The sequence below is a fragment of the uncultured Maribacter sp. genome (assembly GCF_947500405.1).
In the GTDB taxonomy this organism is placed as follows: domain Bacteria; phylum Bacteroidota; class Bacteroidia; order Flavobacteriales; family Flavobacteriaceae; genus Maribacter_B.
Map to the genome: position 1 here is coordinate 345,735 of NZ_CANMRY010000004.1, position 55,077 is coordinate 400,811.

At 30.4% G+C, this 55,077-nt stretch carries 51 protein-coding genes and 1 pseudogene; 31 read left to right on the forward strand and 21 right to left on the reverse strand.

All coding sequences use genetic code 11. From position 1 onward, the window contains the following. The first annotated feature begins 77 nt into the window (after nucleotides 1–77). A complete protein-coding gene (locus Q0945_RS07990; protein ID WP_299433166.1) occupies nucleotides 78–1,721 on the forward strand; it encodes a hypothetical protein in 1,644 nt (547 codons plus the stop codon). A gap of 69 nt (nucleotides 1,722–1,790) precedes the next feature. Here Q0945_RS07990 and Q0945_RS07995 read toward each other — a convergent pair whose 3' ends face one another. Continuing rightward, nucleotides 1,791–2,921: a TlpA disulfide reductase family protein gene (locus tag Q0945_RS07995; protein WP_299433169.1), complete on the reverse strand. Its 1,131-nt coding sequence runs from the start codon at nucleotides 2,919–2,921 to the stop codon at nucleotides 1,791–1,793. A 94-nt stretch (nucleotides 2,922–3,015) separates the two neighbouring features. Beyond that, complete coding sequence (locus tag Q0945_RS08000) at nucleotides 3,016–3,510, reverse strand: hypothetical protein (protein ID WP_299433172.1); 495 nt, start codon at nucleotides 3,508–3,510, stop codon at nucleotides 3,016–3,018. A gap of 92 nt (nucleotides 3,511–3,602) precedes the next feature. Between Q0945_RS08000 and Q0945_RS08005 the strand changes: the two genes are divergently transcribed. After that, on the forward strand, nucleotides 3,603–6,512 hold the full coding sequence (locus Q0945_RS08005) for an FAD-binding and (Fe-S)-binding domain-containing protein (RefSeq protein WP_299433174.1): 2,910 nt from the start codon (nucleotides 3,603–3,605) through the stop codon (nucleotides 6,510–6,512). On the opposite strand, the gene Q0945_RS08010 is transcribed toward Q0945_RS08005, so the two are convergent. Continuing rightward, nucleotides 6,502–7,368 (reverse strand): UDP-2,3-diacylglucosamine diphosphatase, encoded by an 867-nt coding sequence (locus Q0945_RS08010; protein WP_299433176.1) that lies wholly within the window; start codon nucleotides 7,366–7,368, stop codon nucleotides 6,502–6,504. The two genes, Q0945_RS08005 and Q0945_RS08010, sit on opposite strands and share 11 nt — an antisense overlap. A 188-nt stretch (nucleotides 7,369–7,556) precedes the next feature. Between Q0945_RS08010 and aroC the strand changes: the two genes are divergently transcribed. Further along, complete coding sequence (aroC, locus tag Q0945_RS08015; RefSeq protein ID WP_299433178.1) at nucleotides 7,557–8,621, forward strand: chorismate synthase; 1,065 nt, start codon at nucleotides 7,557–7,559, stop codon at nucleotides 8,619–8,621. Nucleotides 8,622–8,678: 57 nt separating this feature from the next. After that, nucleotides 8,679–10,004: a dicarboxylate/amino acid:cation symporter gene (locus Q0945_RS08020; protein WP_299433180.1), complete on the forward strand. Its 1,326-nt coding sequence runs from the start codon at nucleotides 8,679–8,681 to the stop codon at nucleotides 10,002–10,004. A 53-nt stretch (nucleotides 10,005–10,057) separates the two neighbouring features. Here the strand turns inward: Q0945_RS08020 and Q0945_RS08025 are convergent, their stop codons facing one another. The 3 genes from Q0945_RS08025 to Q0945_RS08035 all read right to left on the reverse strand — a co-directional run bounded on the left by Q0945_RS08025 (nucleotide 10,058) and on the right by Q0945_RS08035 (nucleotide 13,950). Further along, nucleotides 10,058–11,302, reverse strand: a complete 1,245-nt coding sequence (locus Q0945_RS08025; protein ID WP_299433182.1) for a mechanosensitive ion channel domain-containing protein — start codon at nucleotides 11,300–11,302, stop codon at nucleotides 10,058–10,060. A gap of 63 nt (nucleotides 11,303–11,365) precedes the next feature. After that, nucleotides 11,366–11,776: a thiol-disulfide oxidoreductase DCC family protein gene (locus tag Q0945_RS08030; RefSeq protein WP_299433184.1), complete on the reverse strand. Its 411-nt coding sequence runs from the start codon at nucleotides 11,774–11,776 to the stop codon at nucleotides 11,366–11,368. A 2-nt stretch (nucleotides 11,777–11,778) separates the two neighbouring features. Further along, a complete protein-coding gene (locus tag Q0945_RS08035) occupies nucleotides 11,779–13,950 on the reverse strand; it encodes a DNA mismatch repair protein MutS (RefSeq protein ID WP_299433186.1) in 2,172 nt (723 codons plus the stop codon). A gap of 214 nt (nucleotides 13,951–14,164) precedes the next feature. Here Q0945_RS08035 and Q0945_RS08040 point away from each other — a divergent pair, with 214 nt between their 5' ends. The 3 genes from Q0945_RS08040 to Q0945_RS08050 all read left to right on the forward strand — a co-directional run bounded on the left by Q0945_RS08040 (nucleotide 14,165) and on the right by Q0945_RS08050 (nucleotide 16,580). After that, complete coding sequence (locus Q0945_RS08040; RefSeq protein WP_299433188.1) at nucleotides 14,165–15,214, forward strand: DUF6340 family protein; 1,050 nt, start codon at nucleotides 14,165–14,167, stop codon at nucleotides 15,212–15,214. Between the two features lie 166 nt (nucleotides 15,215–15,380). Beyond that, on the forward strand, nucleotides 15,381–16,046 hold the full coding sequence (ung, locus tag Q0945_RS08045; RefSeq protein WP_299433190.1) for a uracil-DNA glycosylase: 666 nt from the start codon (nucleotides 15,381–15,383) through the stop codon (nucleotides 16,044–16,046). A 93-nt stretch (nucleotides 16,047–16,139) separates the two neighbouring features. Next, nucleotides 16,140–16,580 carry a response regulator gene (locus Q0945_RS08050; protein ID WP_299433192.1) on the forward strand — a complete coding sequence of 147 codons (441 nt, stop codon included), beginning with the start codon at nucleotides 16,140–16,142 and terminating at the stop codon, nucleotides 16,578–16,580. Here the strand turns inward: Q0945_RS08050 and Q0945_RS08055 are convergent. The 5 genes from Q0945_RS08055 to Q0945_RS08075 form a co-directional block, all read right to left on the reverse strand. Continuing rightward, a complete protein-coding gene (locus Q0945_RS08055; RefSeq protein WP_299433194.1) occupies nucleotides 16,577–17,422 on the reverse strand; it encodes a substrate-binding domain-containing protein in 846 nt (281 codons plus the stop codon). The two genes, Q0945_RS08050 and Q0945_RS08055, sit on opposite strands and share 4 nt — an antisense overlap. Beyond that, nucleotides 17,419–18,291, reverse strand: coding sequence for a nucleoside phosphorylase (locus tag Q0945_RS08060; protein ID WP_299433196.1), 873 nt, complete (start codon nucleotides 18,289–18,291; stop codon nucleotides 17,419–17,421). The genes Q0945_RS08055 and Q0945_RS08060 overlap by 4 nt, the downstream gene beginning before the upstream one ends. Before the next feature lies 1 nt (nucleotide 18,292). Beyond that, nucleotides 18,293–19,225, reverse strand: coding sequence for a DUF1835 domain-containing protein (locus Q0945_RS08065; protein ID WP_299433198.1), 933 nt, complete (start codon nucleotides 19,223–19,225; stop codon nucleotides 18,293–18,295). Nucleotides 19,226–19,345: 120 nt separating this feature from the next. Further along, entirely contained in the window at nucleotides 19,346–19,669 is a 324-nt protein-coding gene (locus tag Q0945_RS08070) for a translation initiation factor (RefSeq protein ID WP_298485988.1), read from the reverse strand. 3 nt (nucleotides 19,670–19,672) lie between these two features. Then, complete coding sequence (locus tag Q0945_RS08075) at nucleotides 19,673–20,623, reverse strand: 2-oxoglutarate and iron-dependent oxygenase domain-containing protein (RefSeq protein WP_299433314.1); 951 nt, start codon at nucleotides 20,621–20,623, stop codon at nucleotides 19,673–19,675. A 131-nt stretch (nucleotides 20,624–20,754) separates the two neighbouring features. Here Q0945_RS08075 and Q0945_RS08080 point away from each other — a divergent pair, with 131 nt between their 5' ends. The 3 genes from Q0945_RS08080 (at nucleotide 20,755) to Q0945_RS08090 (ending at nucleotide 23,678) form a co-directional block, all read left to right on the forward strand. Further along, entirely contained in the window at nucleotides 20,755–22,731 is a 1,977-nt protein-coding gene (locus tag Q0945_RS08080) for a dehydrogenase E1 component subunit alpha/beta (protein WP_299433200.1), read from the forward strand. A 63-nt stretch (nucleotides 22,732–22,794) separates the two neighbouring features. Continuing rightward, nucleotides 22,795–23,136, forward strand: a complete 342-nt coding sequence (locus tag Q0945_RS08085) for a hypothetical protein (protein WP_299433202.1) — start codon at nucleotides 22,795–22,797, stop codon at nucleotides 23,134–23,136. 149 nt (nucleotides 23,137–23,285) lie between these two features. Then, nucleotides 23,286–23,678, forward strand: a complete 393-nt coding sequence (locus Q0945_RS08090; RefSeq protein WP_299433205.1) for a hypothetical protein — start codon at nucleotides 23,286–23,288, stop codon at nucleotides 23,676–23,678. Nucleotides 23,679–23,720: 42 nt separating this feature from the next. Here Q0945_RS08090 and raiA read toward each other — a convergent pair whose 3' ends face one another. Then, on the reverse strand, nucleotides 23,721–24,023 hold the full coding sequence (gene raiA / locus Q0945_RS08095; protein WP_121066762.1) for a ribosome-associated translation inhibitor RaiA: 303 nt from the start codon (nucleotides 24,021–24,023) through the stop codon (nucleotides 23,721–23,723). A 198-nt stretch (nucleotides 24,024–24,221) separates the two neighbouring features. Here raiA and Q0945_RS08100 point away from each other — a divergent pair, with 198 nt between their 5' ends. Further along, the gene (locus Q0945_RS08100; RefSeq protein ID WP_299433208.1) at nucleotides 24,222–24,563 is read left to right on the forward strand and encodes a hypothetical protein; all 342 of its coding nucleotides are present in this window, start codon (nucleotides 24,222–24,224) and stop codon (nucleotides 24,561–24,563) included. On the opposite strand, the pseudogene Q0945_RS08105 reads toward Q0945_RS08100, so the two are convergent. Further along, nucleotides 24,560–24,793: pseudogene (locus Q0945_RS08105) on the reverse strand (FKBP-type peptidyl-prolyl cis-trans isomerase); the annotation flags it as partial. The gene Q0945_RS08100 and the pseudogene Q0945_RS08105 overlap by 4 nt on opposite strands. Nucleotides 24,794–25,130: 337 nt before the next feature. Between Q0945_RS08105 and Q0945_RS08110 the strand changes: the two are divergent. The 5 genes from Q0945_RS08110 to Q0945_RS08130 all read left to right on the forward strand — a co-directional run bounded on the left by Q0945_RS08110 (nucleotide 25,131) and on the right by Q0945_RS08130 (nucleotide 30,320). After that, entirely contained in the window at nucleotides 25,131–25,430 is a 300-nt protein-coding gene (locus Q0945_RS08110; RefSeq protein ID WP_299433210.1) for a putative quinol monooxygenase, read from the forward strand. A 442-nt stretch (nucleotides 25,431–25,872) separates the two neighbouring features. Next, entirely contained in the window at nucleotides 25,873–26,319 is a 447-nt protein-coding gene (locus Q0945_RS08115; RefSeq protein ID WP_299433212.1) for a KTSC domain-containing protein, read from the forward strand. Nucleotides 26,320–26,337: 18 nt separating this feature from the next. Beyond that, nucleotides 26,338–27,675: a DEAD/DEAH box helicase gene (locus Q0945_RS08120; RefSeq protein ID WP_299433215.1), complete on the forward strand. Its 1,338-nt coding sequence runs from the start codon at nucleotides 26,338–26,340 to the stop codon at nucleotides 27,673–27,675. 7 nt (nucleotides 27,676–27,682) lie between these two features. Further along, nucleotides 27,683–28,996, forward strand: a complete 1,314-nt coding sequence (locus Q0945_RS08125) for a DEAD/DEAH box helicase (RefSeq protein ID WP_299433218.1) — start codon at nucleotides 27,683–27,685, stop codon at nucleotides 28,994–28,996. 22 nt (nucleotides 28,997–29,018) lie between these two features. After that, nucleotides 29,019–30,320 carry an MFS transporter gene (locus Q0945_RS08130; protein WP_299433221.1) on the forward strand — a complete coding sequence of 434 codons (1,302 nt, stop codon included), beginning with the start codon at nucleotides 29,019–29,021 and terminating at the stop codon, nucleotides 30,318–30,320. A gap of 402 nt (nucleotides 30,321–30,722) precedes the next feature. On the opposite strand, the gene Q0945_RS08135 is transcribed toward Q0945_RS08130, so the two are convergent. The 4 genes from Q0945_RS08135 to Q0945_RS08150 are packed head-to-tail and all read right to left on the reverse strand — an operon-like array spanning nucleotide 30,723 to nucleotide 35,800. Continuing rightward, a complete protein-coding gene (locus Q0945_RS08135) occupies nucleotides 30,723–32,111 on the reverse strand; it encodes a TolC family protein (RefSeq protein ID WP_299433224.1) in 1,389 nt (462 codons plus the stop codon). Then, nucleotides 32,111–33,460, reverse strand: a complete 1,350-nt coding sequence (locus tag Q0945_RS08140) for a biotin/lipoyl-binding protein (protein WP_299433228.1) — start codon at nucleotides 33,458–33,460, stop codon at nucleotides 32,111–32,113. Before Q0945_RS08140 ends, Q0945_RS08135 begins: the two co-directional genes overlap by 1 nt. Next, a complete protein-coding gene (locus Q0945_RS08145) occupies nucleotides 33,460–35,127 on the reverse strand; it encodes an ATP-binding cassette domain-containing protein (RefSeq protein WP_299433232.1) in 1,668 nt (555 codons plus the stop codon). The genes Q0945_RS08140 and Q0945_RS08145 overlap by 1 nt, the downstream gene beginning before the upstream one ends. Continuing rightward, complete coding sequence (locus Q0945_RS08150; RefSeq protein WP_299433235.1) at nucleotides 35,120–35,800, reverse strand: TetR/AcrR family transcriptional regulator; 681 nt, start codon at nucleotides 35,798–35,800, stop codon at nucleotides 35,120–35,122. Before Q0945_RS08150 ends, Q0945_RS08145 begins: the two co-directional genes overlap by 8 nt. A gap of 262 nt (nucleotides 35,801–36,062) precedes the next feature. On the opposite strand from Q0945_RS08150, the gene Q0945_RS08155 reads away from it, so the two are divergent. Both Q0945_RS08155 and Q0945_RS08160 read left to right on the forward strand, forming a co-directional pair. Then, on the forward strand, nucleotides 36,063–36,710 hold the full coding sequence (locus Q0945_RS08155; RefSeq protein ID WP_299433238.1) for a hypothetical protein: 648 nt from the start codon (nucleotides 36,063–36,065) through the stop codon (nucleotides 36,708–36,710). Continuing rightward, a complete protein-coding gene (locus Q0945_RS08160; protein ID WP_299433241.1) occupies nucleotides 36,710–37,756 on the forward strand; it encodes an alpha/beta hydrolase in 1,047 nt (348 codons plus the stop codon). The genes Q0945_RS08155 and Q0945_RS08160 overlap by 1 nt, the downstream gene beginning before the upstream one ends. Before the next feature lie 20 nt (nucleotides 37,757–37,776). Here the strand turns inward: Q0945_RS08160 and Q0945_RS08165 are convergent, their stop codons facing one another. Beyond that, complete coding sequence (locus Q0945_RS08165; RefSeq protein WP_299433244.1) at nucleotides 37,777–38,157, reverse strand: transcriptional repressor; 381 nt, start codon at nucleotides 38,155–38,157, stop codon at nucleotides 37,777–37,779. Between the two features lie 82 nt (nucleotides 38,158–38,239). Here Q0945_RS08165 and Q0945_RS08170 point away from each other — a divergent pair, with 82 nt between their 5' ends. The 7 genes from Q0945_RS08170 to Q0945_RS08200 all read left to right on the forward strand — a co-directional run bounded on the left by Q0945_RS08170 (nucleotide 38,240) and on the right by Q0945_RS08200 (nucleotide 44,329). Next, on the forward strand, nucleotides 38,240–38,644 hold the full coding sequence (locus tag Q0945_RS08170; RefSeq protein WP_299433247.1) for a MerC domain-containing protein: 405 nt from the start codon (nucleotides 38,240–38,242) through the stop codon (nucleotides 38,642–38,644). Next, on the forward strand, nucleotides 38,634–39,299 hold the full coding sequence (folE, locus tag Q0945_RS08175; protein ID WP_299433250.1) for a GTP cyclohydrolase I FolE: 666 nt from the start codon (nucleotides 38,634–38,636) through the stop codon (nucleotides 39,297–39,299). The genes Q0945_RS08170 and folE overlap by 11 nt, the downstream gene beginning before the upstream one ends. A 165-nt stretch (nucleotides 39,300–39,464) precedes the next feature. After that, entirely contained in the window at nucleotides 39,465–40,358 is an 894-nt protein-coding gene (locus tag Q0945_RS08180; RefSeq protein WP_299433253.1) for a GTP-binding protein, read from the forward strand. Between the two features lie 229 nt (nucleotides 40,359–40,587). Next, a complete protein-coding gene (locus tag Q0945_RS08185; protein ID WP_299433256.1) occupies nucleotides 40,588–41,217 on the forward strand; it encodes an ATP-binding cassette domain-containing protein in 630 nt (209 codons plus the stop codon). Further along, nucleotides 41,214–42,467, forward strand: coding sequence for an ABC transporter permease (locus tag Q0945_RS08190; protein WP_299433259.1), 1,254 nt, complete (start codon nucleotides 41,214–41,216; stop codon nucleotides 42,465–42,467). Before Q0945_RS08185 ends, Q0945_RS08190 begins: the two co-directional genes overlap by 4 nt. After that, nucleotides 42,457–42,894, forward strand: coding sequence for a hypothetical protein (locus tag Q0945_RS08195; protein ID WP_299433263.1), 438 nt, complete (start codon nucleotides 42,457–42,459; stop codon nucleotides 42,892–42,894). Before Q0945_RS08190 ends, Q0945_RS08195 begins: the two co-directional genes overlap by 11 nt. A gap of 19 nt (nucleotides 42,895–42,913) precedes the next feature. Further along, nucleotides 42,914–44,329, forward strand: a complete 1,416-nt coding sequence (locus Q0945_RS08200; protein ID WP_299433266.1) for an alkaline phosphatase — start codon at nucleotides 42,914–42,916, stop codon at nucleotides 44,327–44,329. A gap of 274 nt (nucleotides 44,330–44,603) precedes the next feature. Here Q0945_RS08200 and Q0945_RS08205 read toward each other — a convergent pair whose 3' ends face one another. Then, nucleotides 44,604–45,893 carry a hypothetical protein gene (locus tag Q0945_RS08205; protein ID WP_299433269.1) on the reverse strand — a complete coding sequence of 430 codons (1,290 nt, stop codon included), beginning with the start codon at nucleotides 45,891–45,893 and terminating at the stop codon, nucleotides 44,604–44,606. Nucleotides 45,894–46,030: 137 nt separating this feature from the next. Between Q0945_RS08205 and Q0945_RS08210 the strand changes: the two genes are divergently transcribed. Next, nucleotides 46,031–47,911 carry an SMP-30/gluconolactonase/LRE family protein gene (locus tag Q0945_RS08210; RefSeq protein WP_299433272.1) on the forward strand — a complete coding sequence of 627 codons (1,881 nt, stop codon included), beginning with the start codon at nucleotides 46,031–46,033 and terminating at the stop codon, nucleotides 47,909–47,911. 491 nt (nucleotides 47,912–48,402) lie between these two features. Here Q0945_RS08210 and Q0945_RS08215 read toward each other — a convergent pair whose 3' ends face one another. After that, nucleotides 48,403–48,852, reverse strand: coding sequence for a winged helix-turn-helix domain-containing protein (locus Q0945_RS08215; RefSeq protein WP_299433275.1), 450 nt, complete (start codon nucleotides 48,850–48,852; stop codon nucleotides 48,403–48,405). Between the two features lies 1 nt (nucleotide 48,853). Here Q0945_RS08215 and Q0945_RS08220 point away from each other — a divergent pair, with 1 nt between their 5' ends. After that, nucleotides 48,854–49,144: a hypothetical protein gene (locus Q0945_RS08220; protein ID WP_299433278.1), complete on the forward strand. Its 291-nt coding sequence runs from the start codon at nucleotides 48,854–48,856 to the stop codon at nucleotides 49,142–49,144. A gap of 128 nt (nucleotides 49,145–49,272) precedes the next feature. Here the strand turns inward: Q0945_RS08220 and Q0945_RS08225 are convergent, their stop codons facing one another. Further along, nucleotides 49,273–51,708: a TonB-dependent receptor gene (locus Q0945_RS08225; protein ID WP_299433281.1), complete on the reverse strand. Its 2,436-nt coding sequence runs from the start codon at nucleotides 51,706–51,708 to the stop codon at nucleotides 49,273–49,275. A 526-nt stretch (nucleotides 51,709–52,234) separates the two neighbouring features. On the opposite strand from Q0945_RS08225, the gene Q0945_RS08230 reads away from it, so the two are divergent. The 4 genes from Q0945_RS08230 (at nucleotide 52,235) to Q0945_RS08245 (ending at nucleotide 54,727) form a co-directional block, all read left to right on the forward strand. Next, entirely contained in the window at nucleotides 52,235–53,083 is an 849-nt protein-coding gene (locus Q0945_RS08230; RefSeq protein WP_299433284.1) for a histidine kinase, read from the forward strand. Then, entirely contained in the window at nucleotides 53,080–53,808 is a 729-nt protein-coding gene (locus tag Q0945_RS08235; RefSeq protein ID WP_299433287.1) for a LytTR family DNA-binding domain-containing protein, read from the forward strand. The genes Q0945_RS08230 and Q0945_RS08235 overlap by 4 nt, the downstream gene beginning before the upstream one ends. 384 nt (nucleotides 53,809–54,192) lie before the next feature. Further along, nucleotides 54,193–54,450 carry a type II toxin-antitoxin system ParD family antitoxin gene (locus Q0945_RS08240; RefSeq protein WP_298485907.1) on the forward strand — a complete coding sequence of 86 codons (258 nt, stop codon included), beginning with the start codon at nucleotides 54,193–54,195 and terminating at the stop codon, nucleotides 54,448–54,450. Then, the gene (locus Q0945_RS08245) at nucleotides 54,437–54,727 is read left to right on the forward strand and encodes a type II toxin-antitoxin system RelE/ParE family toxin (protein ID WP_299433290.1); all 291 of its coding nucleotides are present in this window, start codon (nucleotides 54,437–54,439) and stop codon (nucleotides 54,725–54,727) included. The genes Q0945_RS08240 and Q0945_RS08245 overlap by 14 nt, the downstream gene beginning before the upstream one ends. Nucleotides 54,728–55,077 lie beyond the last annotated feature (350 nt).

Consider the following 55,077-nt stretch of genomic DNA (forward strand, 5'->3'; position numbering starts at 1 on the left):
AATACAGGCGGAGGTATACATAAAGTTTAATTTTGACGTTACGTTAGAACCCAAATCTAATTTAACAACCTACTTTTATGAAAAAGACCCCCTTTTATGTATTGGCCTTTTTAGGCTTAATGGCATCGTGTGTAGATGAAACTACAGTATTCAACGAAACCCAAGACGACATTACAATTGAAGCAAATGAACAAGCACTAGAAAATAGTATTGTTTATGATAACGCAGGTGTGTTAGATATCTTTGAAGAATCTTCTACATCTGGAAAATCTGGATTAACTTCAAAAGACGAAGAAATAGCAGGAGATTATCCTTTAACTCTTGTAGCACAAGTAGATGCGCCTTCTTTTAGAGGAGGGGAGAACCTTACAGCATCTCATGTGCATGTAGATGGAGATTATGCTTATGTATCTTATAATACCGTAGAAGATGGTTATGCAGGTGCAATGGATATTATTAATGTAAGTGATCCAAATAATCCAAGAGTAACCTCAAGATTATACTATTCTAATGCAGATATAAACTCTATCCAATATGATAATGGATATGTATATTTTGCAGGTGGTGTAGATGCAGAAACATCGGTGAGAGCAACTTCCAATTCTTTTTTAGGTAAAATTGCTGCTTCAAGTGGTAGGTTTACTGGAACTACAAATATTGAATATGCTTTTCAAGAAGGGTACAACGCAACAGATGTTGCGGTAAATGGAAATAATGTATATGTAACTAGCGGGCAAGAAGGAACTTTGTCTATTTATAATAAGAGTACATTAAACGCTATTAACGAATCTGAATTTTTGGATTTACGTTCTGTAGCGGTTCAAGACAATAATGTTGCAGTTTTAGATGCAAGTAAAGGTGTAGCAGTATTAGACTTAAATTTAAATATAGTTAAAGAGATTGCTATTGATAGTGATTTTGGTATAAATACTAAAAGAACGTTAGATTTTTCTGGAGATAATATTGTAGTTGCCGAAGGAGCAAAAGGAGCAGGAGTATATAGTATTGCAACTGGAGCTTTAAAAGAATACATTCCAATATTAATTAATCCTAATGGAGTAGATAATGGAGATGTTGTTACAAATGCAGTTGCAACTAATGAGGATGTTTTGTTAATGGCAAATGGGGGTGCAGGATTATGTTTGTCAGAAGAACAAAATGATAATACAGATTTGGTTGGTATTATTCAATTAGAAGGTTCTGTAAATTATGTAACAACAAAAGGAGACTATGTTTTTGCGGCTTCTGGAAAAGAAGGTTTACAAATTATAAAATTAAATAAACCAGATGAAAGCTTAGCTACTCGCTGTTCAGAATTATCTTCTTATAGTGGTAGTTCTAACCTTAATGTAAACGCTAATCAAACATTATCTTATAGAGGTTCTAAAAGATTTAATAGTGTAAATATTGGTGGAGATTTACTTTTATGTGGATCCTGGACGGTTAAAGAAGGTGTGAATATTAATTCCAATGCTTTATTTGAGATGAATGGGACATTCGTTGTTGGTAGAAACAATAGAAAAAGAAATATTAATGTTAATTCTGGTGCTAAGCTTAGAGTAGAGGGTAACTTAACCATTTATGGAGATTTAGTTCTTAATGATGGAGCTACCATAGAATTTATTGGAGAAGACTCTGTAGTAAATATATTTGGTGACGTTAAAAAATCTGGAAACGTAACTGTAGAAGGAAAATTTAAAGACGTTAAGAATAAATTTTAATAAGTTAAATTTTATCCAAAAAGAAAGCCCAAAACATAGTTTTGGGCTTTCTTTTTTATAGAAAAGTTATTAATTAAGTAACTCTGCTACTTTTTGTTCAAGAGCATTTCCTCTTAAGTTTTTTGCTATGATAACACCATTTTCATCTAGTAAAAAAGCAGCAGGAATAGCATTTACATTATAGAGCTTTGCAATTTCATCATTAAAATAAGCAAGATTAGAAACTTGACTCCATTCTAATTTATCCTCTGCAATAGCTTTTTTCCAATCTTTTTCATTTCTATCTAAAGAAACACCAATAATATTTAAGCCTTTGTCATGGTATTTTTTATAGACCGCTAAAACATTAGGGTTTTCTGCTCTACAAGGTTTGCACCAAGCAGCCCAAAAATCAATTAAAGTAACTTTTCCTAATACACTATTTAAACTTACTTCTTTTCCTTCAGGGTTTTTTGCTGAAAATTCAGGAGCTTTACTTCCGATAGAAGTATTCTTATTTGCAGCTTCTTTTATTTCTAAATCACTAATTCTTTTTAAAACGTCTTTACCTACTTTATTTTCTTTTATTTCTGGAGAAAGTCCATCATATAATTTTTTTAATTCTTCTGCAGGTATAGCTTTAGAAGCTACAGCGCGATCAATTAATAAGGCAGAGATTAAGCCATTTGGATTTGCTTTAATATATTCTACCTCAAAATCTTTATATTCATTTTGTAGTTCCTTCATCTCGTCACTTAAAGCAGAAATAGTAGCCTCGTCTTGAGACATAGTTGCTTTTTGTAAATCTTTTTGAATAGACATTGCTCTTTGTGACATTGCCTGTGATTTATTCATATAATCAGAGAAAATATCATTTTGTGTTGTACCTTCAACTTTAGCTAAATTTAAGCTGTCTCTTTGAGCAGATATTTTAATTTCACCAGTTTCTAATATAAGTACAGAATATCCTTGTAATTTATCTACAAAAATGTAATGTAATTCTGGAGAAGTTGGTTTTCCAGAAAATGAATAAAGACCTTTATTTGTGTATGCTGTGTCTACAGAAACAGGTTGATTATTTTCTCCAATTTTTTTTAAAATTACTTGAGTGCTGTCTGCAACATCTCCTCTAAGTGTACCATTAATTGTGTAACCTTCTGGTTTATTATTACATGCTATTAATGTAGTAATTAAAATAAGGGGCATTATAATTTTTTTCATATCCATTTTTTTCTGATGCAAATGTACTTATATATAGGATATAAAAAAAGCCCTTAACATTATAGAGTTAAGGGCTTTTTTTTTAGTAAGTATCTTAGAATTGGTATCGAATACCAAGAGCTACATCAAAATCAAAATTATCAGAGAAACCTTTATAACCAATTATTCCAAATTCTGGCCTACAATCTAAGGATAATAATAGTGGGAAATCAAAATTGTATTCTATCCCAATATCTCCAGCGGCAAATACAAAGAGTCCATCATTGTCTTCCGCACTAGGAATAGGAGCAAAGTCTACACTCCCGAGCCCTCCTCCAAAACCATAATACCAATTAAAACCTTGACTTATAGGTAATACCCATTGGTATAAACCAGCTAATTTAACAGCATCATAACCTCTGCTATCTCTAAAGCCTAGATCTAGTTCTAATCTATTTGTTCTTGATAGTAGATGTTGGTAAGAAATTTCAGCACCAAAACCATCACTATCTCCTAATCGTAGCCCAGCGGTATGGTTTGCTATGTCTTGCGCATTACTGTTAAAGGCTGTAATACAGAATATTAGTAATATTAACCTTATCATTTTCATAGTATTTCTTTTTTAAGTTTTAAAAAAAGGAGCTCCTGTTCAATAGAGCTCACACAATAAAAACTTAAATTTGCATTCAAAATTGTGCCGCTTTGGAAAAAATAGTCTTAGAAGAATTAGGGAATGCTTTAGAAGGTAAATTACGAATTGATGATTTAAGTAAAGCACTGTATGCTACAGATGCATCTGTCTATAGAAAAATACCTATGGCAGTGGCTTTTCCAGAGTCTGTTTCTGATATTAAAAAATTAATTTCTTTTGCAACTAAAAATAGGATAGGTCTAATACCAAGAACAGCAGGAACTTCTTTGGCAGGGCAATGTGTTGGGGATGGTATTGTAGTAGATGTTTCTAAGAATTTTACTAAAATACTGCATGTAGATAAAGAAAAGAGACAGGTTACTTTGCAACCTGGAGTAATTAGAGATGAGTTAAACTTGCATTTAAAACATTACGGATTGTTTTTTGGACCTAATACATCTACCTCTAACAGATGTATGATAGGGGGTATGGTAGGTAATAATTCTTCTGGTACAACTTCTATCCAGTATGGTGTTACAAGAGATAAGGTTGTTTCTTTAAAAACAATATTATCCGACGGTTCAGAAGTAGAATTTAAGGATGTTTCTAAAGAAGAATTCCATAAAAAGATGGAATTAAATACACTTGAAGCATCACTTTATAAAAACATATATAAAGAGCTGAACAATAATTTAATAAAAGAAGAGATAATTAAAGAGTTTCCTAAACCATCTATACATAGGAGAAACACTGGTTATGCGGTAGATGAGTTGCTAGATAACGTAGTTTTTGGAGATTCTAATAAGCCATTTAATCTATGTAATTTATTAAGTGGTAGTGAAGGAACTTTGGCTTTTACAACAGAAATCACTGTTGCTTTAGATGATTTGCCGCCTACACTTTCTGCAATGGTAGTTACCCATTATAATTCTTTAGAAGATTGTTTAGCAGATGTTGTTCCATTAATGGAAAATAATTTGCATTTATGCGAGATGATGGATAAGGTTATTTTGGATTGTACTAAAAATAACAGAGAGCAATTAGCAAACCGTTTCTTTGTAGACGGTGATCCAGAAGCACTTTTGATGCTGCAAGTGAATAGTAATACAGAGGAAGATTTAGAGCAGCAAATACAAGGGGTTTTAAAAACGGTTAAAAAATCTAACCTTAGTTATGCAGAGGCTATTTTAAAAGGTGGAGATATTGCAAAGGCTATAACCTTAAGAAAAGCAGGATTAGGTTTGTTGGCAAACCTTGTAGGAGATAAAAAAGCAGTTGCTTGTATAGAAGATACAGCAGTAGCTGTAGAAGATTTAAAAGATTTTATTGGAGAGTTTACGGGTATTATGCAAAAGTATGACCAGAAAGCGGTTTATTATGCACATGCTGGTGCAGGGGAACTGCATTTAAGGCCTATTTTAAATTTAAAGAAAAGCAAAGATGTAGGCTTGTTCAGAGATATAACTACAGATGTTGCTTTGTTAACTAAGAAATATAAAGGTTCTTTTAGTGGTGAACATGGCGATGGTATTGTAAGAGCAGAATTTATTCCTTTAATGATTGGCGATGCTAATTATGAGCTACTTCGTAGAGTAAAATCTTATTTTGACCCTAATAATATATTTAATCCAGGAAAAATAGTAGATGCCTACCCTATGGATGCGTCTTTACGCTACGAGATAGATAGGGAAGAGCCAGAGATAAAAACACTTTTAGATTTTTCTGCCGATCAAGGAATTTTAAAGGCTGCCGAAAAATGTAATGGTAGTGGTGATTGTAGAAAAACGCATCACATGCCAGGTGCTATGTGCCCAAGTTACCAAGCAACTAAAAATGAAAAGGATACAACAAGGGGTAGGGCGAATGCCTTAAGAGAGTTTTTAACAACATCTGATAAGGTAAATAAGTTTGATAGTAACGAGTTAAAAGAAGTTTTTGATTTGTGTTTAAGCTGTAAAGCTTGTTCTAGTGAATGCCCTAGTAATGTAGATATAGCAACTTTAAAAGCAGAATTTTTATTCCAATACCAAGAAGCAAAGGGGTATTCTAGACGGGCAAAAATGTTTGCGCATAGTACTAAAATGAACCGACTAGGAAGTAAGTTTTCAGGGATAACAAATGCTATGTTTACTTCGGAATTTATTAGTGGATTGATTAAAAAAAGCTCTGGAGTTGCAAAACAAAGAGCTTTGCCAAAAGTTTCAAGTTTTAATTTTGATAAACAATTACAAATATCTAGAAATAAATTAACTACAACTAAAGGTAAACTTGTTATTTATATAGATGAATTTACAAATTATCTAGATGTAGAGCTTGGAAAAGATGCTATTGATGTTTTTACAAAATTAGGGTATGATGTTTCTCTTTTCTATGGGGAGAGTGGAAGAACATATTTATCTAAAGGGTTTTTAAAACAAGCAAAAGAGCTTGCTCTTAAAAATATAGAAAACCTAAAACCTATTGTAGTTAAAAATATTCCTATTGTTGGTTTGGAACCTTCAGCGATATTAACTTTTAGAGACGAATACAAGAGATTGTCTGATGATAAAGAAACAGTGAAAGCTATTGCGGATAATTCCTTTTTAGTGGAAGAGTTTTTAGCGGATCAAATTGCAAAAGGAATAGTAACAAAAGAATTATTTACTAAAGAAGTTAAGGAGGTAAAAATTCATAACCATTGCCATCAAAAATCATTATCTAATCAAAAAGTAACTTTTGATATGTTAAATTTACCAGAAAACTACAAAGTTTCTATTATAAGCTCTGGTTGTTGTGGTATGGCAGGTTCTTTTGGTTATGAAGAAGAACATTATGAAGTAAGTATGCAAGTAGGGGAATTAAAGTTGTTTCCAGCAGTAAGACGAGCGTCAAAAGAAACAATTATAGCTGCAAATGGAACCAGTTGTAGGCATCAAATTTATGATGGAACTAAAAGACAAGCAAAACACCCAATAACAATTTTTAAAGAGGCTATGCTTTAATAGTATCTTTAGTTGTGAATTTATTTTCAGAATCTTTTTTATACGTGAGCGAGTTTATTAGTTCTTGGATATTCATGTTTTTTATTTCTTCATCAACAAAAAAAGGTATTAATTTGTCATGATTGTATTTGTATACTTTCCAGCGTTTAAAAGAGTACTCCAGTGCAGTAAGATTTTCTACCCAATCTCCTGAATTTAAGTAAGTACATTTTCCTTTTTCTGTAACTATTACTTCTTTTTTAGGAATATGGGTATGACCGCAAATTACATAAGAGTATCCATTGTCTATAGCTAGCTCAGAAACTGTTTTTTCAAAATTGTTTATTGCTGTTACATATTTTTTTAGACCTTTTTTAAACTTGCTAGATAATGAGAATCTTTTTCTTCCAATTTTTTTAAAAAACCAATGTGTAAATTTATTTAATTGTAGTAGTAAGCTGTAGCCTGCACTTCCTAATTTTGCTATCCATTTACTGTTTTTGGTATCAATGTCAAAGACATCGCCATGAAAAAACCATGCTTTTTTTCCATCTAGATTTAGTACTAATTTGTTTTTTATTTTTAAACTTTTATTAAGGCTGGTATTAAATTTTCTTAGACTCTTATCATGATTTCCAATTAGATAGATTACTTCGGTCCCTTTTGAGGACATTTTTAGTATTTTCTTAATAACTTTTACATGAGAAGAAGGAAAGAAATTGTTGTCTTCTTTCCAGGTGTCTAAAATATCCCCGTTAAGTACGAGTATTTTAGGTTGTATGCTGTTAAGGTAATTAACGATTTCTTCTGCGTGGCAATTGGGGGTGCCTAAATGTATATCAGAAACAACAGCTATTTCAATTTTTCTTTTTTTCAATTGTAAAGTACTTTCCTACAAAATAAGTTAATAAAGAAAATATAAAAGTGAATTTAAAATCAAATAAACAGTATGCAATGGTTAATAAATATATTGTTATATAAACCTAAGGTTAGGTAATTATTAAGAGGGCTTATAATTTTTGTTTTTCTTTATTAACAATTACCTTTGACATAAATTAAAAAACTATGGCTGGGAATACCTTTGGAAACCTATTTAAATTAACCACTTTTGGTGAGTCTCATGGCGTTGCTATTGGAGGTGTAATAGATGGTTGCCCCTCTGGAATAGATTTAGATTTTGATAAAATACAAGAAGAGCTAAATAGGCGTAAGCCTGGGCAATCTGCAATTGTAACACAGCGTAAAGAGCCAGATGCTGTAGATTTTCATTCTGGAATTTTTGAAGGAAAAACAACAGGTACACCTATTGGTTTTGCAATCTTTAATACCAATCAAAAATCTCATGATTATGGGCATATAAAAGATTCTTATAGACCATCTCATGCAGATTATGTGTATGATAAGAAATATGGATTTCGTGATTATAGAGGTGGAGGAAGAAGTTCTGCGAGAGAAACTGCAAGTAGAGTAGTTGCTGGGGCAATTGCAAAACAATTTTTAAAAGGGATTACTTTTGATGCTTATGTTTCTCAGGTTGGAGAATTACAACTAAATAAAAATTATAAAGAATTAGATTTTTCTTTAACAGAGTCTAATCCTGTTCGTTGTCCGGACCCTATTATGGCAGAAAAGATGGAGAGCTATATTAAGGACGTTCGTAAAGAAGGGGATACTATTGGTGGTGTAATTTCATGTGTCATAAAAAATGTCCCAATTGGTTTAGGAGAGCCTGCTTTTGATAAGTTACATGCGGAATTAGGAAAGGCCATGTTATCTATAAATGCTGTAAAGGGTTTTGAGTATGGTAGTGGTTTTGAAGGCGTTAAAATGAAGGGGAGTGCGCATAATGATAAATTTAATTTGGACGGTACTACTCAGACAAACTATAGTGGTGGTATACAGGGTGGTATAAGCAATGGTATGGATATATACTTTAAGGTTGCGTTTAAGCCAGTTGCTACTGTTATACAAGCCTATGAAACTATAGATAAAGATGGTAATATGGTTAAAACACAAGGTAAAGGCCGTCATGATCCATGTGTTGTTCCAAGAGCTGTTCCAATTGTAGAAGCAATGGCCGCGTTAGTTATTGCAGATTACATGCTTCTTAACAGAACTATTAAAGTCTAATTTTTTAAGGATTTTTCAGTCAAATTAGGTATCTTACAGACGACTAAAATTGACTGAATGAAAAAACTAGAATTGCATTGGCAAATTCTAATAGGTATGCTATTTGGAATTGCTTTTGGCTTTGTAATGACACAATTGGACTGGGGAGTAAACTTTGTAACCAATTGGATTAAGCCTTTAGGAACTATTTTTATTAAGCTTTTAAAGCTTATTGCTATTCCACTAATAATTGCTTCTTTAATTAAAGGAATTTCTGATTTAAAAGACATTTCTAAATTTAAAAACATAGGAATACGAACTATTGTAATTTATATTTTTACGACCATTGTTGCTATTACTATTGGATTGGTACTAGTAAACCTTACTAAGCCAGGAGATGGCATATCTGAAGAAACTATTACAAAATTAACTAATACTTACGCTCAAGATAGTGGCGTGTTGGCTAAGATTAATGAAGCTACAAACCAAAAAGGGGCAGGTCCTTTACAATTTTTAGTGGATATGGTTCCAGATAATGCTGTAAAGGCAATGGGGAGTAATAGTTTAATGCTACAAGTTATCTTTTTTGCTATTTTCTTAGGAATAAGTATGTTGCTAATTGGGGAGAAGAAAGCACAGCCGTTAAAAGACTTTTTTGATTCTTTGAATGATGTGGTTTTAAAAATGGTAGATTTAATAATGCTTACAGCTCCTTATGCTGTTTTTGCTCTTTTAGCAAGTGTAGTTGTTTCTTCTAGTGATCCAGATTTATTGTTAGCACTTTTAAAATATGCACTCGTTGTAGTTGGTGGATTGTTGTTAATGATAGTTTTTTATTCTATTGTTGTAGCAGTTTATACTAAGAAAAGTCCATTTTGGTTTTTAAAACAAATGAGTCCGGCACAATTATTAGCATTTTCTACATCATCTAGTGCAGCAACACTGCCAGTTACAATGGAAAGGGTAGAAGAGCATATAGGTGTAGATAAAGAAGTTTCTAGTTTTGTTCTACCTGTAGGAGCAACTATAAATATGGATGGTACAAGTTTGTATCAAGGTGTTGCAGCAGTATTTATTGCGCAAGCCTTAAGTTTTGACCTTTCTCTTGCAGACCAATTAACTATAGTGTTAACCGCTCTTTTGGCTTCTATTGGTTCTGCGGCTGTGCCTGGAGCAGGTATGGTAATGCTAGTAATTGTATTAGAATCGGTTGGTTTTCCGCCAGATAAGTTTGCTGTAGGTTTGGCTTTAATATTTGCTGTAGATAGGCCGTTAGACATGTGTAGAACTGTTATAAATGTTACAGGAGATGCAACAGTATCTATGGTTGTAGCTAAATCTGTAGGAAAGTTAGGAAAACCTAATGTTAAAAACTGGGATGATAATTTAAAGGAAGTTCGTTAAGAACTAACTAAAAATAGTATTTAAAAGGGGGTAAATTTATTTAGCCCCTTTTTCTATTTTTTAAAATTAGAACTGCTAGGTAGTTCAAATCCTTCTAAGTTAAAATAAGGGATTGCGGCTAGTAAATGGTCAAAAATATCAGCCATTATATATTCATAATTCTCCCAGCGTTTGTCAGAGCTAAAAGCATAAATTTCTATAGGTAAACCTTGGCTGGTAGGGGCAAGTTGTCTTGCCATAATCATCATTTCTTTATTTATACCAGAGTGGTTATTTAGATACAAATCTACATATTTTCTAAAAACACCAATATTAGTAAGGTTTCTACCATTTATTAAGACCGATTTATCAATCTTATTTTGTTGATTATAGTTCTTTATATCTTCTTCTTTTGAAGACAGGTAAGGGGCTAACAAACTAATGTTTTTTAGGGCTTCTAATTCACTTTTGGTTAAAAAATGTATACTCTCTTGTTTTAGGATTAAAGAGCGTTTAATTCGTCTCCCTTGTGCATTAGTCATCCCGCGCCAGTTCCTGAAAGAGTCAGATATTAAAGCGTATGTTGGTATTGTGGTAATTGTTTTGTCAAAATTTTGAACTTTTACGGTAGATAGGTTAATTTCTATAACATCGCCATCGGCACCATATTTTTCAAAGGTTATCCAATCTCCAATACGCACCATATCATTAATGGAAACCTGTATACTTGCAACAAAACCAAGAATAGTGTCCCTAAATACTAAAATAATAATAGCAGAAGCAGTACCTAAAGCGGTAAGAAACTTCCATAACTCCATCCCTGTGATAATAGAAAAAGCAAATAAAATACCAATACCCCAAGAAAATATCATAAACACCTGTATATAGCTATCTATAGGTTTGTCTTTAAGGTTAGGAAGGGTTTTAAAAAAATCTTTTAGTGTATTTAATAAGCTACGAACAATCCAAAGGAAAAGTACAATGCCAAAAACTTCAATTACTTTAAATAGGATATTTTCTAACTTTGGAAAATCTCTAAATATATGTGGTATAGTTTCGTATGCAATAAGAATAGGGGCAATATGAGCAATATTTCTTGGGGTTTTATTGCGAACTAAAAAATCATCGAATTGTGTTTTAGATTTACTAATGAGTTTTCCAAAAGCATTAATTATTATTTTCTTTATAATAAAATCTACAAGTAATAAAATTAGAGTTAAAGCAACTACTAAAATTAACATGTTTAAGTATTTTGCCCAAACTTCAGAAACTCCTATGTTCTGCAGTTCATTATATAGCCAATGGGATAATTTTTCCATAAATAACAAATAAAAATTAGCACAAAATTAGTGTTTTGCGTATTAAATGAAGATTTAAATTTTTTAATCTAAAAACTTAGTTTTTAATTCTGGTGTTGGTATCATGCAATGGTCTTCTTTACCAAACCAACGATATCTATTTTTAGCAATAAAATCGTATACGAAATTTCTAAAACCCATGGGAAGTGCTTTGAATATAGATATAAACCTCCAAGGAGTATTTAAATATTTTACTATTTCTAATGCAGCATCAGATTTTACGTAGTATGCTACATTGGGTTCTATAAGTATTATAGAATCCATGTTTTTTGGGTCTATTCTCCGTTCTTCTAAAAGTTTTTTTCCTGTTTCACTTTGTAAAGGGGTAAAAAGAAAAACATTTTGAGTGTCTCTTTTAATTATAAATTGAATAGCACCATTACAAAGGTTACAAACACCATCAAATAAAATAATTTTTTTAGTAGGACTAGACATTTTTATTTTTTTCTTTCTACAAGTTCCAGCTTATCTAAAGCTACATTAGTGGTAAAAATACCGTAATTTATAAAGGCTTTTTTCTTTTCAATTTTATCAATACTACCAACAGATTTGCTGTCAATTAATCTAACTCGGTCTCCAATTTTAAAAATAACTTTTGGTTTGTTTTTTTCTCTAATTATAGCTCTTTTCTTTTCTACCTTTTTTTCTTCTCGTATTACTTTTACTTTTTCAATAACCTCTTTTTCGGTTACTGCTTTTTTAGCTTTTTCGGCCTTTGCTTGTTTTGCAGTTTTCTTTTTACGTTTGCTATTTTCAGTTTCAACAACACGTAACATTTCCGAAACTAAGACTCTTTTTTTCTTATCTCTAAAATAACGCTCAGCAAGTGTGTTTACTTTATTTCCTAAATAAATCATACGTTGGTTGTGGTCGTATAATTCTTGGTAATTTTCTAGTTTAGATTTTATTTTAGCATTTAACTCTTCTAAACGTTGGTTTTCTACTCTGGCTTTGTTCTCTTCTTCTTGCAGTCTAGAGCCGGTTTTAACCATTTTGCTTCGTTCTTTTTGCATTTTAGATATGGTGGCATCAAAACGAACTTTACCACGTTCTATCTTCTTTTTAGCTTTATTTATTAAGCTATATGGAATGCCATTTTTCTGAGCTACTTCAAAAGTAAAAGAACTACCAGCTTCTCCTAAAACTAGTTGAAAAGTGGGTTCTAAGGTTTTTCCATTAAAAAGCATGTTTGCATTAGAAATATGAGGCAATTCATTCGCTAACAATTTTAAATTAGCATAGTGAGTGGTTATTACACCGTAGGCTTCTCTTTCATAAAACACCTCCAAAAATGTTTCGGCAAGTGCACCTCCCAATTCAGGGTCACTACCAGTTCCAAATTCATCAATTAAAAACAAAGTATTAGAGTTGCATTTACGCAAAAACTGATTCATGTTTTTTAATCTATAGCTATAGGTACTTAATTGGTTTTCTATAGATTGATTATCTCCAATGTCTGTTAGAACTTTATCAAATAAACACATTTTACTACGTTCGTGCACAGGAACTAATAAACCACTTTGCAGCATTACTTGCAGTAATCCTATAGTTTTTAAGGTAATACTTTTTCCACCAGCGTTAGGGCCAGAAATTACAATGATTCTGTTTTCTGGGTGTAGTTCTATAGTTTGCGGAAAAGTTTTTTCGTTTTTAAGCTTATTATTTAAAAAGAGTAAAGGATGGTAAGCATCTCTTAAATACATTTCTTTTTCATCGCTTATTTCTGGCAGAAGAGCATTCATTTCTGTAGCATACTTTGCTTTGGCAGAAGTAATATCTATACGACATAAAAAACGTTGGTACTCTGAAAGTAAATAATTATAAGGTTTTATTACACTTGTTAGTTCGTTAAGAATGCGTTGAATTTCTTCTTTTTCTTCGAACTCTAAATTATTAAGTTCTCTACTGTAACGTAATGTAGCTTCGGGTTCTATGTAAACAATACTACCTGTTTTAGAAGTGCCCATAACAGAACCTTTTATTTTTTTGCGATACATAGCTTTAACCGCTAAAACCCTACGGTTTTCTACAACAGATTCTCTTATGTCATCTAAATAATCAGAACTTTGATAGGTGTTTAAAGCAGATAAAAAACTCTGATTAATCTTGCCTTTAACTTGGCTCATTTGTCTACGAAGACTTAATAATGTGTTTGATGCATTATCTTTTATTTCTCCGAATTTATCTATAACTCCGTTAATTAAAGTAGGAATTTCTTTGTTTTCATCAAACTCCTCGCTATAATTAAATAGTAAAGGATAGTATTCTCTAAATTTTTTAAGAAATTTTTTGTGTGTACTAACTGTTGTACAAATACTACTAATTCTTCTAAACCCAAGAAGTTCTAGGGTAGTATTTTCTATTTTTAAGAGTTTAAGTTCTTTGTTTATACTATCAAAACTGTGGTTAGGTATTTTATTTTCGCTTATTAAAGAAGATAAGTATTCTGAGGTTTGCCCTAGTACTTTCATTAATTCATCTTCTTCTTTAATAGGGGTAATGAGTAATGCTTGTTCTTTGCCAAGTTCTGTAATACTCCTTGCGGCAATTTGCTTAAGAACTGTAGGGAACTCTAAATCCTGTAATGTTTTACTATGTATACTTTCCATCTAAATTTTGGTAGAATACAAAGGTAGGCATTGAAGCTGATATTAAAAATGTATAGTTATTAGATGAATTAAATGTATTGGTACAAAAATAATTGGTAAATACTGTGTTTTTATAATGTTGTAAGGATAATAATCTACGTTTAAAAGCAATAAAAAGAGGCTTTTGTAGTTCTATTTAGGTTAAAACCAAATTAAAATTAAATAACCTTTACTAATGAAAAAGCCCGTTAAAATACTTGTACACTTAGTTTTTCTAGTTTTAATATCTGCATGTGGTTCTACAAATAGAATGACAATGGGAGTAACTGAGCCAGCTATTGTTCATCTTTCATCTGATGTTAAAAGGGTTGGTATTATAAATAGGAGTTTACCTTCTGAAGGTAACGCCACACTTGATAAAATTGATAAAATTTTATCTGCAGAAGGAATGAACCTAGATAAAAAAGGCTCTGAAGCTGCAATTTCATCTTTATCTTCTGAACTTTCGGTAATTAAAAGTTTTGAAGAAATAAAAATAATTGAAGGTGTAGAAGAGATAAAAAAAGGGTTAAACGTTTTTCCGGCAACACTTTCTTGGGATATAATAGAAAGACTTTGTCAAGAAAATAATGTAGACGTTATTTTTTCTTTAGCCTATTATGATACAGATACTAAAACAGATTATAAGGTTACTACCATGAAATTACCAAATAGTTTAGGGGTTGATGTAGATGTTCCCGCACAAGAGGTGACCCTAAATACGCAAGTAAATTGTGGTTGGCGACTATACGACCCGCATACCAAAGAGGTTGTTGATGCTCGAAAATTTACCAAAAACATGGTTTTTAGAGGTAAAGGAATAAACCCAATGAAGGCAGTAGAAGCAGTAGCAGATAGAAATGAAACAGTACAAGAATATAGTAGAAATGTGGGTATTGCATATGCTAAAAGATTAATACCTAGAAATGTTAGAGTTTCTAGAGAGTATTTTATGAGTGGAACTGATAATTTTAAAATATCTCATAGAAGAGCAGTAGCTGGTGATTGGGATGGTGCTGCAGAATTATGGGAAAAAGAACTTAGTAACCCAGATGTTAAAATAGCTGGTCGTGCAAATTATAATATGGCCATTAGTAGTGAAATTAATGGAGATTTAGATAAAGCCATAGAATATGCTTCAAAATCTTATACAGATTATGAGAATAATATGGCTATTGATTATGTGAAAATATTGAGATACCGTGTTAAACAAAATAATATCTTAAATCAGCAAAGGACTAATTAAAGTGAAATTTATTTACGCATTAGTCTAGATTTATATGCACTTAGGTTAGCATAAATTTTAAAAATTATTTTTTGTAAAGTAATAAATAGTTACTTTGCTAAGTATATTTAGTAATAAATTCATAGCTATTCCATATTTTTAAAAAGTATATTAATATGCTTTTAAAATGATAGAAAATCTAGACATCTCTTGGAGAAACATTCTAAAGGAAGAATTAAGTAAGGATTATTTTAAAAAATTAGAATCTTTTGTTACTCTAGAGTATAAAGAGCATAGGTGTTATCCTGAGAAAGAGAATATTTGGTCGGCTTTTAATTACTGTACTATAAAGGATGTAAAAGTTGTTATAATAGGGCAGGATCCATATCATGGGAAAGATCAGGCAAACGGACTTTGTTTTTCTGTTCAGGATGGGATAAAGCATCCACCTTCATTAGTTAATATTTTCAAAGAATTAGAAACGGATTTAAATATACCTTATCCCATAAGTGGTAATTTAGAGCGTTGGGCTAAGCAAGGAGTATTCTTATTAAATGCAACGCTAACTGTACGGGAAGGAAATCCTGGAAGCCATCAAAAAAAAGGTTGGGAAAAATTCACAGATGCAGTAATTACAGAGCTTTCTAAACAAAAAGAAGGAGTGGTATTTATGTTATGGGGCGGCTATGCAAAGAAAAAGGCAAAACTAATAGATGTGAATAAACACTATGTGTTGGTTTCTGGACATCCTTCTCCTTTAAGTGCAAATCGTGGTTATTGGTTTGGAAATTCACATTTTAGTAGGTGCAATTTTTTGTTATGTAAAAAAATGTTAAAAAAAATAGACTGGTAGTTGTTTGTTTAGGTAATTTTACTTAAATTTAATAGTGTATATTCTTACAATATTATTAATATACTAGAACAAACTTACTTAAAAACTAAAAACATGAGCAACTTTTCTCACTTAAACTCAATTTTGTTGATAGATGATGACGAATCTAGCAACTTTTTAAATACAATATTCATTAATAAGCTTAATGTTAATATTGATGTGCACTCTACCTTAAATGGACAAGAAGGTCTTGACTTTATAATGAATAAAGGGGATTTTGAAGGGGATGATAAATTAGCAACTCCTTGTATGATTATGTTAGATATTAATATGCCATTAATGAATGGTTGGCAATTTTTGGAAAAATATGACGAACTTGTTCCTGAAGAAATTAAGAAGGATATTTTTATTGTTTTGGTAACAATTAGTGATAGCGCGGAGGACAAACGTAGAGCTAAAGAAAACCCTTACATTAATGAGTATATTCAAAAACCACTTTCTGATATTAAATTTAAAAAGTTAATAAATAAGCATTTTAAAGAAGTAGTAGCTTAGTATAGTATATCTACCGGATTTAATTTATCTTGAATTAAATTTAATGTTTTTAAGCTTTCTTGAACTTTAATTACGGTAGCTATTTTTAACTGCTCTTGGCTCCAAGATGTAATACTTAACCATTCCTGTATATCTTCTAATCTCTGCTCGTATTTATTAGATAAGGTGCGGTCTATGCTTGGAATAAATTTAAATTCTGAAGTATATGTATTTATTACTTCTAAAATATGTGTAACTAAACTTTTATTAGTATCTAAGAATTGTTTATTTCCTGCAATTACAAAACATGGCCATGGTGTAGGAAAATCGCCTAACCTTTTAAATATATTACTATCTACTAATGGTTTAGTGGTAAAATGCTCCCACATAAAGTAATCTGCGGTACCATTTGTTAACCCATCTATTGCTCCATTAAGGTTGTTAATTACTTTAAAGTTTAACTCATTGGTATTCCAGCCTTGTTGTTGCGCATGAATGTATGCCATAAGGTGACTTCCGCTACCGTATCTACTAATAGCTGCTTTAGTATTTTGTAATTCTGAAATTTTGTTAAACTTGCTATTTGCACTTACGTGAATTCCCCATTGTAATGAAGTACCTATATACTTTTGAAGTATTTTTGTAGGATTACCATCATGAATACTTTTTATAATACCCTCGGTTAAAATTATAGCTAAATCTGTTTCTTCATTCTCTAGCATTTTACACATTTTTCCAGTGCCTTCTGGTATATCCATCCACTCTAAATTAATACCCCTTTCAAGAAAAGCTCCTTCTTCAATAGCTAAATGCCATGGTAAATTAAAATGTTCTGGTACTCCAATGATTTTTATTGTTTTCAATCCTCTGTAAGTTTTTTAAGAGTGTATTTTATTAAGTCATTCATTGCTTCAGCAGGTTTTGTAGAAAACTCTCCTGTGCTTCTATTGGCAAGAATACAATTTAAAGAAACTGCTTTATGGTTAAGTAGGCTAGATAAAGCATAAATACCAGAAGTTTCCATTTCTAGGTTTGTTATTTTAAGATTTTCATATTCAAAACTAGAAAGCTTTTTATTTAAATCTGGGTATTGTACTCCAAGTCTTAGGCTACGTCCTTGAGGAGCGTAAAACCCAGTATTTGTTCCAGTAAAGCCTAATCGTATATGATTTGACTTTAGTTTGTTTCCTAATTCTTCATTGTATTTTATGATGTATGGTTCTGCTTTTTTTGGAGACCAATTTGTATGTTTAATAAAGGCATTAACAAGGTTTGTAAAGGGAGATTTTTTAGAGTTGTAAAAATGTAAAAGTCCGTCAAAACCAATTGCATATTCACTCATTAAAAAAGAATTTACTGGAATATCTGATTGTATAGATCCAGAGGTACCAATTCTAATAATATTTAAAGGTGTATGTATTTGTTTAATTTTTCGAGTATTAAAATCTATATTAACTAAAGCATCTAGCTCATTAAGTACAATATCAATATTATCTGTGCCTATGCCTGTAGAAATTACAGTTAAACGTTTTCCATTTAAATGCCCCGTATGAGTAACAAATTCTCTTCTTTCCTTTTTAACCTCTATAGTGTCAAAATATTTAGAAACTTTGGAAACCCTATCTTGATCTCCTACAAATATAATAGTAGTAGCAAGGTCTTCTGGTAATATGTTTAAATGGTATATACTGCCATCATTATTTATAATAAGTTCAGAAGATGCTAAACTCATACTATAACTTTAGTATTTTGTCTGTATTGGTATTGTATAAAAAACTATATTTTAAAGAACCACCTAAATAAACTTCATTATTTTTAATACAGGAGTAATAACTGGTTTTCTGATCTAAAATATCTTTTCCCTTTTTGGTAAGTTTAGTAGGGTTAAAACTACTAAATAAGGGTTTTAAACGATTTATAGCTCTTTCATACTGTGTGTCTGCAAAACCAAAATTTCCTTGATTTGTTATTAGGGAGCTTAGAAATACTTTTTTGCTTGGGGGTTGTTTAAAGTTTGCTACTTGTAAAATGTTATTTTCCATTAGGTTTAAACCGTTAGAAATACTTGGGAACCTTTTAAGATGTGTTTTTAATGCGTCTTCTAAATAGTTAAATTTATAATTTTTAAAATCGGTTAAATTCTCTAATCGCATTGGGTTATCACTACAATATAGCTGCCATACATAATCTGCATATTCTATATCATCTAGAGAAAGTAAGGTTTTATTTTTATAAAGTTTAAGAAGTTTTGCATCTGTTAACTCATTTAAAGTATACAATTTATCTGTTTTATCCTCTTTCCCTGAACACACTAAAGATATTTGAGCATATTTTCTATGTGTTTTTAACCAACTAATTACTGCAAGCATGTTTACCTGACAAAATAAATCATACTCAAACCACAAAACAATTTGGTCTTCTTTTTTATGATTACATAAAGAGCGATATTCTTTTAATGTTTTTTCAATAAACCACGATTTAGATACTTTGTAATTTTTATGAAGAAATTCATATCTAGTTTTCCAAAAAGATTCACTGCCAACTTGGTTTAAGGTTTTGCCTTCGCATAACATTTCTCTCCAAGTAATTATGTCTCCGTCTAAATTTAATTTTTTTAAGCGGTCAGTGAAACTATCACCGTTTGTAATGTGTAAAAGGGAACCCATTTTTTTAGCGCGATTTTGGTTGTAGTTTATAAATGTAATGTTTAAAATAAAGTATTAAAAAGTTTTTAACAGAAAAATACGCAACCAATATAGAATTACTGCATCTTATTATAATAGAGGTTACCCTCCAACGCGTTTTACTTTAAATCCTTTTTCTTGTAAGAGAGCCATTATTTTATCCCTATAGTCTCCTTGGATTATAATTTTATCATCCTTAAAACTACCGCCTACACTTAGTTTAGTTTTTAACTCTTTAGCTAGTTTTTTAAAATCGGTATCGGCACCTGTATAACCTTCCAATATTGTAATGGGCTTACCTTTTCTTTTTTCGTACTTACAAATTATAGGAGCATCTTGCATCCATATCGTACTTTTTTCTTTTTTTGGCTCTTCTGATGGTTTGTGATCTGGGAAAAGATTTTTTAATTGGTCTTGTAAATCCATTACTTATTCTTTTATTAAACCTAGTTCAATTAACCTTTCATGTAAAAATGCTCCAGCTGTAATATCTTCGAATTGTTTTGGGTTGTCTTTATCTATACAATTTGGAAGACAATTTAATGACATTTCACTTATTGGGTGCATAAAAAATGGTATAGAGTATCTAGAAGTACCCCATAATTCTTTAGGAGGGTTTACTACTTGGTGTATTGTAGATTTTAATTTATTGTTGGTAAGTCTAGAGAGCATATCGCCAACATTAATCATTAATTGGTCTGGTTTTGCAATAGCATCTATCCATTCTCCTTCATGATTTTGTACTTGTAATCCTTTACCATGAGCTCCCATAAGTAAAGTTATTAAGTTTATATCTCCATGAGCTGCAGCTCTTACTGCATTTTTAGGTTCCGATGTAATAGGAGGGTAGTGTATTGGCCTTAAAATAGAATTACCGTTTTTAATGTATTCATCAAAATAAGTTTCTTTTAAATCTAGATGTAATGCTAAAGCTCTAAGTACGTATTTTGCTGTTTTTTCAAGCATTTTATAGGTTTTTTCTCCAGTAGTATTAAAATCATTTAACTCTTTAACAATCACATTGTCAGGGTATTCTGCTTCTAATTTAGGATTGTTTTCTACATATTGTCCAAAATGCCAAAACTCTTTTAAATCTCCTTCTTTTTTTCCTTTTGCATGTTCTTTTCCAAAAGATGTGTATCCTCTTTGCCCACCAATTCCTTCAATTTCGTAACTATCTTTAATTTCTTGGTCTAATGTAAAAAAGTTTTTTATTTCAGAATATAAATTATCAACTAAACTATCCGATAAAAAATGTCCACTTAAAGCAACAAAACCTATTTTTTCAAAAGCATTACCTATTTCATTAATAAATTTTTGTTTTTCCTCTTGGTTTCCTGAAACAAAATCTTTTAAATTAACACTTGGTATAGCACTCATATTTATTTTATTAATCATTCTCTCAAAATTACAAATTATAACTTATATAAAGTAGTAATTTATAATTGTTGCTCCTGTACTTTTGGTTACATTTAACTATACTAATAATCATTTTATTTAGTTTTATATACATGAATTATTCTAAATACCAGATATCCAAAAAAAAGCACTTGCAATTGTACACTGCAATGCTTAAGCCTAGAATGATTGAGGAGAAAATGTTGGTATTACTTCGTCAAGGAAAAATTTCTAAATGGTTTAGTGGTATTGGGCAAGAAGCAATCTCTGTAGGAGTTACTTCTGCACTTAGGGATAATGAATATATACTTCCCATGCATCGTAATTTAGGTGTCTTTACAACAAGGAATATTCCCTTAGATAAATTGTTTGCGCAATGGCAAGGAAAACAATATGGTTTTACAAAAGGACGCGATCGTAGTTTTCACTTTGGGAGTCAAGCACATAAAATTATAGGGATGATTTCTCATTTGGGTCCACAATTAGGAGTTGCAGATGGAATAGCCTTGGCACATAAATTAAAGAACAAAAAACTTGTTACAGCTGTTTTTTCAGGTGAAGGAGGAACAAGTGAAGGAGATTTTCATGAAGCATTAAATATTGCAGCAGTATGGGATTTACCAGTGTTATTTTGTGTGGAGAATAATGGTTACGCTATTTCTACACCTACAAATGAACAATTTAAATGTAAATCTATTGCAGATAAGGGTATTGGTTACGGTATAGAGTCCTATTCCGTAAAAGGAAATAATATATTAAAGGTTTATAAAAAAGTAAAAAAGCTTACAAAAAGTATGCGTAAGAACCCTAGACCTATATTAATAGAGTTTAAGACTTTTAGAGTTCGAGGTCATGAAGAAGCAAGCGGTACTAAATATGTGCCTAAAAAAATACTAAAAAAGTGGAAGGCTAAAGACCCAATAGAAAACTACGAAAATTATTTAATTAAAAACAGCATACTAACAAAAGAAAATAAAAGGCTAATTAAGAATAAATTAGAAAATGAAATAAGACTAAATACCAGTAGTACTAATGCAATAGAAGATTCTGAATATTCTTTAAAGAAAGAGTTGGCGGATGTTTTTAAGAAACATTATTATAAAGATATTCCTCAAGGCGCAATTGTTAAAAATATTCGTTTTGTTGATGCTATTTCTGAAGGATTAAAACAGTCTATGGAAATTCATGATGATTTAATTATCATGGGACAAGATATTGCAGAATATGGAGGTGTTTTTAAGATAACAGAAGGATTTGTAGAAAAATTTGGAAAAGATAGAATACGAAATACTCCTATTTGTGAATCTGCTATAATTTCTACTGCCATGGGCTTATCTATAAATGGAATGAAAGCAATGGTAGAAATGCAATTTGCAGATTTTGCTAGTAGTGGATTTAATTCTATTGTAAATTATTTAGCCAAATCTCATTATAGATGGGGACAAAACGCTGATATTGTAATACGCATGCCTTGTGGCGGCGGAATATCTGCAGGACCTTTTCATTCTCAAACTAATGAAGCTTGGTTTACAAAAACGCCAGGGCTAAAAGTGGTATACCCTGCTTTTCCTATAGATGCAAAAGGGTTGCTAGCAACAGCTATTAACGATCCTAATCCTGTTATGTTTTTTGAACATAAAGCTCTCTATAGAACCATTAATGAGAATGTGCCAGCAGATTATTATACAACACCTTTTGGTAAAGCAAGTGTTATAGAAAATGGTGAAGATGTAACTATAGTTTCTTATGGTTTAGGAGTGCATTGGGCTATAGAAACTTTAAAGAACAATTCTGATATTAATGCAGATTTAATTGATTTAAGAACTTTACATCCTTTAGATATAGAAACAATCTACGCTTCTGTTAAAAAAACAGGAAGGTTAATCATAGTACAGGAAGACAGTTTGTTTGGAAGTATTTCTAGTGATATTTCTGCCTTAGTAATGGAAAATTGCTTTACATACTTAGACGCTCCTATACAAAGAGTAGCAAGTATAGAAACCCCAATTCCTTTTGCAGCTCATTTAGAACGTAATTATATTGGGAAGAATAGGTTTGAAACTGTGTTACGAAAATTGTTAAGATATTAAAAGTTATTATCGGTAATCTTTTGGTTTTATAAAATGTAGTATATTTCCAAAAAAATATTTGAAATGACTAAGTACCTTTCTTTTACGCTAACTATTCTTTTAATATTTTTTTCTTTTTGTACGTATAGTCAAGAAAATAAGGATAGTTGGGTTGTTCCTACAATCAAAGTAGCTGAAAAAATAAAAGAAGATAAAGAAAAAAAAGAGGAGCCTTCTATTTTTAAATTTGAACCAGATTATTTAGCTGCAATAGAAAAAGAAAAAACTAACCAAGCTAAGAATAGAGCAATATTAGATACGTTATCTATTTCTGAGGGAAGAAAAAAACGATTGTTAAAAAAGATATTTAAGAAGAACTTTTCTGAAGATTTATCTAGAGTAGTAGAAACTAAGTTCGAGGATTAAGCCATAGGCTTATGTTTTATTTTACTGTGTGATGTCGATAAAATAAAAGTAAATATCGACAAAAGGTATTTGTTTCTTTATATAAGTTTTCTTTATTTTTTTTTTACTAAATTTAGCATAGACACTATACTAGATTATACATGATAACAATGAAAAAATTGGCAATATGCCTATGTCTTGTTTTTGCAGGAACTGTATCTGCACAGGAGATTATTGATGAAGAAGCAATAAAAAAAGAGATATTACTAGAGAAAAATAAAGAATATCAAGAAGAGAGTATTAGTAAAATAAAAATTACTAAATACACGGTAATGTCTAAATTTGAACCTGATTATGTTATCCCAGCTGAAGAGCGTATTGCGCAAAAAAAACATCGTATTTTTGAAACATATCGCAAAAAAGATATGTTAGATACTCTAGACATATCAGAGCGTAAAAGAAAAAAGTTAATACAAGACTTAAGAACCTCTCCTTTTTCTGATAGACTTTCCAAATCTGTTATTGTTAACACAAAATTCGAAGACGAAGAGGATGCTCAATAAATAATAGTATACTTAGTTATTATATTAAAAAATGCGCTATTTCTAGCGCATTTTCATTTTTGCTTTTCTTTTTTGTAATTGCCTATCTAAATCACTTATAGAGTTAGCAATTGAGGTTTCAAAATTAGCATTACTTGAAACTGAAAATAGAGTGCTCCCAGGGGTATTTAAACGAATATTACATATAAAGCCAGTATTTGGATCCGAAGTATTTTCTGTTTTAAAATATACATCTGCATTTACTATAAAATCAAATTTAGAAATAAGTTTTTGTAATTTTTCTGCTGCCATTATTTCAAGACGATTGCTAGCTTTTACGTCATCATACTCAAAGTTAATATTCATATATATTCTTTTTTATTAAGATACGAATTTTAAATGTTTTTTCAAGCTTTATTTATTGTGATTTCTTTAACTTTTTTGTTAAATAGATGTTATTTACTAATTACCTGTTAGTTAAGTATAGTTAAAAAGATAAATTAGTACTTAATTTTGTATTTGCTATTAAGAACAAAGTTTTTTGTAAATTTTTAATTTTATTTAATGTTACTAGGAAAGGTATTTAGGGAGGAGAAAAACACATTAAGTGTAGAAAGTTATGTGTTGAAAATAGAACGTAGTTATAAGAAAAATCTAGAACTAAAGAAAAGACTTAATAATTATGCATTTGAGCCTAGAACATATACTTTGCACCAAGAATTGGATAAAATAAAATTGCGATTAGAGTTACTCCAAATTTCTCATTTAAAATTAATGAGTACATTAAAGCAACCAATTAATTTTATTGAAGTTTATGAACAGAAAATAAATAAACAATTAGAAGAGTCTAGACTTTTAGATAGCTATGTAAAAGATTACATAAATTCTTTAAAGAAAATTTCTTAGTTAATTTCAAGTAGCTTTATATAAAAAATTAATGTAGAATCTCTACGAATAGAACTGTAATTACTACTTCTATATACCAAATGAGAGGGTATTAAAAGAACACCTTCTGCGCCTTCATTAAAATATTGAATCCCTTCTTCCCAACCTTTTATTACTTGGTTTAAACCCAAATAAATTCCATTAGAGTCACTTTGATCAAAAACACTTCCATTAGTAAAGTATCCTTTATAAGCAACAGTAACACAACACCAGACGAAGAGTTTGGTTTATCTTCAGTTCTAGCAGTGTTAATTATATAATATATTTCAAAAGGTTATACACTTCTGTTGCTTTTTGATGCAACAAAACCTTTTTAATTAAAACACATATTACGTAAGTAATTAAAAAACATAGTTTTCCTTTCAATTACAATATTTTTTTAATGTAAGGAGCTACGCAAGAATACTGGAAACATAAAATTCTGAAAAAATAAAACAAATATCGCCAAGAATTAAGTTAACTTTTAGTTGAATAGGTTAATTTATTAGGCATCAATCTTTACATTTGAGAACTAATTTTATACATCTTATGAAAAAATCTTATTTAACCTTAGTAGTACATATTTTAGTAAAAGAAGAATTTAGAGAAGAAATAAAAGCTGAATTATTAAAGCTTGTTGGTCCCACAAGAGGAGAAGAAGGTAATATAGCTTACGATTTACACCAAGACAACGAAAATCAAAATTTGTTCTTGTTTCATGAAAAATGGGTGAATCAAGATTTCTTGACCAAGCATTCCCAAAGTACTCATATTGCCGCTTACAAAATTTTTTCTAAAGATAAATTGGAAAATGTTACTGCATTTAAGATGACGGAGCTTACTAATTAGTCTTGTAGTATTAAAGGTTTAAGTAGGGGAGTTTACTCGATAATCGAGATTTAAATGCTCCGACGCTTGCGTCGAAATCAATGCTAATTTTCCTTCTAATGCCTCGTGGGCTTGCCCCGAGGTAGTTTACTTTTGTATTACTGTCGTTCGTTTTTGGACTTCATATTCTAGAACAAAAAGAAATGGATATAATGCTTGTAATTACGGCGAGGGTATTGTAGATAATTTAGAAGGAATTATAATTGGTTCAAATCTAAAAAATGAAAATTGTTATTTAATACTAGTTGCAGCTAATAATTTTAGTGTTTTTTACCCTTAATTAAATCAGTTTTCTTATTAGAGAGGTTTTTTTTTATAAACTAATTACTTTTTTTAGTTTATATTTTTTAAATATAAATCGATTAAAAAGAGGTAGTTTCGCGGCTTAATTTAGCCTGTTGTTATGAAACGCATAAATGAGTATAAAAAATTATTTGGAGTAGAAAAAGAGATAGATCTTAAACTACTAAAAAAGAGTTATCGTAATTTAGTAAAAGAGTGGCATCCAGATAAATTTCAAGATGGAGATATTAAGCAACAAGAAGCTGAAGTACAAAGTCGTAGAATTATTGATGGGTATCATTTTTTAGTTAGCATGGCTCCTGAAACTAAAGAGAAAAATCTAGAAACATATACCAAAACTATTACAAAAGAAGCTATAGCAGATTATAAACATAAAGGGTTATTGTTAGAAGTTACTTTTACTGATGATACAACGTATGAGTATTTTGGAGTAACAAAATCTGTTTACATTAAAATGATGAATGCATCTAATCTTAATCGTTTTGCAAGACGTAGTATTTATCCAAAATACACATATAGAAAATCTAAAGGCGCTTTAGTAGGGTAGTTGTAAAAAGTAAATGTTATGGTAAAACAATTTTCAGATTTAGGAATTAAAGAAGAATTTCAACAGCGTTTAGAAGAATTAAACATTTCTAAACCTACAGAAATACAGAAAAAGACAATTCCACTTGTATTAAATGCCAAGAAAGATATTGTTGCTTTGGCAAAAACTGGAACTGGAAAAACTGTAGCATTTGGGGTTCCTCTATTACAATTAGTAGAGATTACAAATCCACAAATACAAGTGGTAATCTTAACACCTACAAGAGAATTGGGACATCAAATTTATGCTAACCTTATTTCATATGCATCTAGTAATTCTTCTATCTCTATAGCTTCTATTTGTGGAGGAATACCAATAAAACCGCAAGTAGAGAGATTAGAAAGTGCTACACATATTGTGGTGGCTACTCCAGGGCGTTTGGTAGATTTAATAAATAGAAAATCCATACATCTAAAAGATGTAAAGTATTTAGTTTTAGATGAAGCCGATGAAATGGTTAGTAATTTAAAAACCGACCTAGATCCAATTGTACATGAAATTCCTGAAACAAAAAGAACACTTTTGTTTACAGCAACTATGCCAGGTACTATTAAGCAATTAATACAAAATTATTTATCTAAACATGTAACACAGGTAGAGGTAGATATGGGCACTGTTGGCCACCAAGGTATAGACCACCAATATATAGTTGTAGAGCCAATAGAAAAATTAGAGGTGCTTCTTCATTTTTTAAGTTCTAGAGAAGGACAAAGGGGGATTATTTTTTGCAAAACAAAAGCTGCGGTTAATAAACTTGCAAAAAAGCTCGCCATAAATAAATTTTCTTCGGGATCGCTTCATGGTAGTTTAACTCAGGGGATAAGAGACCGTGTTATGGGGCAATTTAGAGAAGGACATATTAATATTTTGGTTGCAACAGACTTAGCTGCTCGTGGAATAGATGTTAAAGAAATAGCTTATGTTATAAATTATCATTTACCAGATACGTATGACGCTTATGTGCATAGAAGCGGACGTACAGCTAGGGCAGGAGCAAAAGGACTTTCTCTTACTATTTTACAACAAGAAGAGGAAATAGAAATTGCAGATTTTGAAAAAGAATTAGGAATTAGTTTTTATAAATCTAAAAAAGCGAACCCCCAAAGTATTGAAGAAAATAATAGTTTGTTATGGGCAAAGAAAATATTTAAGACAAAACCTAATAGAGAGGTTTCTAAAGATTTTAAAGAGAAAATTAAAACTATTTTTCATCACTTAACTAAAGAAGAATTAGTAGAAAAAATATTAGCCAATCATTTAGAGCAAACAAATAGTATAGTTACAAAGTCAGATACTCCTATAAAGAATAAAAAGTAATAGTTTAATGGCAAACCCAATAAAAGCGCAACAAGATATTCTAAATAAATTGCAGATTAATGCGTTGCACCCAATGCAAGAAGAAGCTATTACTACTATACCATCTACTAAGAATACAATACTACTTTCTCCTACAGGAACGGGGAAAACTTTAGCTTTTTTATTGCCATTAATTAATGTTTTGGATCCGGATACTAAAGAAATACAAGCTTTAATTATTGTACCAACTAGAGAATTAGCAATACAAATAGAACAAGTAACTCGTAACATGGGAACAGGTTTTAAAGTAAATGCTGTATATGGTGGTAGACCTATGTCTAAAGATAAAATAGATATAAAGCATAAACCAGCTATTTTAATAGGAACTCCTGGCAGAATATTAGATCATATAGATAGTGAACGGTTTTCTACAGAAAGTGTTAAAACTTTAATTTTAGATGAGTTTGATAAGTCTTTGGAAATAGGGTTTGAAGATGAAATGAGCTCTATTTTAGAAGAACTTCCAAGTTTGGATAGACGTATATTAACATCTGCTACACAGGGAGTTAAAATTCCAAATTTCGTAAAAATAGAGCAGCCTAAAATTATAAACTACTTAGATAAGAAGAAGAATTCGCAGTTACAGATTAAAACGGTTCTTTCACCAACTAAAAATAAATTAGATGCATTATTAAACGTACTTCTACATGTAGGGAATAAGCCAGGAATTATTTTTTGTAATCTAAAAGATAGTATTGCTGTTGTTAGTTCTTTTCTACAGAGACATAGTATTTCTCATGCACGCTTTTCTGGTGGGATGGAGCAAAAAGAAAGAGAAAGAGCTTTAATAAAATTTAGAAACGGTACAAGTCAAATACTACTTGCTACAGATTTAGCGGCAAGGGGAATAGATATACCAGAACTTAAATTTATTATTCACTATGAACTTCCTATACATTTAGAGGAGTTTACACATAGAAATGGTAGAACCGCTCGTGTAAATGAAAAAGGAACAGCATATTTATTGCAATGGAAAAATCAAAGCCTTCCAGAGTTTGTGAAAAATGTTCCAGAGGCTGATATTACGGAGAGAAATAATCATAAATCCAAATCCTGGCAAACATTATTTATTTCTGGAGGACGAAAAGATAAAATATCTAAAGGAGATATTGCTGGTTTATTTTTAAAACAAGGTAATATTACTAAGGAGCAACTTGGAGTAATAGAGTTAAAACAAGATTGTGCTTTTGTTGCCGTGCCAGATTCTATAGCAAGTAATCTAGTTGAAAAATTAAATAATAGTCGCTTAAAAAAGAAAAAAGTCCGTATAAAAATTATTTAAGAACATTTTAATTGCAGCTCTAATGATAAAAGCTAACAAATACTCTTTTATAAAGCCTGAAAGATTTCCATTCTTTTACGGTTATGTAGTTCTTTTTATTGGAACAATAGGAGTTTTGGCAAGTGTTCCAGGACAAACCATAGGAGTATCTGTTTTTACGGACCCTGTAAAAGATGCTTTAGGATTAACCAGAAATCAATTTAGTAACGCTTATATGATAGGAACATTATTAAGTTCTTTAGTGGTTTCTAGAGCAGGTGTTTGGTTTGATGCTTATGGAGCAAGATATGTTGCTTTTTTTGCAACAATACTATTGAGTATAGCACTTTTAGTAGCCTCTTTTTCTGTAGATATTAGCAGCGTTATTAAAGTTTTTTTTAATTCTACTAGTTGGATAATATCTTTTGTAATTATATCGCTTTTATTTTTCTTAATTCGTTTTAGTGGTCAAGGTATTTTAACCATGGCCTCTAGAAATATGATTATGATTTGGTTTAGAAAAAATAGAGGTAAAATAAATTCTATTAGTAGTATTTTGGTTTCTTTAGGTTTTTCTAGCTCTCCAATTTTGTTAAATAAACTAATTACAGACAACGGTTGGGAACTTAGTTGGCAAATAATAGCTTTATGTTTATTGCTTTTTAGTTTTTGTATATTACAATTTTATAGAAATAAACCAGAAGATTTTAACTTACTTCCAGATGGTTTTGCTAAACAAGAAATTACGACTGTTGTAGATGTAGAAGAAACCAATTTTACTCTAGAAGAAGCTAAGAAAACCCGAGCTTTTTGGATGTTTGGTCTAATGTTAGGGTTTCATAGTTTTTTCTCTACTGGTTTTACATTTCACATTGTATCTATATTTAGAGCACAGTCTTATACAAAATCTGAGGCTATTGCTATTTTTTTACCAATTTCTATTATTGCAGTGTTAGTATCTGCTTTATGTAATATTCTAAGCGATTATGTACAACATAAAATATACTTATATTTTATGTTGGTTAGTGGTATTCTAGCTTCCTTAGGAATGCTGTTACTTTCTAATCCTGTAGGTATATACATGATAATTGCAGGAATAGGGATTATGGGAGGTTTGTTTACAGTTATTAATGTAGTTACTTGGCCAAAATATTATGGTAGAAAATATTTAGGAACAATTACAGGTAAAATTATGAGTTTTTTGGTAGTAGCAAGTGCAATTGCACCAAGCTTGTTTAGCTATTGTTATACTGTTTTGGGTTCTTATAGCTACGTAAGTTATGTAACACTTACTTTTGTATTTTTTCTTATTATAGCTTCTATACGTGTAAAAAATCCACAGTAAAAGATTAGAATATTTTTTACAAAAATAGTAATTAGATAAATTCCTAAATTTTTCAGTCCTTGAAAATAATTAGATTTAATTATGCTAACACCAACGATTTCGGTATATAAAGATGAAAATAAACCTACTCAAAAAGTTCTAGAAAATAAGCCAATCATTATTTTTATGCAGCTCATTGGGATTATGAAGGTATCATTTATGAAAAAAACCTTGAAAAACTCACAGGATATATTTTAGATGAATTTTTTACTGAAGACTTGGTTATACCCAACTAGATTATAGGCAAATTCCCAAGAATACTTAATTCTTTATTTACAAAAAAAATGAAATAATCATTTAAGCTAAATTTATCCTATAGTTTGCACTAAGGTTAAAGTAACATTAACAGTACCTCACGATTATTTATAAGTTACCTAGCGTTCTTAAAAGATTTGATTTTGTTTTAAGTAAAAGGTATTCTATATCTATATTTTTTAGTTGACTTTCAATAAATTTAACCTCTCTATAATTTACAAGAAAAAGGGAGCCTTCTCCTAATATAAACTTTCGTTCTTCACTCGTAACAATTTTTTTATTGTCCTTTACAAGTTCATTTAAAATACTATGTTGTGTATTATAAGATTCAATTTCTTTTTTTAAACTTTCAATTTTATTTTTTAGGGTAACTTCTGTAGCAGTAATAGTATACTCTGTATCTTTTAATTTTAATTTTGCTAATTTTAAATCAGCACGTTCTTTTCTTAAAAAAAGAGGAAAATTTATATGCAATCCGCTTTTATAGTTTGCAGTGTTTAATGAGTTAGTTGTATTGTATTCTGTTGTTAAGAAATTATATTCTAAATCTATTGTAGGTAATAAGTTGTTCTTTTTTAGTCGTTTATCCGTAATTAAAATATCTCTTTTTGCGTTTAGCTCTTGTATTTTTGGGTGATTTTTTATAAAATCACTTTGTATGTTTAAAACAGAACTACTTAGTACAACATCAATAGTAGTAAGTGTATTTAAATCTGGCTTTATAGAAGTTTCTAACTCCACAGGCAAATTATTTTCTAGCCATAAGTAATTAGAAAGTTCTAGCTTAGATTTAATATATCCAATTTTAGATTTCTCAAGATCTAGAACTCTATTTTTGTAATTAATATTTGCTTCCAAAGTATCTATTGCTGGCTTGTCTCCAGCTATAAAACTACTTTTTACATTTTCAAACCTTATTTTGGCGTTCGCTAAGTAATCTTCATAAATTAATTTTGCATTATAATTTTTTAGCCAGTTAAAATAGACAGTAATAGCTTCATATAAAATATCATTAACAACTAATTGTTGTTTTGCTTGTGCAAGTTTTTTGTAGAATTTTGCTTGTTTTAATGTTGCCATTCGCTTATTAGTAAGCAAATTTTTGGCTAATGGTATAGAAAATCCAGCACCATATAAGCCATTTTCTGGGGTATTTAATTCTGGGTTTAAAAATACCCCATCATTATTTTCATAATTTGCTTTTAGTTCAATGCCATACCATGTTGGTATTTTAAAAGTTGTATTTAGCTTATCATAATATTCTGTTTCTTTAAATTTTTTCCTATTATAATCTACTTCTATTTTTGGGTCAAAAGCACCTCTTGCTTTTAATAATTTTGCTTCACTATCTGTAGTAATAAGTTGCGATTGTTTTACAATTGGATGGTATTTTTTTACATAGCCTAAATACTCTTCTAAAGACAAAATAGAGCTTATTTCTTGTGAAAAAACAAAAGATATATTGAGAAAGATTAGTAAAGTAAATATGTTTCGCATTATTCTTTATTTTTAGTTTTATCTTGGTTAGGCTGATAAAAATTAGGAGGAAAGCTGTTTAACTGCCTCCAAAGTTCAAACCAAATAGGTACATCATCTAAAAGGGCAATTGTTTTTGCTCCAGAGCCTACTCGTATATCTTCGGGCCACATTATCTCATTCTCATCTGGAGCTAATAATACTCTGTACATACCATTGTTCCTACTATTGTTTTCAATGGCAATTACTTTTGCCCCATAGGTGCCATAAGATAAATTTGGCCACCCACTAAACACTATTGCAGGCCAACCATCAAACTGCACGCGCACCTTTTCATCTAAATGTAAAAGTGGCAAATCTATTGGACGAACATACATTTCTACAGCTAACTCATAGTTAGTTGGCATAATATTAACTAAATGCTCTCCTTCTTTAAACGTTTCGCCAACACCAGATTTTATAGTTTTATTTATTAAACCGTCTTGTGGTGCGGTTATAAATAGTAAACTATTACGTTTTTGGTAGTTAGCAAGGTTAGTTTCTAGTTTAGACACTTCTACTTGCGTATCATAACCGCTAGATTGTGCTGTATATAAATTGCTTTGCGCTTTTGCAAGTTTGTCTGCATACATTGCATTTAAAGTAGAAATGGAGAGTTCTGAGATAATTACGTCATTATTTGCACTTAAAAATTTATTTTCCTGTGAAATTAATTTTGCATCTGCTTCTTGTAATTTCGCTCTTTTTTCCTCTACATCTTTAACAGCTTTTAATCCTTCTTGTTGTAGTAAAACAGCTCTGTTAAATTGTGTTTTTGCTATATCTGCTTTTATTCTTGCAGCAACTAAATCTATGCTGTCTGTTTTTACTTTTAATCTTGATTGTATTATTTTATTTTTTGCTTGTTTTAGTTTTAATACCCTTTCTTGTTTTAAAGCAGAAATTTGATTTTTTAATGCTCCAACTTTACTTTTATATGCCGCAACAGAAGAACTTTTTGCTGTAATTTGGTTATCTGTTCTTTCTGCTAATTTTTCATCAAAATAATCACTTTTTACCTCAGAAATCCTAAGAATAGTATCCCCTTTTTTAACAATGTTCCCTTCCTGTACAAACCATTCTTCAATACGGCCAGGTATTTGGGATTGTATAGTTTGCGGGCGTTGGTTAGGTTTTATAGTAGTAACATTACCATTACTACTTATATTTTGTGTCCATGGTAAGAATAAAATAATTATTAAAGCAATAGAAAATACTAGTAAAAATATTTTAAATCTTTTATGATATTCCTTTGTGAATATTTCTTTGCCAGATTTAAATTTCTTTAAATCTATATATTCAGAAACTTTGTTGTTAGAGATATTTAACATTATCTATTATTTTTTATAATATTACCTTCTTTAAGCGTAATATGCTTATTACATTTACCTTTCCAGGTTTCATTATTACTAACAACAATTAAACTCCAAGCATGTGAATCTTTAGTAATAAAATTAATTATCTTTTCTGCCTCTGTTTTATGAAATTGATCCAGTGGGTCTTCTAGAATTAATAATTTTGGTTTTTTAACAATAGCTCTTGCTAAAACTATTTTTTTTGCGGTAGTATATGCTATTTGTTTTCCTTCTGGTTTTAAGATGGTGTTAAGCCCCATTGACTGTTGCTTTAAAAAGACGGTTAAATCTAAATTATCAAAAGCTTCATAAATTTCTTCATCAGTAATTGTAGTATCACCAAAAGTTATGTTCTCTCTTATGGTTCCTTCAAAAGGTGTTTCAGAAGAAAGAGATAAACCTAGTATGGCTCTATATTTGCTAATAAAGAGGCTCTCTATAGATAAATTGTTGATGTAAATATATCCTGAAGTAGGAAGTATAACTCCTGAAATTAGTTGAAATAAGCTAGATTTTCCAGAACCACTTTCTCCTTCTATTAATATTCTATCTTCTTGGTTTATAGTAAAAGAAATGTTTTCTAAAATTGGCTGGTTTCTTTCTTTAACGGCATAGGTAACATTTTGAAATTCTATAGTTAAGTCTTTGTTTGTATTAATTATTTCCCCTTTTTGAGCTTCTATAGGTTTGTCTACAACTTGTCCTAGTTTTTCTATAGAAGTTAACACATCATAAAAAGATTCTAACCCTAATATTAATTTTTCAACAGAATTAATTACTAGAAGTATAATTATTTCTGCAGCTACAAATTGTCCTATATTCATACGTTGATCAAGAACTAAAAAACCACCAATTAATAAAAGTCCGGCTGTAACTAATACCTTAAAGCCAATCATTTGTATAAACTGTAGTATTAGTATTTTAAAGTGACTTTCTCTAGATTTTAAGTAATGTGAGACTAAATTGTCATTTTTAGACATTGCTAAATTTGTATTACCAGATAATTTAAAACTAATTACTACTCTAGATATTTCTTGTAACCAATATGCTACTTGGTATTTTATCTTAGACTCTTTTAAACTAGTATCTAACCCTTTTTTAACGGTATATTTAAATACCATATAAATTAAAAGTAAAAGTAGTAACCCAAAAACTATAAAAAAGGGATGATAAAATGAAAGCAGAATTAAAGCAAATATAATTTGTAAAAAGGCCGACGGAACATCTATTAAAATTTTGGATAATCCTTTTTGTATTGTTAGCGTATCAAAAAAACGATTTGCTAATTCCGGCAAATAGTAATTACGTAACTCGCTCATTTTAATTTTAGGGAACCTATAGCTCAATTCTAAAGAAGCTCTTGTAAAAATGCGTTGTTGTATTGTTTCAATAATACGCATTTGCATTAACTTTAGAATACCAGAAAATGCAACACCAGTAGTTACTAAGACAACTAAAACTATCCAAGAAGTAGATATTTGTGCACCTTGAATTAAATTTATAATTGCCTGTATTCCTAGTGGTAAAGATAATGCTACAATACCCTCAAAAATTGCGTAGTAAAATACCTGAAAAATATCTTTTCGTTCTAATTTTAATAGTCCTAAAAAGCGTTGCCAAGGAGATAAAATAGTATTATTCATTTACTGAAATTGTTTTTAGTACTAAATCTGTGAAAAAATCAGAAGGTGTTATTTTAGAATTGCAATTGGTGATGGATTTAAAATGCATTCTGTTATAATGTTGATGTAAAGCTCCCTCAATAACTGTATTTGCCAAACTTAAACTATACTTATATTGGCCATTATAAGCAGTAATTATTTCTGAAAAGCGCTGTATAACTCGTTTATAAGACATAAAACACCCTTCTTTATTTTCAGTGTCAACATCTTTAGTTAAATAAGATTTTGAGTTTTCATTAATAATAATCTGGTTTAATAATATCTCATTTATATGATTAAATTTGGTATCCTGCTTTGTAGTCCTAGTAAGTATACTAATAGCCTTCATTAGTTTATCCTTTACATTTGTTATGCTATAGGTTTCTAATACTAGCTGGTATTCTATCCATCCCCAATACCAAGAAGTAAGGTATACCAAAAGTTTATGTTTACTATCAAAATACCTGTAAATAGAACTTTCGTTAGATCCTATATGTTTTCCAAGTTTTTTAAAATTAAAGTTTTCAAAACCACCTTCTTCAATTAGTATAATACTGTGTTCTAGTATTTTTTTACCTAATGAGGACGATTCTGGGTCTTTTAAATATATTTCTTTAGGTATTTCTATTTTAATATTTAATAGTAATTTTTCCATAACTGAATTTAAAATTGCTAAATTAATAGTAATACTATTAATTTAGCAATAAATATTGTTAAATTAAAGTTAAGCGAATTTAGTATTTAATATTTTTCAGTTTTTGTTTTTTCTATTTTGTCATTTATGCAACAGAACAATTTATTATTTAACATAAGTGCTGTGCTTTTATCAATCTTTTAGGTATTAATTATTAAACCTTTAACATGGCTGCATAGTTTATAAAGATATTTTCGTGCCATCCATCAAAAAGAAATGGCATATGACAAAACTATCCCTGTTACTTTTATTATTATTATTATTACTGTGTATTACTGTAGGTTTTTCCCAAGAACCAAAAGTTATACGTAGCGTTTCGGACTTATCTAGCAACACTTTTTTTGATCGGACAGAATTTACGGCAGGTTATTCTGGAAATATATTCTGGAATAATGGAATAAATTTAGGAGCCGAATATCTTTTAGAAGAAAAAAAGAAAGTTAAGAATAAGAGAAGAGGGCAAAAAACAAATACGCATCAATTTCTACTAAACGGAAATTTAGGATTCACTACAAATTTTTCCTCTAAGACAGATACCGGTTTCTATACTAATTATGGTATAACATGGCGCAGAACCAATAAGAAGGGAAAACAGTTTAGTGTAGATTTTAACCCTTTGGGCTACTACCGTTCTATATTACCAGAAACCTATGAAGTAAAAGGCGATGATGTTGATAAGGTTTTCTTGCCAGGCAGAAGTTATTATGCACCATCTATATCATTAGGAATTGGAAAACAAAGACTAGGTAAAAAATTGACAGGAAGGTATTTCAAGATAAATTTAGTACTAAGAACTCCTTTTAATGCGGGTACCGTACCATCTATTAACCTTCAATACGGATATCGATTTAAATTTAAAAATAAAAAATAATGCAGAAGTTTATTAAAGAATACGCCAATAAAATAGGAGTGCTAATTGTTTTATGCACCGTTTTTTCTTGTTCTAATGACGAGGATACCTCTGAATTAAGTGATACTATATTTGTACGGCATAAAAAGGCAGATATGCCAGCTTATATACATGGTAATGCATCTGAAAAACTATTCCTTATTATTTTACATGGCGGACCGGGTGGTATAGGATTAAATTATCGTTCTAATACTATTAAAGATGCTATTGAAAAAGAATGTGTTGTAGTTTATTTTGACCAACGGGGTTCAGGAATGGCACAAGGTAGTTATTCCGAAAACGGAATAAACATAGATATTATGGCCGAAGATGTTTTAGCGTTAGTAAAGGTTATTAAACATAAATACGGTAATGACTCTAGATTTTTTTTAATGGGTCATAGTTGGGGAGGTGCTTTAGGCCCTGCAACTTTATTAAAAGATCAAACTGATTTTTTAGGATGGATAGATGTTGATGGCTCACACAACCCTAAATCCATGTATTTGGAATATATAGCTAATTTTAAAAGGGTAGCGGCAGAACAAATTACCGCTGGTAATGAAACTCAATATTGGGAAAGTCTAATAGAATTAACTAATACTGTTGCTCCAGAATATAATATGGAGGATATGCGTAAATTAAATTCGGAAGCTTTTAAAGCGGAAGAAAAGTTAGCAGACACAAATGTTATTAATGAAAATGTAGAAAGTGATGAAAATACAATATTAAAATACAACCTTCTAACTTTGTTCTGGAATATGGCTAATACCCAATCTATCTTAGATGAAGATTTATTTCAAAATATAACATTTAAAGACAGGCTTAAAGAAATAAAAGTACCGTCTTTAATTTTATGGGGAAAATACGATATGGTAGTACCAATAAGGTATGCTCAAGATTCTTATGATAACTTGGGGGCTAGTAATAAGAAATTAGTAATTTTTGAAAAATCTGGACATTCTCCTATGGCAACAGAACCAGATTTATTTGCAGAAGAAGTAATTACATTTATTAGGGATAATAAGTAGAAATTAAAAGCTTAATTTATCTAAACAAAACAAGCTTCACATTTTCCTTGTAGTAATAGTTGGGAAGTTTCTATTTTTTTATTAGGTATTTTAGGTAGTGTAACACTAACAGTTAAGCATTCTACTTTTCCACAACTTAAGCATTGAAAATGAGGGTGCAGATCTGCATGTTCAGACGCGGTACAACCATTACACTTTGCGTACCATTTAAGTCCTTCTTTGCCTAAAAATGAGTGTAAAATACCATCATCTTCTAACTTATCTAATACACGATAAATGGTTGTTTTATTAAATGTAGAGTCTAATTCCGCAATAAGCTTTTTTGCAGAAATAGCTGTAGAACTATTGTTAAACTCATTAAGTAAAACTTCAACAGCTTTTGTTTTTCTAATTACTCCCATGAAACAAATATAACGCAACAGTGTTGCATTAACAAATAATATCTTTACATTTGCAACTCAGTTGTAATAACAATTTTAATAAATGATTTTAATAAAACAGAGGTCAGATATTTTAGGAACTTTTGCAAGTTCTTTATGTCTTGTTCATTGTGTTGCCACTCCATTTTTATTTATGGCGCAAGCTAGTTCAGTAACATTTTCCAGTGGCCCGCCAACATGGTGGAAGTTTATGGATTATTTTTTTCTTGCTATTTCTTTTTTTGCCATTTATTGGGCTACAAAAACAACAACTATTAAGTGGATTAAACCTATGCTTTGGTCAAGTTGGGGGGCATTATTTGCAATAATCTTAAACGAAAAGTTAGAATTATTTTCTTTACCAGAGGCTATTATTTATGTTCCAGCTATTGCATTAGTGGTATTGCACTTATATAATAGAAAACACTGTAAATGTAGTACAGATAAATGTTGTGTAAATGAAGAATAAAGAACAAGTAGATATAACAGGGGATAATCATATTTCCTCAAGTATAGAAACTCCTTTAACAGCTAATGCTTTTGATAAAAGTGATGATGAGAAAATAGAAAGCATTCAATATCATTTTTCCAAAATAATGGAAGAGTTGGGTTTAGATTTAACGGATGATAGTTTATCTGGTACTCCATACCGTGTTGCTAAAATGTATGTAAAAGAGCTTTTTTATGGCTTAAATCCAGCAAATAAACCAAAGCTATCCGTTTTTGAAAATAAGTACGGTTATAAAAAAATGCTAGTAGAACAGTATATAAATATTGATTCTGCCTGTGAGCATCATTTTTTACCAATAGTAGGGCATGCACATGTTGCCTATATCCCAAAGGATAAGGTAATTGGTTTATCTAAAATTAACAGGTTAGTAGATTATTATGCACGCCGTCCGCAGGTTCAAGAAAGGTTGGTGCTTCAAATTCTTAATGATTTACAAGAAGTTTTAGAGACAAAAAATGTTATTATTTCTGTAACGGCAAAGCATCTTTGCGTTTCTTCAAGAGGAATAAAAGACCAAAGTAGTTTTACTACCACCTTAGAATATGGTGGCAGTTTTGAAAACGAAGCTAATAGAAATGAATTTTTAAAAATAATAGCGCAAGAAAAAATATAAAATTAGGATAACAAAATTTATATTCAGAAATTACTAGACAAAAAAAGCGTTCCGAAAAAGCTTTTTAAAGAGGTAATTGTAAAATTTCATTACTTTCCTATTATTTAAATTTAAAAAATAAACCTAACCCAAATAGAGGATAGTGTTTGTATATTAATTACAAAAATGGAAGCTATAATTACAGTAGTAGGTTTTTTGGGAGCAGGAAAAACTACCTTGCTAAAATTCTTAATAAACAGTTTTATTGCTAAAGGTTGGGATCCATTTGTAATTCTTAATGATTATGAAAATGCTAGTATTGATGCTCAGCAGTTAACTCAAAAATTAAATTTAAAATCTATTAAACCCCTTAATGGTAGTTGTATTTGTTGTAGTGGTATTGTAGAACTTAGGAATACAGTAAATAAAATAGCAGAACGAAAAAATGGTATTACTTTAATTGAAGCAAACGGAACTTCGGATGCTTGTTCTTTAATGGAGTTCTTAGGTGTTGGTTTACAGGATAGATTTTTACCACCAGTTCAAATTTCTGTGGTAGATGCTAAAAACTGGCAAAAGAGGGGAGAATATAATGAGTTGGAATCAAATCAAATACAGGTTTCTTCGCTTCTAGTAGTAACGCACCTTGATGAAGTTACAGAAGATAGACAAGCCACCGTAGTTAATGAAATAAAAGCTTTAAACCCATTTGCTAAAATATTGACTATAGCAACTTTAGATGTAGAACTACTTCCTGAACTACTGCCATCAGCTAATTCGGCAAAAAAGTTAGACCATCAAAAAGCACATTGGTCTTCTTGCTCTACGGATTTACCAGTTTTGTCAAATGTAAATTGTATTCATGAAATTTGTAAGCAATTACCCAATAGTATATTAAGAATAAAAGGGTGCGCAAAAATAGAAGGGGAGTCTAATTACACCTATTTTGAAAGAAAACCAGATGGCGAAATTTTTGTAAGACCATTTAATGGTATTCCTATTACGGGGACTAAACTTTTAGCTGTTGGACCTGGAAGCGCACCAAATGTATTGGAAAAAGCTATAAAACTTAGCCTTTAATGGATGATAATTAATGCAACTAAGTTGCGTTAATGTGAAAAAGGTAATATATTTACCAGATATTTTAGACACAATTGCTCAAAGCTATCTTCCTATTAATGAAGCCTAGTTGTTATAGAAAAATGTGTTCTTAAAGAGGCTGAAATCCGATAATGGGAAAAACAATTATTTCCCTAACAAGATAAATGGCTCGTAGAGTATTAGTATATTGCAGTCCACAAAATTTAAGATGGTACAAACCAGTAATCTTACATTTAAATATAAAAAGAAAGAAGCTGTTTTTAGCTTCCCAAGTGTAAATTTACAGGAACAAGAAAATTTACTTATTCTTGGAAAATCTGGAATAGGTAAAACCACATTTTTGCATCTTTTAGCAGGTATATTAAAGCCATTTAGTGGTTCTGTAGTAATTGATAAAATAGATATAAATACCTTATCGCACTCGCAATTAGATAAATTTAGAGGAAAAAATATAGGCCTTATATTTCAAAAAAATCATGCAGTTAAATCTTTAAGTGTTTTTGATAATTTAAAAGCCCGTCTTTTTTTTAGTCGCGAGACCATAAAACGTTCTGAAATTGATTTTTTATTAGAACAATTAGATTTAATTGAAACTAAAAATAGTAAGGTAAACGAGCTTAGCGAAGGGCAACTACAGCGCCTTGGTATTGCAATGGCGGTAGTTCATAGGCCAAAAATTATTCTAGCAGATGAACCTACATCTAGTCTAGATGATGAAAATTGTAACATAGTAATGCGTTTGTTACAGCAACAGGCACAAAAAAACAAAGCAAATTTAGTAGTCATTACTCATGATATACGTATTACATCATCCTTTAAAAATGTAATTACGCTATGAACAACTGGATTATAAGTATTAAAAATATTCTTCATAAACCACTCTATGCCTTTCTTAGTATATTTTCTTTATCTATTAGTGTTGGTTTGTTATTAGGAATTCAGCAATTAGATTCCTCTATACAAAACCAATTTACTAATACTTTAGGGAATATAGAGATGGTTGTAGGAGCAAAAGGAAGCCCTTTACAATTAGTACTTTCTTCCGTTTTACATATAGATAATCCAACAGGAAATATTAAGTACTCTGAAGTAGAAAAATTAGCTAAAAATCCGTTGGTAAAAACGGCTATTCCAATATCCTATGGCGATAATTATAAAGGATATCGTATTGTTGGTACTACTGCAGGTTTCCCAAAAATATATGAAGCACAACTCTTAAAAGGAAAAGGAATAGAAAATTCTATGGAAGTAGTTTTAGGGAATGATGTAGCGCAAAAATTAAATTTACAAATAGGTGATACTTTTTTAAGTTCGCACGGTTTATCCGAAAATGCAATAGAAGAACATGAACAATCTTTTACAGTCGTAGGTCTTTATAAACCAACGTATAAAGTTATTGATAAACTTATTGTAACAAGCCTAGGTAGTATTTGGGATGTACACTACCATGAGGAAGCTGAAGAAGAAGAGGCAATTCACAGAGAGCATAAAGAAGAGTTAATTCATGAAGAATATGAACATCATGCTCATAAAAATGAAGATAAAGAAGTAACTTCTATTCTGGTTTCTTTTAGAAATCCTATGGGGTTAATGACCATGCCAAGAAATATTAATACAAATTCTAATATGCAAGCCGCCTTACCTAAGTATGAGTTAGAAAGGCTATTCCGTTTTACTGGTGTTGGCGTTAAAGCAATTTCGTGGATTGCATATATTATTCTCTTAATTTCATGTATTACAATTTTCATTAGTCTATATAAAATGGTAAGAGAGAGAGCTTTTGATCTTGCTCTTATGAGAACCTATGGAGCAAGTAATTTTCAATTATTCCGCATTGTAGCTTTTGAAGGTGTTTTAATAGTCTTTATTTCTTTAATTTTTGGTTTTCTGTTCTCTCAGATAGGGTTATACTTTATAGTAAGTCTGTTTAAATCGCAGTTTCAACAAGAGGTTATATTAACTTTTTCTACTATTAAAATGTTAAATAGCATTTTAATAATATTAATTATATCAATGGTATCCATTTTATTTGCCATCTTTCCTATATTAAAAATGAATATCTCTAAAATTTTAAGTGATGAAAAGTAAAATCTTTTATCTGCTATTAATGTTCGTTTCTATGAGTGCTTTGGGGCAAGTAAACCTTACTTGGGATGATTTGGCTGATATTGAATATACAGAAAAATATTTTATCGCTTATGATTCTAATTTCCTGTATCCTGAGTTTAGTAAAAAAATGGCAAGCCTTGCAGGTAAAGAAGTTACATTATCGGGTTATTTTTTGGATGTTTCTCCAGATGGAAAATTACTTGTTTTGTCTAAAAATCCATTGGCCTCTTGCTTTTTTTGTGGAAAAGGTGGACCAGAAACCGCAGTAGAAATACAATTTAAATCTAAACCAGATTTTAAAACCGATGATGTGGTGGTAATAACTGGAATATTAAAACTTAACAAAGACGATATAGAACACTTTAACTATATTCTTACAGATTGCTCTGGTATTGATATGAAATAATACTGAATAATTTTTAAAAATGAACAGAAGAAAATTTTTTAAAAAAGGATCACTACTTACTTTAGGATCAACAATATTGCACCCTTTTACAGGAAAAGCCAACACTATCCCATTTAGTATTGATAATAAAAGCAAAAAGGCAAAGAATATTATTATAATTGTTAGTGATGGTATGAGTATTGGCACCTTGAATATGGCCGATCTTTACCTATCAAGAAAAACAGGAAAAGGTTCTAATTGGTTACAACTATACAAAGATAGTAGAGTTAATAGAGCTTTAATGGATATGGCTTCTGCAAGTTCTATGGTTACAGATTCTGCTGCAGCAAGCTCTTCATGGGGTGGAGGAGTACGTATAAGCAATGGTGCAATTAATGTTAGTAAAAGTGGAGAAGAACATTTACCTATTTGGCAAAAATTTAAAAAAGCAGGTAAAAAGGCAGGCTGTGTTACTACCGTTCCAATTACCCATGCTACTCCGGCAGGTTTTTGTATAAACTCTAAATCTAGAAATGCACAGGAAAAAATTGCAGAGAAATATTTAGAGCAAAAGTTCGATGTTATGATGGGAGGGGGAAATAAGTACTTTTCTTCAGAAAACAGAAAAGATAAAAAAGATATGTACAAAGCCTTTACAAAAGGCGGTTATGAAGTAGTAAAAACAAGAGATGCTATGTTTTCTGCTACTAATGATAAACCTATTTTGGGCGTTTTTCATGATGAGGGACTTCCGTATTCTATAGATAGAGAAAACAATAAAGAATTATTACAAAAAGTGCCTACGCTTGCCGAGATGACCCAAAAAGCTATTGAAGCTATGAAAGACCATCCTAATGGTTTTGTATTACAAGTAGAAGCAGGAAAAGTAGATTGGGCAGCCCATGGTAATGATATTTCAGGTCTTATTTATGACCAAGTAGCACATGACAAAGCTATAGAGGTAGCTATGAATTTTGCAGAGCAAAATGAGGAAACTTTAGTTATTATAACTACCGATCATGGTAATGCAAATCCAGGAGTTATTTATGGGGGTAAGGCTAATGAAAACTTTGATACAATTCAAAAATATAAACATACTAATGATTGGGTATTAAACGGATTAGGAAAAGAAACTTCTGTAGCGCAAATAAAAGAAAGAGTAGCGTATGCTAATAATTTTGAGCTTACTAATGAGGAAGCAAAATTATTATTAAGCTATTATTCTAACCTACAAACAGAAGAAGGTCTTTATAACCCAAAGCATCTTCCTTTTAAGGCTTTGGCCGAAATTCAAAAAAAGCATAATTCTGTAGGTTGGATAAGTATGCACCATTCTGCCGATTATGTGGAATTGGCTATGTATGGTCCTGGAAGTAGTTTATTAAAACCATTTATAAAAAATACAGACCTTCATTACTTAATGTTAGAAGCTGCAGAAATTGAAAATACGTTTTAGATTAATGCATATTATAATAACAATATCATTTTTTTTATTTTTGATTTGACAGCTTATATAATTTGATAACCCGAAAGTTCATAGCAGTTTTACTATTTGTCTTAGGTACTAAAAATATTCATGCGTATACGCTTTATTTAAAAGGAAAGGCACACCAACGTAATTGGGATTTAGAAGCTTATTTAAAAACGATTGACTGTTAATTTTATGATTTAGAATAATTTTTCTCAATAGAAGTTATTTAACAATACGATATAAGATTACTTATAGTATTCTAATCTTCAAAATAATCTTCAAATACATTATTGTTCTTGTCATTAAAAAGCTTTACATAATCTATGGAACCTAAACTATTATATGAATAAGACAATCCTTTTACATAACCTAAATCAGAATTATAATTAGTTTCAAATATTTTATTGTCATTTAAAAATATTGTAGCGTGTTTATTTTCAACTTTTACAGTAAGATTTTGCCAATTATATAAATCTGTACCAAATCCAGATAAGTCATAATTAACCCCTTTTTTAGTAACTTCTCCGATTCTTATTTTTGATAAATTTACGCAACCTTTCGTTGTAAGTTTAACACGAATCATATCCATCTCACACATTATCATTAATTCAACCGTAGGGCAAACTGAATTTTTAATACTATCATTTTTTAATCTTGTTTCTAATACAAAATTGTTACCACTTAAATTTTCAAAATCTCGAACATTATAATAGGTAAGCGAAAATTTTTTTTCTGTTTTCACATTGCTTTTTTTTAATATCTCTTCTGATACAGATAATTTACCATTAGAATTAAAATTTTCACTAATATAAATTGGTATTTTATCATTGTATTTATAGCGTATTACTGGGAGCCAATCTTTAGTTGTAATATGTACAGGGTTTTGTTTTATTACAGAGTCATTTGCAATAAGTTTTGCCCTATGAAAACCTGGGTAATAATAAATACTAGAAAGAAATCCACTTTTATTAATTGCTATTTTATTGGCTTTATTCCATGATTGTTGTATAAATAAACTATCCGCATTAATATTATGTACGTCATAGTTAAACATAATGGTATTGGGTACGCCTTCAGAAATAGATTTGTCGCTAGCAAAACTTATGTCTCCTAGTATATTGATGTCCTTTTCTTTTTTATAAAATGATAGTAAAATACATAAGATTAATATTATAAAACTTGCACAAAGCAATACTAGTTTTGTATTACTAAACTTTTTCTTTTCTTTATTTAAAGGAGTTGAAGAAGCAGTACTTACAAATTTGTTTTCTATATGTTCCTTTTTTAATTCTTGCCAACTCTTGTTATAGGCAATTTTAGATAAGACATCTAAAGTTGTTATATGCGGTAATCTGGTATTTTCATTATTATAAATTCTTTTAAGTGTAGATAAACTTATTCTTATTCCTGCATTTTTTTCTATAAAAAAAACTAAAAAATTAAAATCTTTATGCGTCCAATTTTTTGATGGGTTTAAACCAGTAACTTTAATTACCTTCTCTTTAATTTTTTCTAACAACTCTATGTCTAAGGAATTTATGTCTGCCATAAAAAAAGAATACAATAATGAATTTATAATGGTTGTAAAATGGTTGTAAAATGTTACTACTTAATAATGATGCTAATTTAAGTTTGTTTTAGTAACAATTAAAAAATTAAAATTACAATTCTAAAATTGATTTAAAAATGAAACAAACATTATTATTTATTCTATGCATTACAACAACAATTAGTAGTTTAATGGCACAAAATTTAATTCCATTAAATACAGAAAATTGGAAACTAGAAAAAGGAGAGTTCATAGATTTTGACAATAGAAAATGTCTAATAGGTAAGGCAACACTAAAAAAAACAAATTTTAAAAATGGTACTATAGAATTTGATATTTGGTTAGCTGATAAGCGTTCTTATCCTGGAATTCATTTTCGAAAGCAAAATAATAACTACGAGTTTTTTTATTTTAGACCTCACAGATTTTTTTTATATGATGATGCTTTACAGTATGCCCCCACTTTTAAAGGAGATGTATGTTGGCAATTATACTCTGGAGAAGGTTATACGTCTAAATTAAATATGGCTTATAACAAATGGGTGCATGTTAAATTGGTTGTTGTTAATGATAAAGCTCAAGTATATGTAGATGATATGACCGTGCCAAGTATGACCGTTCATAAATTAATAACAGAAAATAAAGATGGTGCGTTATCGATAGTTTCAGGTAATCGAAATTCTTACATTTCAAATTTTATAATTAAAGAAACTGGGCGTATTAATAGTCAATACCTTAATAAAAATTCAGATAAAGAAAAATCAATTACACAAACATTTCAATTGTCTAAAAAGTTTCCTAAAGATGAATTTAAAAGCAATGCATATCCAAAATTCAACAGTTTAAATAGTGCAAATTGGGAAACTGTAGATTTGGATGATACTGGTTTACTAAATATTTCTAAATACAGAAAAGCGACAAAAAAAGAAAATTGTATTTATGTTAAAAGTATAATTAAATCGGATAAAGATAAAGTCTTAAAACTAGCATTTGGCTATAGTGACGCTGCAAAGATTTACTTTAACAAACAACTTATTTACTCTGGTAATTATGCATTTAGAAGTAGAGTAAAATCATTTGCTGGTTTTATAGGTTTAAACGATACACTATACCTTAACCTAAAAAAAGGGCTCAACGAATTATTTATCAAATCATCAGAAACTTTTGGAGGGTGGGGTCTAAAATTTAAAGGTGTTGAAGAAATTAAAACCTTAAATACAACTAAAAGTACAATACCATTATCATGGAATTTAAAAGTTTCTAATTTAAGCCCTGAATCTGTTTTATATAGTAAAGAAGAAGCTGCTCTTTATGTTACTAACTTTAATAACTTTGCTAAAAACCAACAACATAGAGGTTTTATATCAAAATTATCTGCTACAGGAGAAATGCTAGATTCTTTATGGATTACAGGACTTAAATCTCCAACAGGAATATGTAATTATAAAGATAAAATGTTTGTGGTAGATAGAGATGAATTGGTCGAAATAAGTATTAAAAAGCGTAAAATTGTATCTAGATATACATATCCAGAACATATTAATTTTGCTAACGATGTAGTTGCAGATCATAAAGGCAGAATTTATATTACCAATTCCGATAAAAATAATGGTGTACCAGATATACTCATTTTAAAAAAAGATAAAATAATACCTTGGATACGCTCCAATGAGTTAGTAGATGTAAATGGTATTTGTTTTCATGATGATAAATTAATTGTTGGAAATGGAGGAGATTCTTCTTTAAAACAAGTAGTTATGGGTACAAAGAATGTATCTAATATTGTGTCATTTGGTTCAGGAATTGTTGATGGTATTAAAATTGATTCTAACGGGAATTATTTAGTTTCAATTTGGGAAGGAAGTTTGTATAAAGTAAATAAAAATGGAGAGGTAAAACTACTTATTAATGGGGTAGGCAAATTTAATATTGCAGATTTTGAATACAATCAAGAATTACAAACACTATATATACCAACTTTTCTAGACAATAGTGTAAGAGCTTACAGTTACAAGTAAAAGTTAAAATTATCAATCCATTAGAGGAAAAAGAAAGTATTTTGAGAAGTGTGTTGTTTAAAACAAAGTACACAAATCTGAAACGCTAATAATTAAAAGAGTATCTAAATAATACTATTATTCATTACTTCTTTTAGAAAGCCAAAAAACAGGAGAGTTTTCTCTTAATGGATTGATATTTTGATATATAGAAGGCTATATTAATACAAATAAAGGTAATATTGAAATTCTAAGGAAAAGGAAGCTTGGTAGTCTAGAATTACTTAATTTTACTATCAAACCTATCTAAAGTAGTCTGTTAACGAGTTGTTACATAATCTAAATGCTATTCAACTATCCAAATAAAACATCATTTTTTTTAATAACTCAGAAAGTTTATTTTTTTCCACTTGGTTTAACATACTTATAGAATCACTAGCTTCACTGTAGGCTTCCCTAAAAATGATAAGAGAGAAGTGGAATGCGTGTGAAATAGATGGCTAAAGATATTATTAATCAATAACTTCAAGTTTATAACTAACTCCGTGTATATTGACGATATTTATGGAGTTATCGTTTTTAAACCGCTTTCGTATTTTAGAAATAAAGGCATCTAAACTTCTACCGACAACAACCCCATTATCTTCCCAAACTTCTTTTGTAAGCTGTTCTCGTTTGACAATTACATTTTGATTCTGAATAAAAATTTTAAGTATTTGAGATTCTTTAAGAGTTAATTTAAATTCTAAATTGTTACGTACAAGCTTATTTTGATTTTCGTAGAACTTATAAGTACCAAATATTAAATAATCTGTATGTTTTACTGAATTATTGGTAGTTGTTTTCTTGTTTTTTCTTAAAAGTAAAGCAAAACTAATTAATACTAGTAATAAGATTATTGAACCTATGTAATGGAATCCTGATGCTACTGAAATAGCAACAGGATCTTTCAATGCTGACATAATGGTTTGGGATATAAATGGAAAATTCAAGTATTCAGTTCCTACCGATGAACAGCGGATAGTTGATGTAAAATGGAAAAATCAAAAACCTTATGCCAATAATATTGAAGATGTAGAAACTGATTATCCAATAAAAATTTATCTGAAAACAAACAATAATAAATTAGAACTAATTCCTCTTAATAACAATCGTTTTGCACTCATTGATACTCTAGGAAATTTAATTAGAGGAGATAAAAAGGATTTTGTTAGAGTAATAGATGACGGTAATTGCTTTACAAAAATAGAGTGATTAAATGTAGAACATTGACCATGGATTGTGATAATTTAACCTCTTAAAATTTTTAGATATAGCACTAGAAAAGTGAAACGTACCCAATAGGTTAAAAGCAGGAATCGTTAAAGTATCACCTACCAAAATCACATTCTAGATTTCTCATTATCTGCACCAGATTTACCTTTAGCTTCTTTTACTTTTTTATTTCCAAAAGGGTACGTATAGCTAACTCTAAAAATACGCGAGAAACCAGATTCAGGGCTATAGGTTCCATTAAAAACATCGCCAAATGCTTCGCGAGTTAGTGTCCCAATTTTAAAATTAATATCCAAACTCTCAAAAATATCAGCTACCGCAAATTGCAAACTACTACCGTTTTTAAATTCTTTTTTCAACCCTGCATTTATAACCCCAAAACCTTCGTTTCTACTACTTCCATTAAAATGACGAGAGGTATACCAGCCCGATACTTCTACTGAAAAATTTGCAGGCAATAACAAGGTTTGACTTCCATTAAAATTATAATGTAAATAATTGTGGGTGATGCGCTCATCGGTATGTAAAATTCGAAACCTTCTAACACCCAAAGTACCATTAACATTAATATTCCACCAATGAAAAATGCGAATTGGAATATTAGTTTGTACATCTATATTCCGTTGGTATTCCATATTTACAGGAGCTATGACTGCTACATTACTTTGTGCATTTCGGGTTATTTGAAAGCGTGCGATTGGGTTATTTTCATTAGAGGCCAATAGGGAGATACTAAAAGATTTATTGTTGTAGGTTATACTAATATTATCGGTTATGGCAGGCAGCAGTTGTGGATTTCCACTAAATACCGAAGTTGGGCCGTTATAAACTAAAAAGGAGGCTAGGTCGGAATAATTAGGTCGTGTAATACGCTTGTTGTAAGCAAAATTTAGAGCCGTAGTATCAGAAAAAGAATGCGTGATAAAGAATGAAGGAAATAATTTCCCAAAACTACGATCTAGTGTACTAGTGCCAAACGCTTGATCCCAATACTCATAACGCAAGCCAAGCTGCATTTTCAATGTTTCAGTAAAGCTGTAATCACTCAATACATAAGCCGCTCCTATGGTTTCGGTATTTTCAATTGTACTTATAAACCTATCGTCTGTCACAAAATTTTCGCCTTGCAGAATTTCAATACGGGCATCATTAACGGTTTTAGATAATGACCCTTTTATACCACCTTCTACAGAGGTGTTTTTAGTAATGGCATGCTTATAGTCTAATTTTAGTACACCAACATTAATATTGGTTTTATTAAAACCACGATTTCCATTAGTATAAATTTCATTTTGGGGCTGAAACGCCTCTCCATTTTCATCAAAATAATTACTATTTACTTGATTGGGGGTTTCACTATTGTAATTAATATAATCGCCTGTTATGGTAAAACTATTGTGCTCACCAACCTTTTCAAAATACATGGAAGAGGTTAAATTCTTTAAATTTCCATGGCCATTTAGACGTATTTGAGCTTCTAAAAAAGGGTCAGTCGTAAAATCGTATAATCCTAAATTACGAGTCCTAACAAGGGGGGACGATTTATTAAAAACTACGGTAGCCCCAAGTGAAGCCCCCTTATAAAGTTGGTATTCATATCCTAAATTAAGATTATGATTTCGGTTTGTTTGTTGGGTGCTACTAGTAAAATCAATATTTGTACGCCCTCCTAAAACGGGTATTTCAGTTAGTCCAACCCCTCTAAACCCGCTATATGTCTCGTCATAAGAGAAGTTATAGCTACCAAATAGCGTAGCATGTTCACCACCATAATTAAGAGAGAGTCCCGTTGTTTGCTTGGGGCCTTCACCATAACCTGCACTTAAGTTAATATTAGCCCGAATTCCCAAAGTCTCATTTTTAACCGTTACAATATTAATGATGCCTGCATTACCATCCACATCATATCGTGCTGATGGATTGGTCAACAGTTCTATCTTTTCAATGTTATCCGCACTCATACCATTAAGCATGGCTATCAAATCTGCTGTAGGGATACGCTGTGCCTTTCCGTTTATCATAACCAGAGTACCACTTTTACCATTTAAAGAAAATGTAGTGTTGTATGGGTCCAAAATAACACCTGGCGAGCGTTCTAAAACTTGTAAAGCGGTACTGCCTTGTGTCATTACACTTGCCTGCACATTAATAACGCTACCTTCTTGAGTACGTTGAATCAATTTTTGCTGCCCTCGTATTAAAACACCATCTAATTCTGTTACGTCTTCAACTAAAAGAATAGGAGGGAAGTTGTGTTGATAGGGAAGAGAGCTCACAACAAATAATTCGGACACCCAAGTTTTATAAGTCAATAGGCTAATTTGGACTGTAAATTCACCTTCCATGGGAATATCGAGTTTAAATTTACCATCTTCATCACTAATAACTCCTGTTAAGAACTGGGTTTTATCCTTAGGGTGTAAGGTTATATTTGCATATGCAATGCCAACACCTTTCTCATCTATAATGGTTCCTGTAATTTGTGATGATGCATTAAACGCAAATCCAAATACAGCTAAAATACTTATAAGTTGTAACTTCATTTTATTGATTTTAGGTGTAAGTAATAGCTATCTTATAAACAATAAAAAAGAGATTGATGAGTGGTTGCATTATCATTACATAGGGGGATTATATCTCAAATAATTTATAAATGGTACCAAAATCAAGCTATAATTACCTGTGGTCAATAAAATGTAACATGACAGCAAGTTTTTCAAGTATGCATTTGATAAAAATATAGTGCTATTGTATCTTGCTAGATACTATGTTATACCGTTTATGGAAGTCGTTAATAAAAACAGTGTATTATCTTTTATAGAACGTTACAAGTTACACCATATCCTTTTTTGGGCGTGCTATCATTTTGTATGGTGGACTGTGCATACCGGAAATCCTAGTGATGTTTTAGAAAGTTTTAAAACCCCTCATAGTGTTATAAAATATCTGGGGTATGTTATTTATCAGGCCATAGGAATCTATTTCTGTCTTTATGTACTTATGCCCAAGTATCTTATAAAAGGAAAATACTTTAAGTTTTTCACATATGTTATTCTCATAATTTTTGCTATGGCTGTATTAATTAGTGCTAATTATTTTTTTGCGGCCTCTTTTTCTGATCACTCAGCCTACGCACTTTTTAAAATAAATCCAGCAACACCAGTTACAATTTTTAAGAAAAGTGCATTGCCATCATCTATATCTGCAATGACATTGGGAATGAGTATCAAACTTGCCAAAAACTGGATAGCTTCTCAAAAGCGACAGCAATTATTAGAAAAAGAAAAATTAGAGACGGAGCTAAAGTTTTTAAAATCACAGTTCAACCCTCATTTTTTGTTCAATACCATTAATAGCATATTTGTATTGATTCATAAAAATCCAGAAATGGCATCGGAATCCTTAGTAAAGTTTTCAAGTTTATTACGCTATCAATTATATGAGTGCAATAGTACTTATATTCCTTTAAAGAATGAATTGGCTTATATTGAAAGTTTCATTGAATTGGAAAATCTTCGCCAAAATGATAATTTTGATTTAGAACTTAAGCTTCCTAAATTGTTGGAGGATACCCCAATTATTGCTCCTTTTGTTTTAATACCTTTCATAGAAAATGCTTTCAAACATCTATCGGAAGACGCTGCGCAAAAAAAATGGATAGCACTTCATGTTTCCGTTGAGAAAGAACAGTTGTATTTTGAACTGAGTAATAGTGCTAATTTTGAAATACAGCATCATATGCCAGAAGGTATTTCATATAGTGGGCTAGGTCTTAAAAACGTAAAACGTAGATTACACCTAGTCTATAAAGACGCACATTCGGTAATCATTAAAAAAAGTAAGGATACATATACTGTGAAATTACAACTTACACTGGCAAAAGAAGTAATGGAGCCACTAAAAAAAATATCTGTATGATGAGATGTATAGTCATAGATGATGAACCACTCGCAAGAGAATGTATAACCAATTATATTGATCAAATAGATACTCTTACTTGCGTTGGCACAGGTATTTCTGCGTTGGATATTCCACGTTTCCTAGAAGAGACCGAAGTAGATCTTCTATTTTTAGATGTGCAAATGCCTTTAATGAATGGTTTAGAGTATTTAAAATCAAATCCTAATCCTCCGTTAACCATTCTAACAACGGCCTTTCCCAATTATGCTGTCGACGGTTTTAATCTTAATGTTTTAGACTATTTACTTAAGCCAATTTCTTTTAATCGCTTTTTTGCTGCCGTAACCAAGGCTAAGCGACAACATCAATTACTGCAAAATAATGAAAAACCATGGATTAAAAAAGAAGAGTCTAATTGTTTCTTTATTAAATGCGATGGCAAGCTGGAGAAAATTTACCATGATGATATTCTCTTCGTAAAAGCCATGCAAAACTATGTGATTGTTCAAACAACTAAAAGAAAATATGTAAGCCTACTATTTTTAAAGAACGTAGAAGAAAATTTAAATTCCGATGCGTTTATGAGAGTTCACAAATCCTATATTGTAGCTTTAAATAAAATAGAAGGTATCACGCAACACGAATTACAAATAGCATCTTATAAAATTCCGTTAAGTAGAAATTACCGCAAAGAAGTAATTCCAAGAATTGTTGGGGATAACTTATGGAATAAAGAAGGGTGATTATATAATAAATGAAGATAATTTATAATTACACATTTTCTTCTGTACTATAACAATAAAACTAGTTTTTTTAATTTCACAAAGACACTTTTCTATAACGTCTGATTATAATTCTTTTTTAAATTATAATGTTCTGCGTTATGTAACTTGAGTTTTGGTAAAAGTGAAGTTGAATTTCTACTTTTTCTTATTTTTTTATTCTAAAATGTTTCTCTACAATGTTAATGGAACACTCTTTTCACGAAGCGACGGTAGGAGAGAAATGGAATGTGTGTGGAATGGGAATAATTATTAAAGACATAAAATTAAGACTCTAAAGTTTTGTAATACTCAATATAATATATTAAATTGCATCAATAGTATGATTATTTAAACAATAAAAATATGTCTACAATTAGAAAAACAATAACATTTACAGAACAACAAGATAAGTGGATAAAATCACGAATTACAATTGGAGAATTTACCAATGATAGTGAATATCTTCGAGATTTAGTAAGGCGTGATCAAGCAAAAAACGCCAAATTTTCTGCACTCAAAGCAGCAATAACGGAGGGAATGGAAAGTGGTGTTAGTGATAAATCTGTTCCAGATATCATGAAGGAAGTTGAAGACCGTATGCGAGCTGATGGGCGTTTATAAAGTATCTGGAAAAGCTGAAATTGACCTTGCAAAAATGTACGAATATGGAATTGAAACGTTTGGATTAAAACAAGCGAAAACATACCTATTGGGAATACACGATATTTTTCAAGTTCTATCAGAAAACATAAATCTTGGACGGGATGCTTCGAAATTTGTATTTTCTTTAAAAAGGTTTTCTTATAAATCACATACTATTTTTTATTTGACTACAGATATTGATATTTTGATTGTTCGTGTTCTAAACCAAAGTATGGATTATGAAAAAAATCTATAGTTATATTTTTTTCTCCACAATACAATAAAACCAAAACATTCTATATTACAAAGACATTTTATATAGCTTCCAATTTAATGGAATATGTCAAATGTACTATAATGTTCCGCATTATGACACTTTGCTTTGGAAAAGCAAAGTAATTGGCACTTTTCTCTCTTTAAATTTTTCTTCTAAAAAGTTTTTCTCTAAAGGTAATGGAACACTTATTATACGCACCGACGTTAGGAGGGAAGTGTAATGTGTGTGCGTACTCAAGAACTTAACGCAACAAATCTAAATTAATAGATTTGTTATTATGGTACGTAAAAAGAATACAAGACTTACCCATAAAGAAAGAGTCCAAATTG

Coding starts and splice junctions, on each gene's coding strand:
- Q0945_RS07990 (WP_299433166.1), top strand. CDS start 78: ATGAAAAAGACCCCCTTTTATGTATTGGCCTTTTTAGGCTTAATGGCA.
- Q0945_RS07995 (WP_299433169.1), bottom strand. CDS start 2,921: ATGAAAAAAATTATAATGCCCCTTATTTTAATTACTACATTAATAGCA.
- Q0945_RS08000 (WP_299433172.1), bottom strand. CDS start 3,510: ATGAAAATGATAAGGTTAATATTACTAATATTCTGTATTACAGCCTTT.
- aroC (WP_299433178.1), top strand. CDS start 7,557: ATGGCTGGGAATACCTTTGGAAACCTATTTAAATTAACCACTTTTGGT.
- Q0945_RS08020 (WP_299433180.1), top strand. CDS start 8,679: ATGAAAAAACTAGAATTGCATTGGCAAATTCTAATAGGTATGCTATTT.
- Q0945_RS08025 (WP_299433182.1), bottom strand. CDS start 11,302: ATGGAAAAATTATCCCATTGGCTATATAATGAACTGCAGAACATAGGA.
- Q0945_RS08030 (WP_299433184.1), bottom strand. CDS start 11,776: ATGTCTAGTCCTACTAAAAAAATTATTTTATTTGATGGTGTTTGTAAC.
- Q0945_RS08035 (WP_299433186.1), bottom strand. CDS start 13,950: ATGGAAAGTATACATAGTAAAACATTACAGGATTTAGAGTTCCCTACA.
- Q0945_RS08040 (WP_299433188.1), top strand. CDS start 14,165: ATGAAAAAGCCCGTTAAAATACTTGTACACTTAGTTTTTCTAGTTTTA.
- ung (WP_299433190.1), top strand. CDS start 15,381: ATGATAGAAAATCTAGACATCTCTTGGAGAAACATTCTAAAGGAAGAA.
- Q0945_RS08050 (WP_299433192.1), top strand. CDS start 16,140: ATGAGCAACTTTTCTCACTTAAACTCAATTTTGTTGATAGATGATGAC.
- Q0945_RS08060 (WP_299433196.1), bottom strand. CDS start 18,291: ATGAGTTTAGCATCTTCTGAACTTATTATAAATAATGATGGCAGTATA.
- Q0945_RS08065 (WP_299433198.1), bottom strand. CDS start 19,225: ATGGGTTCCCTTTTACACATTACAAACGGTGATAGTTTCACTGACCGC.
- Q0945_RS08070 (WP_298485988.1), bottom strand. CDS start 19,669: ATGGATTTACAAGACCAATTAAAAAATCTTTTCCCAGATCACAAACCA.
- Q0945_RS08075 (WP_299433314.1), bottom strand. CDS start 20,623: ATGAGTGCTATACCAAGTGTTAATTTAAAAGATTTTGTTTCAGGAAAC.
- Q0945_RS08080 (WP_299433200.1), top strand. CDS start 20,755: ATGAATTATTCTAAATACCAGATATCCAAAAAAAAGCACTTGCAATTG.
- Q0945_RS08085 (WP_299433202.1), top strand. CDS start 22,795: ATGACTAAGTACCTTTCTTTTACGCTAACTATTCTTTTAATATTTTTT.
- Q0945_RS08090 (WP_299433205.1), top strand. CDS start 23,286: ATGAAAAAATTGGCAATATGCCTATGTCTTGTTTTTGCAGGAACTGTA.
- raiA (WP_121066762.1), bottom strand. CDS start 24,023: ATGAATATTAACTTTGAGTATGATGACGTAAAAGCTAGCAATCGTCTT.
- Q0945_RS08100 (WP_299433208.1), top strand. CDS start 24,222: ATGTTACTAGGAAAGGTATTTAGGGAGGAGAAAAACACATTAAGTGTA.
- Q0945_RS08110 (WP_299433210.1), top strand. CDS start 25,131: ATGAAAAAATCTTATTTAACCTTAGTAGTACATATTTTAGTAAAAGAA.
- Q0945_RS08115 (WP_299433212.1), top strand. CDS start 25,873: ATGAAACGCATAAATGAGTATAAAAAATTATTTGGAGTAGAAAAAGAG.
- Q0945_RS08120 (WP_299433215.1), top strand. CDS start 26,338: ATGGTAAAACAATTTTCAGATTTAGGAATTAAAGAAGAATTTCAACAG.
- Q0945_RS08125 (WP_299433218.1), top strand. CDS start 27,683: ATGGCAAACCCAATAAAAGCGCAACAAGATATTCTAAATAAATTGCAG.
- Q0945_RS08130 (WP_299433221.1), top strand. CDS start 29,019: ATGATAAAAGCTAACAAATACTCTTTTATAAAGCCTGAAAGATTTCCA.
- Q0945_RS08135 (WP_299433224.1), bottom strand. CDS start 32,111: ATGCGAAACATATTTACTTTACTAATCTTTCTCAATATATCTTTTGTT.
- Q0945_RS08140 (WP_299433228.1), bottom strand. CDS start 33,460: ATGTTAAATATCTCTAACAACAAAGTTTCTGAATATATAGATTTAAAG.
- Q0945_RS08145 (WP_299433232.1), bottom strand. CDS start 35,127: ATGAATAATACTATTTTATCTCCTTGGCAACGCTTTTTAGGACTATTA.
- Q0945_RS08150 (WP_299433235.1), bottom strand. CDS start 35,800: ATGGAAAAATTACTATTAAATATTAAAATAGAAATACCTAAAGAAATA.
- Q0945_RS08155 (WP_299433238.1), top strand. CDS start 36,063: ATGACAAAACTATCCCTGTTACTTTTATTATTATTATTATTACTGTGT.
- Q0945_RS08160 (WP_299433241.1), top strand. CDS start 36,710: ATGCAGAAGTTTATTAAAGAATACGCCAATAAAATAGGAGTGCTAATT.
- Q0945_RS08165 (WP_299433244.1), bottom strand. CDS start 38,157: ATGGGAGTAATTAGAAAAACAAAAGCTGTTGAAGTTTTACTTAATGAG.
- Q0945_RS08170 (WP_299433247.1), top strand. CDS start 38,240: ATGATTTTAATAAAACAGAGGTCAGATATTTTAGGAACTTTTGCAAGT.
- folE (WP_299433250.1), top strand. CDS start 38,634: ATGAAGAATAAAGAACAAGTAGATATAACAGGGGATAATCATATTTCC.
- Q0945_RS08180 (WP_299433253.1), top strand. CDS start 39,465: ATGGAAGCTATAATTACAGTAGTAGGTTTTTTGGGAGCAGGAAAAACT.
- Q0945_RS08185 (WP_299433256.1), top strand. CDS start 40,588: ATGGTACAAACCAGTAATCTTACATTTAAATATAAAAAGAAAGAAGCT.
- Q0945_RS08190 (WP_299433259.1), top strand. CDS start 41,214: ATGAACAACTGGATTATAAGTATTAAAAATATTCTTCATAAACCACTC.
- Q0945_RS08195 (WP_299433263.1), top strand. CDS start 42,457: ATGAAAAGTAAAATCTTTTATCTGCTATTAATGTTCGTTTCTATGAGT.
- Q0945_RS08200 (WP_299433266.1), top strand. CDS start 42,914: ATGAACAGAAGAAAATTTTTTAAAAAAGGATCACTACTTACTTTAGGA.
- Q0945_RS08205 (WP_299433269.1), bottom strand. CDS start 45,893: ATGGCAGACATAAATTCCTTAGACATAGAGTTGTTAGAAAAAATTAAA.
- Q0945_RS08210 (WP_299433272.1), top strand. CDS start 46,031: ATGAAACAAACATTATTATTTATTCTATGCATTACAACAACAATTAGT.
- Q0945_RS08215 (WP_299433275.1), bottom strand. CDS start 48,852: ATGTCAGCATTGAAAGATCCTGTTGCTATTTCAGTAGCATCAGGATTC.
- Q0945_RS08220 (WP_299433278.1), top strand. CDS start 48,854: ATGGTTTGGGATATAAATGGAAAATTCAAGTATTCAGTTCCTACCGAT.
- Q0945_RS08225 (WP_299433281.1), bottom strand. CDS start 51,708: ATGAAGTTACAACTTATAAGTATTTTAGCTGTATTTGGATTTGCGTTT.
- Q0945_RS08230 (WP_299433284.1), top strand. CDS start 52,235: ATGGCTGTATTAATTAGTGCTAATTATTTTTTTGCGGCCTCTTTTTCT.
- Q0945_RS08235 (WP_299433287.1), top strand. CDS start 53,080: ATGATGAGATGTATAGTCATAGATGATGAACCACTCGCAAGAGAATGT.
- Q0945_RS08240 (WP_298485907.1), top strand. CDS start 54,193: ATGTCTACAATTAGAAAAACAATAACATTTACAGAACAACAAGATAAG.
- Q0945_RS08245 (WP_299433290.1), top strand. CDS start 54,437: ATGGGCGTTTATAAAGTATCTGGAAAAGCTGAAATTGACCTTGCAAAA.